The 55,534-nt window shown below is 70.0% G+C and carries 54 protein-coding genes and 2 riboswitches; of the genes, 24 read left to right on the top strand and 30 right to left on the bottom strand.

What is annotated here, in order from left to right:
- The first annotated feature begins 34 nt into the window (after positions 1–34).
- The gene (locus DW296_RS02475; protein WP_136050944.1) at positions 35–583 is read left to right on the top strand and encodes a helix-turn-helix domain-containing protein; all 549 of its coding nucleotides are present in this window, start codon (positions 35–37) and stop codon (positions 581–583) included.
- A gap of 3 nt (positions 584–586) precedes the next feature.
- On the opposite strand, the gene DW296_RS02470 is transcribed toward DW296_RS02475, so the two are convergent.
- The 4 genes from DW296_RS02470 to typA all read right to left on the bottom strand — a co-directional run bounded on the left by DW296_RS02470 (position 587) and on the right by typA (position 6,347).
- Positions 587–2,212: an MFS transporter gene (locus DW296_RS02470; RefSeq protein WP_136050943.1), complete on the bottom strand. Its 1,626-nt coding sequence runs from the start codon at positions 2,210–2,212 to the stop codon at positions 587–589.
- Positions 2,209–3,258, bottom strand: coding sequence for a glutaminase A (gene glsA / locus DW296_RS02465; protein ID WP_136050942.1), 1,050 nt, complete (start codon positions 3,256–3,258; stop codon positions 2,209–2,211). The genes DW296_RS02470 and glsA overlap by 4 nt, the downstream gene beginning before the upstream one ends.
- A 104-nt stretch (positions 3,259–3,362) precedes the next feature.
- Positions 3,363–4,247 (bottom strand): aggregation-promoting factor C-terminal-like domain-containing protein, encoded by an 885-nt coding sequence (locus DW296_RS02460; protein WP_205807790.1) that lies wholly within the window; start codon positions 4,245–4,247, stop codon positions 3,363–3,365.
- A 186-nt stretch (positions 4,248–4,433) separates the two neighbouring features.
- The gene (gene typA, locus DW296_RS02455) at positions 4,434–6,347 is read right to left on the bottom strand and encodes a translational GTPase TypA (RefSeq protein WP_136050941.1); all 1,914 of its coding nucleotides are present in this window, start codon (positions 6,345–6,347) and stop codon (positions 4,434–4,436) included.
- A 128-nt stretch (positions 6,348–6,475) separates the two neighbouring features.
- Between typA and DW296_RS02450 the strand changes: the two genes are divergently transcribed.
- The gene (locus tag DW296_RS02450) at positions 6,476–7,282 is read left to right on the top strand and encodes a CPBP family intramembrane glutamic endopeptidase (protein WP_136050951.1); all 807 of its coding nucleotides are present in this window, start codon (positions 6,476–6,478) and stop codon (positions 7,280–7,282) included.
- Between the two features lie 7 nt (positions 7,283–7,289).
- On the opposite strand, the gene DW296_RS02445 is transcribed toward DW296_RS02450, so the two are convergent.
- The 13 genes from DW296_RS02445 to DW296_RS02385 all read right to left on the bottom strand — a co-directional run bounded on the left by DW296_RS02445 (position 7,290) and on the right by DW296_RS02385 (position 23,435).
- Complete coding sequence (locus DW296_RS02445; protein ID WP_136050940.1) at positions 7,290–7,856, bottom strand: PH domain-containing protein; 567 nt, start codon at positions 7,854–7,856, stop codon at positions 7,290–7,292.
- Position 7,857: 1 nt separating this feature from the next.
- The gene (locus tag DW296_RS02440; RefSeq protein WP_136050939.1) at positions 7,858–9,531 is read right to left on the bottom strand and encodes a dipeptide ABC transporter ATP-binding protein; all 1,674 of its coding nucleotides are present in this window, start codon (positions 9,529–9,531) and stop codon (positions 7,858–7,860) included.
- Positions 9,528–10,472 carry an ABC transporter permease gene (locus DW296_RS02435; protein ID WP_136050938.1) on the bottom strand — a complete coding sequence of 315 codons (945 nt, stop codon included), beginning with the start codon at positions 10,470–10,472 and terminating at the stop codon, positions 9,528–9,530. The genes DW296_RS02440 and DW296_RS02435 overlap by 4 nt, the downstream gene beginning before the upstream one ends.
- On the bottom strand, positions 10,465–11,391 hold the full coding sequence (locus tag DW296_RS02430; protein ID WP_136050937.1) for an ABC transporter permease: 927 nt from the start codon (positions 11,389–11,391) through the stop codon (positions 10,465–10,467). The genes DW296_RS02435 and DW296_RS02430 overlap by 8 nt, the downstream gene beginning before the upstream one ends.
- Positions 11,392–11,492: 101 nt before the next feature.
- Positions 11,493–13,127 (bottom strand): peptide ABC transporter substrate-binding protein, encoded by a 1,635-nt coding sequence (locus DW296_RS02425; protein ID WP_136050936.1) that lies wholly within the window; start codon positions 13,125–13,127, stop codon positions 11,493–11,495.
- A gap of 215 nt (positions 13,128–13,342) precedes the next feature.
- Positions 13,343–16,180, bottom strand: coding sequence for an aminomethyl-transferring glycine dehydrogenase (gene gcvP, locus DW296_RS02420; RefSeq protein WP_240742962.1), 2,838 nt, complete (start codon positions 16,178–16,180; stop codon positions 13,343–13,345).
- A 61-nt stretch (positions 16,181–16,241) separates the two neighbouring features.
- On the bottom strand, positions 16,242–16,619 hold the full coding sequence (gcvH, locus tag DW296_RS02415; RefSeq protein WP_136050934.1) for a glycine cleavage system protein GcvH: 378 nt from the start codon (positions 16,617–16,619) through the stop codon (positions 16,242–16,244).
- Positions 16,616–17,731 (bottom strand): glycine cleavage system aminomethyltransferase GcvT, encoded by a 1,116-nt coding sequence (gene gcvT, locus DW296_RS02410; protein ID WP_136050933.1) that lies wholly within the window; start codon positions 17,729–17,731, stop codon positions 16,616–16,618. The genes gcvH and gcvT overlap by 4 nt, the downstream gene beginning before the upstream one ends.
- Before the next feature lie 51 nt (positions 17,732–17,782).
- A riboswitch (glycine riboswitch) is annotated at positions 17,783–17,882 on the bottom strand.
- Position 17,883: 1 nt separating this feature from the next.
- A riboswitch (glycine riboswitch) is annotated at positions 17,884–17,978 on the bottom strand.
- Between the two features lie 49 nt (positions 17,979–18,027).
- A complete protein-coding gene (locus DW296_RS02405; RefSeq protein WP_136050932.1) occupies positions 18,028–18,885 on the bottom strand; it encodes an ABC transporter ATP-binding protein in 858 nt (285 codons plus the stop codon).
- Positions 18,882–19,736, bottom strand: coding sequence for an ABC transporter ATP-binding protein (locus DW296_RS02400; RefSeq protein ID WP_136050931.1), 855 nt, complete (start codon positions 19,734–19,736; stop codon positions 18,882–18,884). The genes DW296_RS02405 and DW296_RS02400 overlap by 4 nt, the downstream gene beginning before the upstream one ends.
- Complete coding sequence (locus DW296_RS02395; RefSeq protein WP_136050930.1) at positions 19,733–20,713, bottom strand: ABC transporter permease; 981 nt, start codon at positions 20,711–20,713, stop codon at positions 19,733–19,735. The genes DW296_RS02400 and DW296_RS02395 overlap by 4 nt, the downstream gene beginning before the upstream one ends.
- The gene (locus tag DW296_RS02390; protein WP_025102932.1) at positions 20,706–21,701 is read right to left on the bottom strand and encodes an ABC transporter permease; all 996 of its coding nucleotides are present in this window, start codon (positions 21,699–21,701) and stop codon (positions 20,706–20,708) included. The genes DW296_RS02395 and DW296_RS02390 overlap by 8 nt, the downstream gene beginning before the upstream one ends.
- Before the next feature lie 39 nt (positions 21,702–21,740).
- Complete coding sequence (locus DW296_RS02385) at positions 21,741–23,435, bottom strand: ABC transporter substrate-binding protein (protein WP_136050929.1); 1,695 nt, start codon at positions 23,433–23,435, stop codon at positions 21,741–21,743.
- A gap of 266 nt (positions 23,436–23,701) precedes the next feature.
- Here DW296_RS02385 and DW296_RS02380 point away from each other — a divergent pair, with 266 nt between their 5' ends.
- Genes DW296_RS02380 through DW296_RS02350 form a run of 7 tightly spaced genes read left to right on the top strand, consistent with a single transcriptional unit; the run spans position 23,702 to position 31,032 of the window.
- Positions 23,702–24,418 (top strand): NUDIX hydrolase, encoded by a 717-nt coding sequence (locus DW296_RS02380; RefSeq protein ID WP_025102930.1) that lies wholly within the window; start codon positions 23,702–23,704, stop codon positions 24,416–24,418.
- Positions 24,415–25,752 (top strand): quinolinate synthase NadA, encoded by a 1,338-nt coding sequence (gene nadA, locus DW296_RS02375; protein ID WP_136050928.1) that lies wholly within the window; start codon positions 24,415–24,417, stop codon positions 25,750–25,752. The genes DW296_RS02380 and nadA overlap by 4 nt, the downstream gene beginning before the upstream one ends.
- Positions 25,749–27,272: an L-aspartate oxidase gene (nadB, locus tag DW296_RS02370; protein WP_136050927.1), complete on the top strand. Its 1,524-nt coding sequence runs from the start codon at positions 25,749–25,751 to the stop codon at positions 27,270–27,272. Before nadA ends, nadB begins: the two co-directional genes overlap by 4 nt.
- A complete protein-coding gene (gene nadC / locus DW296_RS02365; protein WP_136050926.1) occupies positions 27,272–28,123 on the top strand; it encodes a carboxylating nicotinate-nucleotide diphosphorylase in 852 nt (283 codons plus the stop codon). The genes nadB and nadC overlap by 1 nt, the downstream gene beginning before the upstream one ends.
- A 5-nt stretch (positions 28,124–28,128) precedes the next feature.
- Complete coding sequence (locus DW296_RS02360) at positions 28,129–29,265, top strand: cysteine desulfurase family protein (RefSeq protein ID WP_136050925.1); 1,137 nt, start codon at positions 28,129–28,131, stop codon at positions 29,263–29,265.
- A gap of 23 nt (positions 29,266–29,288) precedes the next feature.
- A complete protein-coding gene (locus DW296_RS02355) occupies positions 29,289–30,236 on the top strand; it encodes a glycosyltransferase family 2 protein (protein WP_136050924.1) in 948 nt (315 codons plus the stop codon).
- Between the two features lie 22 nt (positions 30,237–30,258).
- On the top strand, positions 30,259–31,032 hold the full coding sequence (locus tag DW296_RS02350; protein WP_136050923.1) for an SDR family NAD(P)-dependent oxidoreductase: 774 nt from the start codon (positions 30,259–30,261) through the stop codon (positions 31,030–31,032).
- Between the two features lie 12 nt (positions 31,033–31,044).
- On the opposite strand, the gene DW296_RS02345 is transcribed toward DW296_RS02350, so the two are convergent.
- Positions 31,045–33,120, bottom strand: coding sequence for an ABC transporter ATP-binding protein (locus DW296_RS02345; RefSeq protein ID WP_136050950.1), 2,076 nt, complete (start codon positions 33,118–33,120; stop codon positions 31,045–31,047).
- 165 nt (positions 33,121–33,285) lie between these two features.
- Here DW296_RS02345 and DW296_RS02340 point away from each other — a divergent pair, with 165 nt between their 5' ends.
- A complete protein-coding gene (locus tag DW296_RS02340; RefSeq protein WP_136050922.1) occupies positions 33,286–34,761 on the top strand; it encodes an MDR family MFS transporter in 1,476 nt (491 codons plus the stop codon).
- Between the two features lie 30 nt (positions 34,762–34,791).
- Here the strand turns inward: DW296_RS02340 and DW296_RS16385 are convergent, their stop codons facing one another.
- Entirely contained in the window at positions 34,792–34,938 is a 147-nt protein-coding gene (locus tag DW296_RS16385) for a hypothetical protein (protein WP_167627859.1), read from the bottom strand.
- Positions 34,939–35,064: 126 nt separating this feature from the next.
- Here DW296_RS16385 and DW296_RS02335 point away from each other — a divergent pair, with 126 nt between their 5' ends.
- Positions 35,065–35,658, top strand: a complete 594-nt coding sequence (locus tag DW296_RS02335) for a carboxymuconolactone decarboxylase family protein (protein WP_136050921.1) — start codon at positions 35,065–35,067, stop codon at positions 35,656–35,658.
- A 23-nt stretch (positions 35,659–35,681) separates the two neighbouring features.
- Positions 35,682–36,266 carry a 1-acyl-sn-glycerol-3-phosphate acyltransferase gene (locus DW296_RS02330; protein WP_136050920.1) on the top strand — a complete coding sequence of 195 codons (585 nt, stop codon included), beginning with the start codon at positions 35,682–35,684 and terminating at the stop codon, positions 36,264–36,266.
- 4 nt (positions 36,267–36,270) lie between these two features.
- Here the strand turns inward: DW296_RS02330 and DW296_RS02325 are convergent, their stop codons facing one another.
- Positions 36,271–36,474 carry a hypothetical protein gene (locus DW296_RS02325; protein ID WP_136050919.1) on the bottom strand — a complete coding sequence of 68 codons (204 nt, stop codon included), beginning with the start codon at positions 36,472–36,474 and terminating at the stop codon, positions 36,271–36,273.
- A gap of 81 nt (positions 36,475–36,555) precedes the next feature.
- On the opposite strand from DW296_RS02325, the gene DW296_RS02320 reads away from it, so the two are divergent.
- Positions 36,556–37,101 carry a DUF6328 family protein gene (locus tag DW296_RS02320; protein ID WP_136050918.1) on the top strand — a complete coding sequence of 182 codons (546 nt, stop codon included), beginning with the start codon at positions 36,556–36,558 and terminating at the stop codon, positions 37,099–37,101.
- A 33-nt stretch (positions 37,102–37,134) separates the two neighbouring features.
- Here DW296_RS02320 and DW296_RS02315 read toward each other — a convergent pair whose 3' ends face one another.
- Positions 37,135–37,695 carry a Dps family protein gene (locus DW296_RS02315; protein WP_136050917.1) on the bottom strand — a complete coding sequence of 187 codons (561 nt, stop codon included), beginning with the start codon at positions 37,693–37,695 and terminating at the stop codon, positions 37,135–37,137.
- A 153-nt stretch (positions 37,696–37,848) separates the two neighbouring features.
- On the opposite strand from DW296_RS02315, the gene DW296_RS02310 reads away from it, so the two are divergent.
- Both DW296_RS02310 and DW296_RS02305 read left to right on the top strand, forming a co-directional pair.
- Entirely contained in the window at positions 37,849–38,304 is a 456-nt protein-coding gene (locus DW296_RS02310; protein WP_136050916.1) for a GNAT family N-acetyltransferase, read from the top strand.
- A 107-nt stretch (positions 38,305–38,411) separates the two neighbouring features.
- Positions 38,412–38,711, top strand: a complete 300-nt coding sequence (locus DW296_RS02305) for a Fe-S cluster assembly protein HesB (RefSeq protein ID WP_085606619.1) — start codon at positions 38,412–38,414, stop codon at positions 38,709–38,711.
- Between the two features lie 62 nt (positions 38,712–38,773).
- Here the strand turns inward: DW296_RS02305 and DW296_RS02300 are convergent, their stop codons facing one another.
- Positions 38,774–39,343, bottom strand: coding sequence for an alpha/beta fold hydrolase (locus DW296_RS02300; protein ID WP_136050915.1), 570 nt, complete (start codon positions 39,341–39,343; stop codon positions 38,774–38,776).
- A gap of 144 nt (positions 39,344–39,487) precedes the next feature.
- The gene (locus DW296_RS02295) at positions 39,488–40,024 is read right to left on the bottom strand and encodes a peptidase dimerization domain-containing protein (RefSeq protein ID WP_136050914.1); all 537 of its coding nucleotides are present in this window, start codon (positions 40,022–40,024) and stop codon (positions 39,488–39,490) included.
- A gap of 194 nt (positions 40,025–40,218) precedes the next feature.
- Here DW296_RS02295 and DW296_RS02290 point away from each other — a divergent pair, with 194 nt between their 5' ends.
- From DW296_RS02290 to DW296_RS02265, 6 genes are all read left to right on the top strand, one after another.
- Positions 40,219–41,100, top strand: a complete 882-nt coding sequence (locus tag DW296_RS02290; protein ID WP_136050913.1) for a manganese catalase family protein — start codon at positions 40,219–40,221, stop codon at positions 41,098–41,100.
- Positions 41,101–41,307: 207 nt separating this feature from the next.
- The gene (locus tag DW296_RS02285; protein ID WP_136050912.1) at positions 41,308–43,668 is read left to right on the top strand and encodes a glycoside hydrolase family 65 protein; all 2,361 of its coding nucleotides are present in this window, start codon (positions 41,308–41,310) and stop codon (positions 43,666–43,668) included.
- Between the two features lie 84 nt (positions 43,669–43,752).
- Positions 43,753–44,010, top strand: a complete 258-nt coding sequence (locus DW296_RS02280) for a hypothetical protein (protein WP_025102908.1) — start codon at positions 43,753–43,755, stop codon at positions 44,008–44,010.
- Complete coding sequence (locus DW296_RS02275) at positions 44,007–44,501, top strand: BLUF domain-containing protein (protein ID WP_240742960.1); 495 nt, start codon at positions 44,007–44,009, stop codon at positions 44,499–44,501. The genes DW296_RS02280 and DW296_RS02275 overlap by 4 nt, the downstream gene beginning before the upstream one ends.
- A complete protein-coding gene (locus tag DW296_RS02270) occupies positions 44,498–44,782 on the top strand; it encodes a hypothetical protein (protein WP_136050911.1) in 285 nt (94 codons plus the stop codon). Before DW296_RS02275 ends, DW296_RS02270 begins: the two co-directional genes overlap by 4 nt.
- Positions 44,783–44,861: 79 nt before the next feature.
- The gene (locus DW296_RS02265) at positions 44,862–46,190 is read left to right on the top strand and encodes an NERD domain-containing protein (RefSeq protein WP_136050910.1); all 1,329 of its coding nucleotides are present in this window, start codon (positions 44,862–44,864) and stop codon (positions 46,188–46,190) included.
- A 111-nt stretch (positions 46,191–46,301) separates the two neighbouring features.
- Here the strand turns inward: DW296_RS02265 and ychF are convergent, their stop codons facing one another.
- On the bottom strand, positions 46,302–47,375 hold the full coding sequence (ychF, locus tag DW296_RS02260) for a redox-regulated ATPase YchF (RefSeq protein ID WP_136050909.1): 1,074 nt from the start codon (positions 47,373–47,375) through the stop codon (positions 46,302–46,304).
- Between the two features lie 114 nt (positions 47,376–47,489).
- Positions 47,490–48,230 carry a class I SAM-dependent methyltransferase gene (locus tag DW296_RS02255; protein ID WP_136050908.1) on the bottom strand — a complete coding sequence of 247 codons (741 nt, stop codon included), beginning with the start codon at positions 48,228–48,230 and terminating at the stop codon, positions 47,490–47,492.
- 59 nt (positions 48,231–48,289) lie between these two features.
- Between DW296_RS02255 and DW296_RS02250 the strand changes: the two genes are divergently transcribed.
- On the top strand, positions 48,290–48,883 hold the full coding sequence (locus DW296_RS02250) for an exonuclease domain-containing protein (protein WP_136050907.1): 594 nt from the start codon (positions 48,290–48,292) through the stop codon (positions 48,881–48,883).
- Positions 48,884–48,934: 51 nt separating this feature from the next.
- Positions 48,935–50,203 carry a DNA recombination protein RmuC gene (gene rmuC / locus DW296_RS02245; protein WP_136050906.1) on the top strand — a complete coding sequence of 423 codons (1,269 nt, stop codon included), beginning with the start codon at positions 48,935–48,937 and terminating at the stop codon, positions 50,201–50,203.
- Positions 50,204–50,237: 34 nt separating this feature from the next.
- Here rmuC and DW296_RS02240 read toward each other — a convergent pair whose 3' ends face one another.
- Both DW296_RS02240 and glpX read right to left on the bottom strand, forming a co-directional pair.
- Positions 50,238–50,525: a hypothetical protein gene (locus tag DW296_RS02240; RefSeq protein ID WP_060922698.1), complete on the bottom strand. Its 288-nt coding sequence runs from the start codon at positions 50,523–50,525 to the stop codon at positions 50,238–50,240.
- Between the two features lie 171 nt (positions 50,526–50,696).
- On the bottom strand, positions 50,697–51,683 hold the full coding sequence (gene glpX / locus DW296_RS02235; protein ID WP_060922697.1) for a class II fructose-bisphosphatase: 987 nt from the start codon (positions 51,681–51,683) through the stop codon (positions 50,697–50,699).
- 187 nt (positions 51,684–51,870) lie between these two features.
- On the opposite strand from glpX, the gene fbaA reads away from it, so the two are divergent.
- A complete protein-coding gene (fbaA, locus tag DW296_RS02230) occupies positions 51,871–52,899 on the top strand; it encodes a class II fructose-bisphosphate aldolase (RefSeq protein WP_025103954.1) in 1,029 nt (342 codons plus the stop codon).
- 63 nt (positions 52,900–52,962) lie between these two features.
- Here the strand turns inward: fbaA and DW296_RS02225 are convergent, their stop codons facing one another.
- From DW296_RS02225 to DW296_RS02215, 3 genes are all read right to left on the bottom strand, one after another.
- On the bottom strand, positions 52,963–53,499 hold the full coding sequence (locus DW296_RS02225; RefSeq protein ID WP_136050905.1) for a DUF6264 family protein: 537 nt from the start codon (positions 53,497–53,499) through the stop codon (positions 52,963–52,965).
- A gap of 235 nt (positions 53,500–53,734) precedes the next feature.
- A complete protein-coding gene (locus DW296_RS02220; protein ID WP_060922694.1) occupies positions 53,735–54,526 on the bottom strand; it encodes an IclR family transcriptional regulator in 792 nt (263 codons plus the stop codon).
- Positions 54,527–54,528: 2 nt separating this feature from the next.
- The coding region (locus DW296_RS02215; RefSeq protein ID WP_446724122.1) for a 4-hydroxy-3-methylbut-2-enyl diphosphate reductase at positions 54,529–55,534 on the bottom strand (1,006 nt) is incomplete at its 5' end.

Raw genomic sequence — 55,534 nt, 5'->3', positions numbered from 1 at the left:
AGTCAAGCGAACGATCGTTTGCCATGATGAACGCATGGAGGATCTCCGCACGCGAATCGCCCGCACGCTCCGCCGCGAGCGCGAGGCGGCGAACCTGTCCGTCTCCGAGCTCGCCCGCCGGGCCGGCATCTCCAAGGCCACCGTCTCCCAGCTCGAGAGCGGCGCCGGCAATCCCAGCGTGGAGACGCTGTGGGCGCTGGGCGTCGCGCTCGGCGTCCCGTTCGCGGTGCTCGTCGACCAGCAGGCCAACGCCCCCACCCTCATCCGCGCCGACGCCCTCGCCGGAGTGCCCTCCTCCGCCGCCGCCTACAGCGCCACCCTCCTCTCGGCGAGCCCTCCTGGTGCGCGACGGGACGTGTACCTCATCCAGGCGGAGCCCGGGGATCCCCGCCGGTCCGATCCCCACCACGCGGGCACGATCGAGCATGTGATCCTCATCGCCGGGCAGGCGCGGGTCGGCCCGCCGGAGGATGCCGTGGTGCTGAACCCCGGCGACTATCTGACGTATGCCGGCGACGCGGCCCACGTCTTCGAGGCGATCCTCCCCGGTACGAGCGCCGTGCTCATCTCCGAGCTGCGCTGAGCATCACTCCCCCGGCCCTGTCGGCGACGGGTCGGGGATCTCGTGCGGACGGTAGTTCGGCAGGCGCGACGCGGGCAGGATCGCGAGCGCGCTCACCGCGGCGAGGATGAGCAGGCCCAACTTGAGCGTGCGCAGCCGCGACTCCTCGTTGACGGCGACCGCGGCGTCGACCTGCTCCGGCGTCGCGTCCGTGGTCTCCAGCACCGCGCGCAGATCGTCGTTGCTGACGAAGTTCACCTCGTTCAGGTCGACCTGCGACACCAGCGACGGCGGCAGTTCCGGATGCTCCACGACCGCACGGCCCACGTTGAGCGCGAGCAGCGAGACCAGCAGCGCCCCGGCGAGCGCCGTGCCGACGGCGGAGGCGAGGTTCTGGGTGGTGCCCCGCAGCGACCCGACGTCGCCGGCGAGCTCCGGCGGTGCCGCCGTCACGAGCACGTTGAACACCAGCGTGACGAGGGCTCCCTGGCCGATGCCGAACACGATGAGTCCGGCGATGGTCGGCACCGTCTCCCAGTTGTTGGTCACGACGACCGAGAGCCAGACCAGCGCCGCCGTGGTGAGGATGAATCCGAAGACGCCGATCGTCCGCGGCGGGTAGCGCGTGTAGAACCGGACGACGAGCGTCGCCGTCACGAACACCGTGAGGTTGAACGGCATCATCGCGAGGGCGGTGTCGAACGGCGTCCGCCCCTGGACGATCTGGATGTACAGCGGCACCGTGAAGTTCACGCAGGCTTCCAGCGCCACGACGATGAACATGGCGTACACCGCGGCGCGCTCCCTGGACGACCCCAGCACGCTCAGGTCGATGAGCGGCACCTTCCCCTCGGCCATCCGCCGCCGGGTCCACAGGAAGAAACCCTGGCCCAGGATGATCCCCAGCACGATGAAGATCGGTGCCGGCGAGAGCCCGAGGACGGAGAACGGTGCGGAGGGCGCCGCCGCGAGCGCTCCCCAGCTGTTGAGGTTGTTGAACCCGAGGGTGAGCAGCACGATCGCCGCGCCGATGAGGAGGGCCGCGACGAGATCGATGCGGATCGCCGCATCGCCGCGGTCGCCGCGCAGCGTGAAGCTCAGGGCGAAGACCGCGACGGCGATCGCCAGCACGATCACGAAGAGCGGACGCCACCCGACGAGCGTCCCGAGCGTCCCTCCGATGAGGAAGGCGCTGACACCGGAGATCGCGCGCGCCGAGCCGATCGCTCCGATCGCCGTGGCCTGCTGCGGGCCCCGGTAGTTCTCGGCGATCAGGGCCACGATCGAGGGGACGATGATGGCGGCGGCCGCTCCCGCCACGGCCTGCCCGGCGATGGCCCACCAGACGGTGGGGGCGAGGAGCATCATCACCGCCGATCCGGCGAAGAGGGCGACGACCACGCGGAAGATCAGCACCCAGCCGACGCGCTGCCCGAGCTTGGCCCCGGTCATCACGAGCGCCGCGACGGCGAGGCCGTACATCACGATCGTCGTGCTCGCGACGGTGGGCGGGACGCCGAAGTCGCTCACCATGCCGCCGAGCGAGATCGGCAGCGCCGCGACGTTGAACGACATGAGCACCTGTGCGAGGAACAGGCTGACCATCGGCAGCCAGGACGTCTTCACGGGGGCGGGGGCGGTGCGGGTCATGGGCGCTCTCCTTCCGACGGCGAGGCACCCGCCTCACCGGCATGCTCGCGGGCGGGCGCGGAGGCGAAGAGGTTCAGCCCCAGCGACCGCGACAGGTGACCGATCGCCATCTGCGACCGGATCGAGTTGCCCGCCTCGTCCAGCCGCGGCGAGAACCCGGCGACGGCGCCCTTGCCCGGGGAGACGGCGACGAGGCCGCCCGAGACCCCCGACTTCGCCGGCAGGCCGATCTCGAACAGCCAGTCCCCCGACCGCTCGTACAATCCGCTCGCCGCGACGACGGCGAGCGTGTCACGGCAGACGTCCGCGGACACCACCCGCTCCCCTGTCACGGGGTTGACCCCGCCGTCGGCGAGTGTGGCGCCCATGACGGCGAGGTCGTGCGCGGTCACGGAGAGCGCGCACTGACGGGTGTAGACGTCGACGATCTCGTCCGGGTCGCCGGTCAGTCGTCCGTAGCTGCGCAGCAACCAGCCCAGCGCGCGATTGCGCTCGTTCGACCCCGCCTCGGAGGCGTACACCTCGCCGTCCAGGCTCAGCGGTCGTCCGGCGAAGGCGGACAACCCCTCACGGACACGCTCCCATTGCTCCACCGCCGTGGCGCCGGGCATCAGCGCCGTGGTCGCGATCGCCCCGGCGTTGACCATCGGGTTGCGCGGGTGTCCGTCGTTGAGCTCCAGCGCCACCACCGAGTTGAAGGCGAGGCCGGTGTTGTTCACGCCCACGATCTCGCGGACCCGCTCGTGTCCGTGCTCCTGGATCGCCAGCGCATAGACGAACATCTTGGAGATCGACTGGATGGAGAACGCGTGCAGGGCGTCTCCGGCGTCGTGGATGCCGCCGCCCACCTCGATCACCGCGAGCCCGAACAGCTCCGGATCGACCGCGGCGAGGACGGGGATGTAGTCCGCCACCTCCCCGGACACCTCGTCCGCGTACCGGGCGTGGGCCTCGCGGACGAGCTCGTCCACCCGCTCCCACCCGGGAAGCGTGCCCGTGGAGACCTCCTGCGGGACGTCGAGCCAGACGGTGGGGTCGAGCACCATTCCTCCTCGGAAATCACGACGCCCCCAGCCGTCTCCCTGTCACGGTAGCGTCCGTGTCGGGTGACGGCTAGGGGCAATCGTTCGCGAGGGGCCCGCTCTGCGGCTCAGTACCAGTTCATGGCCTGGGAGTGTCCCCAGGCGCTGCACGGGGTGCCGTAGGCGTCGGCGATGTACTTCAGGCCCCAGGCGATCTGGGTGGCGGCGTTCGTCTGCCAGTCGGCACCCGCCGTGGCCATCTTGCTGCCGGGCAGCGCCTGCGGGATGCCGGTCGCTCCCCCGTCGTTGTTGTACGCCTGGTAGTTCCAGCCGGACTCCTTGTTCCACAGCGAGTTCAGGCAGGAGAACTGGTCGCCGCCCCAGCCGTAGCGGTCGGCCATCATCTGCTGTGCGGTGGCCCGCGCCCCGTCCGGCGTGTTCGCGGAGGCGAGCGCGGCCGCTGCGGCCGCCGCCTTCTCCTCGGCGGCGCGCGCGGCGTCCTCTGCCGCCTTCTTCTCCTGCGCGGCGGTGTATGCCTGCTGGAGCTCTGCCGTGGCGGTCACGACCTTGTCGGTCTCCGCCTCGGCCTGCGCGGTCGTCACCGTGATGAGGACCAGCGGGAGGGTGGATCGATCGGCGAGGGTCTCCAGGTCGTCCTCGAGAGCGGTGGTGTCCACGGACGCCGCCGCGCCCACGTCGAGGCCCGACTCGGCGACCTCCGCGGTCAGGCTCTTCGCCGCGTCGACCGCATCGGTCGCGTTCGAGACCGTCATGACGGCCTTATCGGCGATGCGGGTGAGGGGCTCGGTGCCGAGGTCGTGGCTCGTGACGGCGGAGGTGGCGTCGGAGCGCTCCGCTCCGGCCGCCGGGGCGGAGGCGAGGCCCACGCTGAGGGTGATGCCGACGAGCGCGGCCGTGGCGGCGCCGAGGGCGATCAGGGGTGTACGGGTGACGGTGGCGCGAGCGGCTGCCGCGTCGGAGGCGCGCCGAAGCGCACGGGTCTTCTGAAGCAAGGCTTTGACTTTCGGGTCGTCGTACGCCCATATCGGGGACTCATCGGGAGTTCGCCCCGGGCGCAAGTCAACGAGTCTGCGTCATCAACCTGAACGAAAACTAGCCCTCACCTGGGATTTTCATGAGAGAGGGCCCCACGCGGCCGGGCGGCGGCGTGGGGCCCTCTCGAAAGGAGTGCGGTGCGATCAGGCGTTCGCGTCCTGACGCTTGAGGCGCGAGGCCTCACGACCGCGGACGGTCTGGTCCAGGATCACCTTGCGGATGCGGACCTTCTCCGGAGTCACCTCGACGCATTCGTCGTCGCGCGCGAACTCCAGGCTCTCCTCCAGCGTGAGGATGCGCGGCGGCGTCATCGACTCGAAGTTGTCGGCCGTGGAGGAGCGCATGTTGGTGAGCTTCTTCTCCTTGGTGATGTTGACGTCCATGTCGTCGGCGCGCGAGTTCTCGCCGATGACCATGCCCTCGTAGACCTCTTCGGTCGGCTGCACGAAGAACGACATGCGCTCCTGGAGCGCGATCATCGCGAAGGGCGTGACGACGCCCGACCGGTCCGCCACGATCGAGCCGTTCTGGCGCGTGGTGATCTGCCCCGCCCACGGCTCGTAGCCGTGCGAGATCGCGTTGGCGATACCGGTGCCACGGGTGGTCGTGAGGAACTCGCTGCGGAAGCCGATGAGACCACGCGAGGGCACGACGAACTCCATGCGCACCCAGCCGGTGCCGTGGTTGGTCATGTTCTCCATGCGGCCCTTGCGGTTCGCGAGGAGCTGCGTGATCGCGCCGAGGTGCTCCTCCGGCGTGTCGATGGTCAGGTGCTCGAACGGCTCGTAGACCTTGCCGTCGATCTTCTTGGTGACCACCTGCGGCTTGCCGACCGTGAGCTCGAAGCCCTCGCGGCGCATGTTCTCGACGAGGATCGCGAGGGCCAGCTCACCGCGGCCCTGCACCTCCCAGGCGTCGGGACGCCCGATGTCGACGACCTTGAGCGACACGTTGCCGATGAGCTCGCGGTCGAGGCGGTCCTTCACCATGCGTGCGGTGAGCTTGTGCCCCTTGACCTTGCCCATGAGCGGCGAGGTGTTGGTGCCGATCGTCATGGAGATCGCGGGGTCGTCGACCGTGATGGCCGGCAGCGGACGGATGTCCTCGGGGTCGGCGATCGTCTCGCCGATCGTGATGTCCTCGAAGCCGGCGATGGCGACGATGTCGCCGGGGCCGGCGGAGTCCGCCGGGTAGCGCTCCAGGGCGCGGGTCTTCAGCAGCTCGGTGATCCGGGCGTTGCTGGTCGAGCCGTCGGAGCGGACCCAGGCGACCGTCTGCCCCTTCTTGAGCGTGCCGTTGAAGACGCGCAGCAGGGCGAGGCGACCGAGGAACGGGCTGGAGTCGAGGTTCGTGACCCAGGCCTGCAGCGGGGCCTCGTCGTCGTAGGACGGGGCCGGGACGTGCTCGAGGATGGCCTCGAAGAGCGGCTCGAGGTCGTCGTTGTCGGGCAGGGAGCCGTCGGCGGGACGGTTCTGCGACGCGGCGCCGGCGCGGCCGGAGGCGTAGACCACGGGCACGTCGAGCAGCGCGTCGACGTCGAGATCGGGCACGTCGTCGACGAGGTCGGAGGCCAGCCCCAGCAGGAGGTCGTGCGCCTCCTCCTCGACCTCGGCGATCCGGGCGTCCGGACGGTCGGTCTTGTTGACCAGGAGGATCACGGGGAGCTTCGCCTCGAGCGCCTTGCGCAGCACGAAGCGGGTCTGCGGCAGCGGGCCCTCGCTGGCGTCCACGAGCAGCACGACGCCGTCGACCATCGACAGGCCGCGCTCGACCTCGCCGCCGAAGTCGGCGTGGCCGGGGGTGTCGATCACGTTGATCGTGATCTCCTTGCCGTCGGCGTGCTTGCCCTTGTAGGTGATCGCCGTGTTCTTGGCGAGGATCGTGATGCCCTTCTCGCGCTCCAGGTCGTTGGAGTCCATCGCGCGCTCCTCCACGTGCGAGTGTTCGCCAAAGGAGCCCGTCTGGCGGAGCATCGCGTCGACGAGCGTGGTCTTGCCGTGGTCGACGTGGGCGACGATTGCGACGTTGCGGAGGTCAGAACGGAGGGCGTGCGCCATACAAGGGTCCTCAAAGAGTGTGGGGTTGCGCCGGGAAGCCGACGTTCCAGGATAACGTACGCGCGGATCGGGTTCCTGAACGCTCGTCGTACCATCGTCCCGTGACCCTCCCCGACCCGACTCCCCCGGTGCCGCAGACGCCGTCGACCGCGCCCGCCCGGCGCGACGAGCGGCGTGAGGGTCGAGCACGCTTGTGGTGGGAGATCGCCATCGTGCTCGCCCTGGGTCTGGGACAGTCCGCGATCTACGCGATCGTGCAGCTCGCCTATCGGCTCACCGACGACACGCCCCTCGCGGATCAGACCGCCACCCTCAACCCCTCCCGCAGCGACCGGGAGGTGTTCGACCTCATCTATCAGGTGCTGTCCATCGGCTTCGCCCTGGTACCGGTGCTCCTCGTGTGCTTCCTGCTGTGGCAGCGCCGTCGCCCGCACCTGGAGCGCCTCGGCCTCGACGGCACCCGCGTGGGCGGCGACGTCGGCCGGGGCGTGCTCCTCGTCCTCGCGATCGGCGTGCCGGGACTGGCGCTCTACCTCGGCGGCCGGGCGCTCGGCCTGTTCGTGGCCGTGAACCCCGCCGGTCTGGACGCGCACTGGTGGACCGTGCCGATCCTCCTGCTCGCCGCCGCACGCGCATCGCTCCAGGAGGAGTTCGTCGTGCTCGGATACCTGTTCGCCCGCCTGCGGGAGCTCGGGTGGTCGCCGTGGACGATCATCATCTCGACGTCGGTGCTCCGTGCGACGTACCACCTCTATCAGGGGCCCGGTGCCTTCATCGGCAACCTCGCGATGGGACTGCTCTTCGGGTGGCTCTACCACCGCACCGGTCGGCTGCTGCCGTTCCTGGTGGCGCACTTCCTCATCGACGCGGCGGCGTTCGTCGGCTACCCCTGGGCCGCGGCCACCTGGCCCGCCCTGTTCGGTCTTCCCGGCTGAGGCGCGCTCAGCCGAGGTTGACGACGACGAGCGCCGCGACGGCCCACAGCACGATGACGGCGAGGGCGATGAGGGCCGGGCCGTCCCAGCTGCGTCGGATCGGCGCATCCGCCGTCGCGGGCGCCGCGCTCCACAGATCGCGGATGCCGGTGAGCACCCGGAGCGCCGACGGCACCTTCGGCTCCGCGTCCTCCTCGCGGGAGCGACGAGGCGGACGCGCCTTGGCCGGCCCGCCCCAGCAGCTCAGGGTGCGGCCGTCGTCCAGCGTGAACTCGAGCTGCCAGCGCATGTCGATGTCCTGCACACGCGCCCAGCCGAAGGTCGTGCGACGCAGCAGGTTCTGCACCACGGCCCCCTCCTGATCCACACGGACGAAGGAGACGAAGGCCGTCTCGTACACGATCCACAGCCCGAGCAGCAGCCAGGGCGCCACGAGCAGCGCCTGCACGATGCTGCCGTTGACGACGGTGTCCCCGAGCAGGAACAGCACCAGCAGGATGCTGAGGACGAAGACGACGGTGCCCGAGGACGCACGGAAGGTCCGTGCGTCCTCGGGGTATCCGGGCGATGCCACCTCAGAGGCCGCCGAGCGGGATCGAGGCACCGGGGATCGCCTGCAGCAGACGATCGGTGTACTCCTCCTGCGGGTTCGCGAAGATCTCGTCGACCGTCCCCTGCTCGACGACCTTGCCCTTCTCCATGACGCAGACCAGGTCGCTGGAGACCCGGACGACCGCGAGGTCGTGCGTGATGAAGAGGTAGGTGAGGTCGAGCTCGGACTGCAGGTCGGCGAGGAGCTTCAGGATCTGGTCCTGCACGAGCACGTCAAGCGCTGACACCGCCTCGTCGAGGACGATGATGTCGGGCTTGAGCGCCAGCGCACGCGCGATCGCAACACGCTGACGCTGTCCGCCGGAGAGCTCGTTCGGATAGCGCGTGGCCAGCGCCTGCGGCAGGGCGACCTGCTCCAGGAGCTCCTCCACGCGAGCGCGATGCGAGGCCCGATCGCCGACCCCGTGGATCTGCAGCGGCTCCGCGATGGTGTTGCCGATGTTCCGCAGCGGATCCAGCGACCCGTAGGGGTCCTGGAACACCGGCTGCATGCGCCGACGGAGTCCGAACGACTGCGCGTTCGAAAGGTGGGACACGTCCTGCCCGTCGATCTCGATCGTCCCGCTCGTCGGCTCCTCCAGCTTGAGGACCATCTTGGCGACCGTGGATTTCCCGGAGCCCGATTCGCCGACGAGGGCCAGCGTCTTTCCGCGCGGGATCTCGAACGACACGTCGTCCACCGCTCGGAACGCCTCGCTGCGGAAGTTGCCCTGCCGGATCTTGTAATCCTTGGTCAGGCCGGCCACGCGGACCGTCGGCGGGATGTCGGCAAGGTCGTCGAGCGTCTCGATGCCCCGGTCCTCCACCACCGTCTGGATCCGCTGCGAGGCGACGCTGGGCGCCGCCGCGACCAGTCGCTTCGTATACGGGTGCTGCGGGTTCTCCAGGATCTGCCGGCTGGGACCCGCCTCGACGATGTTGCCGCCGTTCATGACGATGATCTTCTCGGCGCGTTCGGCCGCGAGTCCCAGGTCGTGCGTGATCAGCAGCACCGAGGTGCCCTTGTCGCGCGTGAGCGACGCCATGTGGTCGAGGATGACCCGTTGCACCGTCACGTCGAGAGCCGAGGTCGGCTCGTCGGCGATGAGGAGCTTCGGGTCGGCCGCGAGACCGATCCCGATCAGTGCCCGCTGGCGCATACCGCCGGAGAACTGGTGCGGATACTGGTGCAGGCGACGCTCGGCATCCGCCAGCCCGGCCTGCTGCAGCACCTCGATCGTCCGCGCCTTCGCCGCGGCGCGCCCCTGGGCGACGCCGTTCGCGCGGACGGCCTCCTTCACCTGGAAGCCGATGCTCCACACGGGGTTCAGGCTCGACATCGGGTCCTGCGGGACGAAGCCGATGTCTCGACCCCGCACCGCCTCCATGTCGCGCCGGCTCAGCCCGGTCAGCGGGCGACCCTCCAGCGTGATCGACCCGCCCGTGATCGTTCCCGTGCCCGGGAGCAGGTCGACGATGGCGGTCGCCGTGGTCGACTTGCCCGAGCCGGACTCGCCGACGATGGCCACGGTCTCACCGGGCATCACATCGAACGTGATCCCGTGCAGGACCTCGCGCATCCCGTCCTGCGTGCGGAACGCGACGGTGAGGTCGCGCACGCTCAGCAGCGGCATCTGTGCAGCGTTGCGGTCGCTCATCGGCGAGCCCTCGCCTTCGGGTCGAGGGCGTCTCGGATGAGCTCGCCCAGGGTGACGAACGCGAGCACCGCAAGGGTGAGCGCGAGCGCCGGATAGATGAGGGACATCGGAGCGACGCGGAGCGAAGCCTGTGCCCTGGCGATGTCATTGCCCCACGACATGACCTCGCTGCCGAGCCCGACCCCGAGGAACGACAACGTCGACTCCGCGACGATCGCCGCCGCCAGGCCGAGCGTCGACACGACCAGCAGTGGTGCGATCGCGTTCGGAACGACATGGCTCAGGAGCACTCGGAACTTCGACTGCCCCAGTGCCCGAGAGGCCATGACGAAGTCCGCCTGCCTCACGCGGAGGATCTCCGCCCTGACGACTCGCGCCGTCGAGGCCCACGCGAACCCGCCGATGGCGAGAGCAAGCGTCCAGACCGAGCGCGCGTCCTTCAGCACCGTCATCACGACCACGGCGGCGAGGATGTAGGGGATCGCGAAGAAGATGTCGCCGACGCGGGACAGGACCGAGTCCAGCCAGCCGCCGTAGAAGCCTGCCAGGGCTCCCATGACCAATCCGAGGATCGAGGAGATCACGGTGGCGATGAGGCCCACCGCGAGCGAGGTCTGCGAGCCCCACACGATCCGGGCGTAGATGTCGCACCCTTGGAACGTGAATCCGAGCGGGTGGCCCTCCGTCGGGCCTCCGTTGCTGTTGGCGAGCTGGCAGTCGCTGTTCGGCGGGGTCGACGTGAACAGCGTCGGCCAGACGGCCATGAGGAGGAAGACCAACGCCAGGACCACCGAGAACCAGAAGAGCGGGCGGCGGCGCACGTCGCGCCACGCATCGCGCCAGAGGTTGCTCGGCTTGTCGGAGATCCTGACGGCGTCGATGTTGATCGACTCCGTCTCGACGGGCGCGACGTAGTGTTTCTGGGTCGTGGGATCAGACATATCGAATCCTCGGGTCGAGCAGACCATAGAGCAGGTCGATGAGCAGGTTCACCAGGACGTACAGGATGACGAAGACCGTGACGAACGAGACGACCGTCGGGCCCTCCCCCCGTCGGATCGCTTCGAAGAGGGTGTTGCCGACACCCGGCACGTTGAAGATGCCCTCCGTGACGGTGGCCCCCACGAGGAGGACGCCGAAGTTGGTGGCAGAGTTGGTGATGACGGGGATGAGGGAGTTCCTCAGCACGTGGACAGGGAGCACGCGATTGCGCGAGAGCCCCTTGCCGTAGGCGGTGCGCACCCAGTCCTGGTTGAGCGTGTCGATGACGGAGCTCCGCATCAGCCGCATGCTCACGGCGTAGAGGCTGAACCCGAGCACGAGGGCAGGGAGCCAGAGTCCGCCCCAGTCGTTGTCCGCTCCGACCGTGGGCTTGAACCACCCGAGTCGGATGGCGAGGAAGTACTGCGCCAGGAAGGCGACCACGAAGATCGGGATGGCGATCGCGACGAGTGCCACCATGAGGGAGACGTTGTCGAAGAACTTGCCCTTCCGCAGAGCGGAGATCGTGCCGATGACGATGGCGAGCACGAACTCGATGCCAATGGCCATGACGGCCAGGCGTCCCGTCACGGGCAAGGTCGCCGCCAGGACCGCAGACACCGGGCGACCGGAGTACGTGGTCCCGAGGTCACCCTGGAGCACCCCCGTGATGTAGTACCAGTACTGGACGAGGAACGGGTCGTTCAGGTGGTACTGCTCACGGAGCTGCTCGATGACAGCCGGGTTCGGGGTCTTGTCGCCGAAGAGGGCGAGGATGGGGTCGCCGGGCATGGCGAACACCAGGAAGTAGATGAGCAGGGTGGCTCCGAAGAAGACCGGGATCACCTGCAGAAGACGTCTCAGAATGTAACCGAGCATCCGCTTGTCCCTTCTCTGAGGGGCAAAGAAAGCGAGCCGAACACAGCCTGTGAGGCGGTGACGAAGATCGCCACCGCCTCACAGGTGAAGTGCCGTCAGACTTACTCGCCGGCCTTCGTGATCTCGTAGTAGAGCGGAACCGAGTTCCAGCCGAACGTCACGTTGTCGACGTTCTCGCTGTAACCACCGGTCACGTTCGAGTACCAGAGCGGGATCGCCGGAAGATCCTTGAACAGGACCTCCTGAGCCTTGGTGAAGTCCTCGAGCTGAGCGTCCGGGTCGGGGTTGCTGATACCGGCCTTGATGAGCTCATCGAACTCCGGGCTCGTGTAGTCGCCATCGTTCGAGCTGGCGCCGGTCGCGTAGAGCGGGCCGAGGAAGTTGTACAGACCCGGGTAGTCCGCCTGCCAGCCGGAGCGCGCCGCCGTGGTGATGGTGCGGTCGTTCACCTTGGTGCGCAGGTCCTGGAAGGTCGGGTACGGGTCGCCGGACGCCTCGATACCGAGCGTGTTCTTGATGCTGTTGCTGACCGCGTCAACCCACGCGTCGTGTCCGCCGTCGGCGTTGTAGGCGATCTTGAAGTCACCCTCCCACGGCGAGATGGCGTCGGCCTCTGCCCAGAGTTCCTTCGCCTTCTCCGGGTCGTAGTCCAGAACCTCGTTGCCGGGGACGTCCTCCGACCAGCCGGCGATCACCGGCGAGGTGAAGTCGGCAGCCGGGGTGCGCGTTCCCGAGAAGATCGTCTCGGTGATCTCTTCCCGGTTGATGGCCATCGAGATCGCCTGACGACGCAGCTTGCCTTCTTCGCCGCTGAAGTGCGGGAGGAACTGGCCGATCGTGAAGGACTGGAAGACGGCGGAAGGCTGGTTCACCGCGCGGTCGCCGAGCTCGTCCGTGAACACCGGAAGCGAGTTGGTCGGGATCGCATCGATCACGTCGACCTCGTTTCCGAGGAGGTCGGCGTACGCGGACTCCTGGGTCGCGTAGAACTTGATCGTCAGACCGCCGTTCTTCGCCTGGCGTCCACCCTCGTAGTCGTCGTTGCGGACCAGGTCGATCTGCACGTCGTGCTGCCAGGCGTCGTCACCGTCGATCATGTACGGGCCGTTGCCGATGGGGTTCTGTCCGAAGGCATCCATGTCCTCGAACGCGACATCGGGCAGGGGGTAGTACGCCGAGTATCCCAGGCGCAGAGCGAAGTCCGAGGCGGGCTTGTTCAGCGCGATGGTGAACGTGTAGTCGTCGACCTGCTCGAGACCGGTGAGCTCGGTGTCCTCCTCGTAGCTGAAGCCCTCGATGTCCTCGAAGAAGTAGCCGGACAGGTGCGCGTTCGATGCCTTCGCGCCCTCGTTCCATGCCTTGATGAAGTTGTCGGCCGTGACCTCCTCACCGTTGGTGAAGGTCTGCCCCTTCTTCAGCTTGATCGTGAGGTGCTGGGGGTCGTCGGTGACGATCTCCTCCGCCATGTCGTTGACCGGCTTGCCCTCGGCGTCGTAGTAGACGAGCCCGGCGAAGATCTCGTCGAGGATCTTGCCGCCGCCGACCTCGTTGGTGTTGGTCGGGATGAGCGGGTTCTCCGGCTCGGAGCCGTTCGTGGTGATGATGGCATCGGCGTCCGCGTTCGCGTCGCTTCCTCCATCACCCGTGTTGCCGCCGCCGCTGGCGCAGCCTGCCAGGGTCAGGGCGCCGATCACGAACAGTGCGCTGCCCGCGAGGGCGATCTTGTTGCGCTTCACTTTTGTCCTCCTGTGGACGTGGGAATTCTGCGCGGCTCATCATCGAGCGCGCAGGGATACCTGAGCGTAACCCGGGGGTCGCGCGTCCAGGACGTTCGGCTAACGAACTGTTACTGAGTGGTGACCATCTGTCACATGACGGAAACATGGCGTAACGCGAACGGCGCCGCGCCGCCGGGAGGCGGGCGCGACGCCGTTCGTCGTGCGGGTCCGTGTCAGGCGAAGGCCTCGATCGGCGGGCAGGCGCAGACGAGGTTGCGGTCGCCGTACGCCTGGTCGATCCGGCGGACCGGCGGCCAGTACTTCGCCGCCACCAGCGAGCGCACCGGGTAGGCGGCCTCCTCGCGGGTGTAGGCGTGCGCCCACTCCCCCGCGATGAGCGAGACGGCGGTGTGCGGGGCGTGCACGAGCGGGTTGTCGTCCGCGGGCCAGCGCCCCGCGGCGACGGCGTCCGCCTCGGCCTTGATCATGATCATGGCCTCGATGAACCGCTCGATCTCGTCGAGGTCCTCCGACTCGGTGGGCTCCACCATGAGGGTGCCGGCGACCGGGAACGACATGGTCGGCGCGTGGAACCCGTAGTCGATCAGGCGCTTGGCGACGTCGTCGACGGAGATGCCGGTGGCCTCCTTGAGCGGACGCAGGTCGAGGATGCACTCATGCGCGACCCGTCCGTTCTCCCCCGTGTAGAGCACCGGGAAGTGCCCGCCGAGGCGCTCGGCGATGTAGTTCGCCGAGAGGACCGCCGCGGCGGTCGCGCGCCGGAGGCCCTCGGCACCCATCATGCGCACGTACGCCCACGAGATCGGGAGGATGCCCGCAGAGCCGTACGGGGCCGCGGAGATCACCGCGCCCTCGAACGTGTGGCCGCCGAAGTGCTCGGCGCGCTGCGCGAGCGGGTGCGACGGCAGGTACGGCGCGAGGTGCGCCTTCGCCGCGACCGGACCGATGCCCGGGCCGCCGCCGCCGTGCGGGATGGCGAAGGTCTTGTGCAGGTTGAGGTGCGAGACGTCGCCGCCGAGATCGCCGAATCGCGCGTAGCCGAGGAGTGCGTTGAGGTTCGCACCGTCGACATACACCTGACCGCCGGCCGCGTGCACCGCCCCGGTGATCTCCACGACCTGCTCCTCGTACACGCCGTGCGTGGACGGGTACGTGATCATCAGCGCCGCCAGGTCGTCGGCGTGCTGGGCGATCTTCGCGCGGAGGTCGTCCAGGTCGACGTTGCCGAGCGCGTCGCTCGCCACCACGACGACCTTCATGCCGGCGAGCACGGCGGAGGCCGCGTTCGTGCCGTGGGCGGAGGACGGGATGAGGCACACGACGCGGTGGTCGTCGCCGTTCGCGCGGTGGTAGCCGCGGATCGCGAGGAGGCCCGCCAGCTCCCCCTGAGAGCCGGCGTTCGGCTGCAGCGACACCGCGTCATACCCGGTGATCTCGGCGAGCCAGCCCTCGAGCTGATCGATGAGCTCCAGGTAGCCGCGGACGTCTGCCTCCGGTGCGAACGGGTGGATGCCCGCGAACTCCGGCCACGTGATGGCGGCCATCTCGGTGGCGGCGTTGAGCTTCATCGTGCACGAGCCGAGCGGGATCATGCCGCGGTCGAGGGCGTAGTCCCGGTCGGACAGGCTCTTCAGATACCGCATCATGGCGGTCTCGCTGCGGTGGCTGTGGAACACCGGGTGCGTGAGGTACTCGTCCTCGCGGCGGAGGGCGTCCGGCAGCGCGTCCACATCGCCGAGGCCGAAGCCGAAGGCGCGCTCCTGCTTCCCGCCGAAGACCTGTGCGACCTGATGCAGCTCGGTCACCGTGGTCGTCTCGTCGACCGCGATGCCGATCGTGTCCGCGTCGGCGACCCGCAGGAGGATGCCGTAGCCGCCCCGCGCCTGGTCGGCGTACTCCGCCGCCCGGCCGGGCACGCGCACGGCGAGCGTGTCGAAGAAGTTCTCGTGGACGACCTCGGCGCCGGCCTCGACGAGCCAGTCGCGCAGCAGTGTCGTCTTGGCGGCGACGTCGCGGGCGATCTCGCGGAGCCCGTCCGGGCCGTGGTAGACCGCGTACATCGACGCCATCACCGCGAGGAGCACCTGGGCGGTGCAGATGTTCGACGTCGCCTTCTCGCGGCGGATGTGCTGCTCCCGGGTCTGCAGCGAGAGACGGTAGGCCGGCTTGCCTTCGGCGTCGACGGAGACGCCGACGAGGCGTCCGGGCAGCTGCCGCTCCAGGCCTGCGCGCACGGCCATGTAGCCGGCGTGCGGGCCGCCGAAGCCCATCGGCACGCCGAAGCGCTGCGTCGTGCCCACGGCCACGTCAGCCCCGAGGGTGCCGGGCGCGGTCAGGAGCGTCAGCGCGAGCAGGTCGGCGGCCGCGACGGCGAGCGCGCCGGCGACGTGCGCGGCGTCGAACACCGCGGACGGATCCCACACGCGGCCCGAAGCCCCCGGATATTGCACGAAGACGCCGAAGAGCTCGGCGGGGAGCTCCTCCCCCGCCGCGAAGTCGACCGTGACGAGCTCGATGCCGAGCGCCTCGGCACGGGACGCGAGCATGGCCTTCGTCTGCGGCAGCGCATCCGCGTCCACCGCGAAGACGTTCGAGGAGGTCTTCGAGGCCCGGCGCGCGAGCAGCATCGCCTCCACGACCGCGGTGGACTCGTCGAGCATCGACGCGTTCGCGGTGGTGAGGCCGGTGAGCTCGGACACCATCGTCTGGAAGTTGATCAGCGCTTCGAGGCGCCCCTGCGAGATCTCGGGCTGGTACGGCGTGTAGGCCGTGTACCAGGACGGGTTCTCGAGGACGTTGCGCTGGATGACCTGCGGCGTGACGGTGCCGTAGTAGCCGAGGCCGATCATCGAGCGGTTCACGGTGTTGCGCCCGGCGAGGGCACGCAGCTCGGCCAGCGCCTCGGTCTCCGACGCGGCGACCGGGATGCGGGAGTCGGCGACCGCGTCCTCCGGTCCCGTGTAGATCGAGGCGGGGACGGCCTGACGCATGAGCTCCTCGACCGGGCTCAACGTCCCGCTGTCGGCGGAGAGACCGAGCGCGTCGAGCATCGTGCGCTGGGCGGCCTCGGTCGGTCCGATGTGACGATCGGCGAATGCAACCACTTCCGGATCAGCCCTCCGTGAGTGCGACGTACGCGTCGCGGTCCAGCAGTCCGTCCAGCGCGTCGGCGGCGACGGACACCTTGAGCAGCCAGCCGCCCTCGAAGGGCTCGGCGTTGATCAGCGAGGGGTCGTCGACGACGGCGTCGTTGATCTCGACGACGGTGCCGGCGACCGGGGCGTAGAGCTCCCCGACCGACTTGGTGGACTCGATCTCGCCGACGACGGAGCCGGCGGTCAGCTCGGTGCCGACGGCGGGGAGCTCGACGAAGACGACGTCCCCCAGCTTCTCGGCGGCGTAGTCGGTGATGCCGATGGTGACGGTGTCGCCGTCACCGGCGATCCATTCGTGCTCGTCGGTGTAGCGGAGTGCGCTGAGATCGGTCATTTGTTCCTCCGGTAGAAAGGCAGGGCGGTCACGGTCGCGGGGATGCGGGTCCCCCGCACATCAAGGAATACTGCGGTTCCCTCCTCGGCGGAAGAAGGGTCGACGAAGGCCATCGCGATGGGGTGGCCCAGCGTCGGGCTCAGAGCGCCGCTGGTGATCTCGCCGATCGGAGAGCCGTCGGCGTCGACGACCGCGTAGCCGGCGCGGCCGGCGCGTCGCCCCTCCGCCGTCAGGCCGACGAGGATGCGGGCGTCGTCGGCCGGCGCCGGTGCGTCCTTGCCGACGAAACGCTCCTTCGCGGCGACCACGACGCGGCCGAGGCCGGCCTGGGCGGGCGCGGTGTCGAGGCTGAGCTCATGCCCGTACAGCGGCATGCCCGCCTCCAGGCGGAGCGTGTCGCGGGCGGCGAGGCCGGCGGGCACCAGGCCCTGCGGGGTCCCGGCGTCGAGCACGGCGTCCCACAGCGCGGTCGCGTGGGCGGCCGGGACGAGGAGCTCGAAGCCGTCCTCCCCGGTGTAGCCGGTGCGGGCGAGGAGCAGCGGTTCGCCGGCGAACGACGCGGTCGCCCACGCGTAGTACTTCTGCTCCGCCCAGGGGACGCTGACGTCGGCGATGCCCGCCGTCGCCGCGAGGATCTCCTCGGCCCGCGGGCCCTGCACGGCGATCAGCGCGTAGTCGTCCGAGACGTCGGCGACCTCCACGGGGCCCGCGTCCGCGTCCGCCACCCGCGCGGTGAGCGCCTGACCCACCGCGTCGCGGTTGCCCGCGTTGGAGATGATGAGGAAGTCGTCGTCGGCCAGGCGGTAGACGATGACGTCGTCGACGATGCCGCCCTCGGGCGTCAGCAGCAGCGAGTACTTCGCCTTGCCGATCGCGAGCGCGGACAGCCGCCCGGCGAGCGCGTAGTCGAGGAAGGCCGCGGCACCGGCGCCGCGGACCGAGAACTCCGCCATGTGCGAGATGTCGAAGATGCCCGCCGCCTGGCGCACCGCGTGGTGCTCGGCGAGGTCGGACGTGTAGCGCACCGGCATCTGCCAGCCGCCGAAATCGGTGAAGGAGGCGCCGAGCGCCTCGTGGCGCTCGCGCAACGGGGTGTAGCGGGGGTCGGACATGGAGTTCTCCCGGGCTGGGTCGGGCGGGACGACGACGTCGTCCCTGGGAACTCCCCCTCTGTCATGGGCCTGAGAGCTTCGCCCCGCGCGCGTGCACAGGGCTTTCACCGTCGGCGGATCCCCCGGTGCTCGGGATCGCTTTTCAGAGCGGCCGGACCTCCGCGGTACGCGTACCTGAGAGATTGGCGGGGAGGCTTGCTCCTTCGGTGCCCGGCTGCATGCGCCGGGGCTCTCCCGCGTCGGTCGTTCGGCCTGTCTTCGATTGTGGGTTCAGTCTAGCGGTCTCCCCCGCCCGCTCAGGAGCCCAGGGCGAGCTCCGCCCGGACCTCGTCACGCAGCCTGCCGAGGTTCTCCGGCTCCGGTGCCGCCGCCAGGAGCGTCCTGGTGTACTCGTGCTGCGGGTTCAGGATCACCTCGTCGGCCGTTCCCCGCTCCACGACGTCGCCCTGGAAGAGGACCATGATGTCGTCGGAGAAGTGCCGCGCGGTCGCGAGGTCGTGCGTGATGTACAGGACGCCGAGGTTCTCCTCGCGCTGCAGCTCGGCGAGCAGGTTGAGGACGCCGAGACGGATCGACACGTCGAGCATCGACACCGGCTCGTCGGCCACGATGAACCGGGCACCGGGAGCGAGGGCCCGCGCGATCGCCACGCGCTGCCGCTGACCACCGGAGAGCTCGTGCGGCCGCCGTTCGGCGAAGCTCTCCCCCGGAGTGAGCCGCACCCGCTCCAGCAGCTCGATCGCCCGCGCCCGCACCTCGCCGCTGTCCAGCTTCGGGTGGTGCAGCCGGATCGGACGCTCCAGGTGATGGACGATCGTGTGGAACGGGTTGAGTGAGGCGAACGGGTCCTGGAAGACCATCTGCACGTCCGACCGGTAGCGCTCGAGGGCCGACCCCCGCGTGCCGGACTCCTCGCCGTCCAGGAGGATGCTGCCCGAGGTCGGCGTCTCCAGCTTCATCAGCATCCGGGCGATGGTCGACTTGCCCGAACCGGACTCGCCGACCAGAGCCGTGGTCCGCCCCGCCTCCAGCGTGAACGACACGTCCTTCACCGCGTGCAGCACGCGCGTGCGGAGCCCTGACCGCAGGTGGAAGTCCTTGACGAGGTTCCTCGCCTCGAGGGTGCCGCCGCGCCTCGTCCCGTCCACGCTCATCGGATGACCTCCTGGTTCACGCCGCCGCTGCGGACGAAGTCGCCCCGCTCGCCCGTGAGGGACGGGAAGCTCGACAGCAGCCGCTGGGTGTACTCGTGCTGCGGGTTGCGGTAGATCTCCTCCGCGGTGCCCTGCTCGACGATCCGGCCCTGCAGCATGACCGCGATGCGGTCGCTGATCTCGATCAGCATGGGCAGGTCGTGGGTGATGAAGATGACGGCGAAGCCGAGCTTCTCGCGCAGGCGCATGATCTCCCGGATGATGCCGCGCTGCACGACCACGTCGAGCGCCGTGGTGGGCTCGTCCATGATCATGACCTGCGGGTCGAGCGCGAGCGCCATCGCGATCATCATGCGCTGGCGCATGCCGCCGGAGAGTTCGTGCGGGAAGCTCGTCAGCCGGCCGGGGTCGACGCCGACGAGCGTGAGCAGCTCCTCGGCGCGCTCCTGCTTGGCCCTCTTCGACATTCCGGGACGGTGGGTGTCGAAGATGTCGAAGATCTGCGCGCGGACCGAGATGACGGGGTTGAGGGAGTTCATCGCCCCCTGGAAGACCATCGAGATCTTGTCCCAGCGGAAGGCGCGGAGCCCGTCCCCGTCGAGTCCGACGACGTCGATGTCATGGCCGTCGCGGTCGTGGAACACGATCTCGCCGTCGGTCATCAGCGCCGGCGCCTTGAGCAGCCGGTTCATCCCGTACGCGAGGGTCGTCTTGCCGCAGCCCGACTCCCCCGCGAGTCCGAGGATCTCGCCCCGGTGCAGCGTCAACGAGACGTCGCGGACGGCTTTGACGGGCGGGTCGACCTCGTACTCGATCGAGACGTTCCTGGCGGTGAGCACGGCGTCGCTCATGCGGTGACCCCCTTCTCCTTCGCGGCCTTGCGCAGACGACGGGCCGCATCGGGCGCGTTGCGCAGCTTCGGGTTGATGACCTCGTCGATGGCGAAGTTGATCAGCGCCAGGCCTGCGCCGAGGATCGCGATCATGATGCCCGGCGGCACGAACCACCACCACGCCCCACGACCGAGCGCCTGACCGGACTGGGCATCGTTGAGAATCGAGCCCCAGGTGATCGAGGAGTTCGGGCCGAGGCCGAGGTAGGACAGGCCCGCCTCGCCGAGGATGGCGAAGATGATCGCGAAGAGGAACTGCGCGGTCAGCAGCGGGAGCAGGTTCGGCATGATCTCGACGAGGATCACCCGGAAGGACTTCTCTCCCGCCACCTTCGAGGCGTACACGTAGTCGCGGGTGCGGAGCGAGCGGGTCTGCAACCTCAGCACGTATGCTGCCCCGGCCCACGAGGTGATGCCGAGGACGAAGGCCACGAGCTGCCAGCTGCGCTGCGGCACGAAGGAGGCGATCACCATGACCAGCGGCAGCCCGGGGATGACGATCATGACGTTCGTCAGGAGAGCCAGGACGTCCTCCCGCCAGCCGCCGAGGTATCCGGCCAGGACGCCGAAGAGGAGGGACAGCACGATGGCGATGCCGCCGGCCGTCACGCCGATGAGCAGCGACCCCTGCGCCCCGACGGCGAGCTGCGCGAGCACGTCGTTGCCGAGCTTGGTCGTGCCCAGCCAGTGCTCGGCCGAGGGCGCGGCGAGGGCGGGGTTGTCGGTGCTGCGCGGGTTCTGCGTGAAGAACGGCGCGATGATCGCGAAGAGCACGATGGCGAGCACGAGCACGGCCCCGACGATGAACTTCGGCGACGTGCTGGGCAGGATCCGGCGGCGTCGGCGCTCCTGACGCTGAGTGGCCAGGGCGACGGTGCCCTCGGGGGCGACGGTGGGAGGCTCCTCCACGAGGAGCGGGTTCTTCGTGTCAGACATTCTGGCGAGCCCTCGGGTCGATGAAGCCATAGACGAGGTCCATGAAGAAGTTGGCGACGAGCACCGTGAGGGTGATCACGAGGAACAGCCCCTGCATCAGCGCATAGTCGTTGTTGGTGACAGCCTGGAACATGAGCTTGCCGACGCCCGGGTAGGTGAACACCTGCTCCATGACGATGGAGCCGGCGACGACGAACCCGAGCGTGATCGAGAAGCCCGCGATCGACGGGATGGCCGCGTTGCGCGCGGCGTAGGTCGTCATGATGCGTCGCGGCCGCAGTCCCTTCGCCTCAGCGGTGAGGACGTAGTCCTCGGCGAGCGTGGAGACCATCATGTTGCGCATGCCGAACATCCAGCCGCCCACCGAGCTGATCACGATCGTGATCGCCGGGAGGATCGAGTGCGCGACGGCATCCGAGAAGAACGCCCAGGTCGGCTCCGGGCCGTCCGGGAAGTCGAAGACGTCGTAGCCGCCGAAGATGGGGAACCAGCCCAGGCCCACGGCGAAGACGGCGACGAGGATGAGCGCCAGCCAGAAGTACGGGATGGACTGCAGCACGGTGGTCGCGGGGATGAGATGGTCGACCCAGGTGCCGCGCTTCCAGCCGGCCCACGCACCGAGCACGACGCCGAGCACGAACGAGATCACCGTCGCGGTTCCGACGAGCACCAGCGTCCATGGGAGAGCACCCGCGATGAGCTCCGTGACCGGAGTGGGGAACTTCGTCACCGACACGCCCAGGTCGCCCTGGAACATGCGCCCCCAGTAGGCGAGGTACTGCTCCCAGAGGGACGAGTCGTCTCCGCCGAGCAGGAGCTTGATGTTGCGGATGGTGGTCTCGGAGACCTCTCCGCCGGCCCGCTGCATCTTGGCGATCATGATGTCGGCGGGATCCCCCGGCATGAGCCGGGGAAGCAGGAAGTTGATGGAGATCGCGGCCCACAGCGTGAACGCGTAGAACCCGATCCTTCGTGCATAGAACTTCATGTCACCTGTCCTGACTTCCTACTTCCCCGACTCATCGACTCAGCCGGCGGGCTTGATCTGCGTCAGCACGTAGCCGGCCGCGATCGCACCCCAGGACGGCGGGAAGGCGTAGAGGTCCTCCTCCGTCGGCCAGCCCGTGTAGTCCTTCGTGTTGTAGAAGGTCTGCGTCGCGTTGATCACGAGCGGGATGTACGGCAGGTCGCGCACGATCTCGGACTGGATCGTGCCGTACAGTTCCTTCTTCTCCGCTTCGTCGTTCGTGCTGATCGCGGACTGGATGGCGGCATCCACCGTCGGGTTGCTGTAGCGGCTGAAGTTCCAGCGACCGGCAGGGATCTCCGTGCCGACGGGGCTGGTGGACTCGACCTCGGTGCCGCCGAACCAGTCACGGTAGATCTGGAACGGGTCGGCGACCGACGTGCCGACGACTCCGCCGACGATGAGCTGGAAGTCGCCACCCTGTCGGGCGTCGGAGAACTCCTGCCACTGCACGGTCGACGCGGTCACCTTGATGCCCGCGGCCTCGGCCTGCTCGGCGATGAGCTTCGCGGCGTCGTTGTAGTCGGTCCAGCCGTCGACCGAGATCAGGCTGAGCTCGACCGGAGCGCCGTCCTTCTCGTAGATCCCGGAGGAGCCCTTGGTGTAGCCGGCGGCCTCGAGGATCTCCCCGGCCTCTGCGGCGTCCGCCTCCTGCGGGCTGACCTCGTTGGCCGGGTCGGCGAGCCACTTCTCGTCGCGCGGCAGCAGCGTGTACGCGGGCGAGATGTCGCCGGTCAGGCCGACGAACGCCTTGTCCTTGATGGTGGCGCGGTCGATGGCGACGTTCAGCGCCTGGCGCACCGCGACGTCGGTCTGCGGGCCCGTGCAGCCGAGCTCGGCGTTCGAGCAGGTGTAGAGGACGGTCGGGTCCTGCGGGGTGTTGATCCACTCGATCTTGCCGTTGCCCGTGACGTCGTCCGGGTTCGGGATGAACATGCCGGTCCAGTCGAGCTTGCCGGCGGCGAGCAGGTCCTGCGCGGTCTGGTTGTTGTCGACCGCGATGTACTGGACCTTCTTGACCGCGAGCTCGTCGGCACCGCGGTAGTTCTCGTTCGCGACCAGGGTGTACGACTCGCTCGTGGTCTTGTCCACGACGTACGGACCGGAGCCGACGGGCTCCTCGTTCGCGAAGTTCGCGAAGTCGGTGACGTCCTTCCAGATGTGCTCCGGGAGGATGTAGCTCGACCCCATCCGCTGGAACTCGGTCGTGTACTGGGCGGTGGCGTATGTGAGGACGACGGTCGTGTCGTCGGTCGCCTCGGCCGAGACGAGTCCGTTGCCCTCGGGGTTGTTGGCCTCGTACGTGAAGGAGAAGACGACGTCGTCGGCGGTGAGCGGCTCGCCGTCGCTCCACTTCAGGTCGGGCTTGATCTTCACCGTGATCTGGGTGCCGTCCTCGTTGTACTCGAACGAGTCGCCGATCAGGCCGACGGGCTCGGCGTCTTGCGTCTTGTTGTAGAAGAACAGCGGCTCGTAGATGGGACCGAGCGCACCGTGGAGCACGGTGGGCGCGAACGGGTTGTAGTTCGCGGTGATCGGGGTCTGGCTTCCCGCCCAGACGCGGAGCGCGCGGTCGCCGTCGGCGTTGCCGCCGTCGTCGCCCCCGCCACTGCCACAGGCCGTCAGGCCCAGGGCGAGGACCGAGGCCCCCGCGACCGCCGTGAGCGCGATCTTGCGCTTTCCGTTACGGATCATTCTTCATTTCCTCTCGGTGCTGCACTGCAGGAGGGATTCTCCGGTTGGAGCCGAACCCCGGGCGGGGTTCACGGGAACCCCGGGAGGTGGCCTGCGGGCCGCCCTCGAAGGGGTTTGTTAGGACAGTAACCTAACAAACCCGCTCCGGGGGGACAAGCGTTCCTGCGGGGAGGAGATAACGTTTCGGACTCGACGCGTTGGTTCGTCATACGCGCGCACTAAAGGTCCCGATGACACTAAGATCGAATCCGGAGGTTAAGGTGCCTATGACTCGAAGTGCGGACATCCGCGTCGCCGTCTCGACGGTGATCCTCACGCTGCGCCGCGGTGACGACGGTCCGCCCGTGCTCGCGCTCCCCCTCGTCCGCCGCACCCGCGAGCCGTTCGCGGAGCGGTGGGCGCTCCCCGGCGGGTGGCTCACCCCCGAAGAATCACCGGTCGACGCCGCGGCCCGGACGCTCGCCGAGACGACCGGCCTCGCGCCCACCTATCTCGAACAGCTCTACGCCTTCGGCGCCGTCGACCGCTCCCCCACACGGGTCGTCTCGATCGTGTACTGGGCGCTGCTGCGTCAGGACGACGTCGAAGCCCAGATCACCGCGCACCGGGCATCGGGCCGCGCGCCGGAGAACGTGGAGTGGTTCGATGTCGACGATCTGCCGGCGCTCGCCTTCGATCATCACGAGATCATCGAGTACGCGCTCTGGCGCCTGCGGAACAAGGTCGGATACAGCCGGGTGGCCCAGGGCTTCCTGCCCGCCGAGTTCACGCTCGCCGAGCTCCGGGAGGCCTACGAGTCGATCCTGGGGCGCGCACTCGACCCCGCGAACTTCCGGCGGCAGGTCGAGTCCGCCGGCAACCTGACCCGCACCGACCGCTTCCGGACGGGCAGTCATCGCCCGGCCCGCCTGTACCGCGACGACACCGATCTCGAGCTGGCCGACCGCGGTCCGCTCCGCCCGGAGGAAACGAGAACCCGATGAGCACCACCTTCGTCCCGATGCCCGCCGTCCCGTCGTCGGATCCGTCCGTCGACCACGCCATCCAGGCCATCGTCGGCGGGGCTTCCACCGACGCCACCTGCACGACCGACCTCGCCGTCGGCCCCTGGGACTTCGACACACGCCCCGGTTACGGCCCCGGCTCCTCCATGGGCGATGTCATCCCCACCGGGGCTCCCCGGCAGGGAGAGCTCCCCGCGGCCTACCGCGAGGCCGGCGAGGCGGAGCTCCACCGACGCATCGAGGCGGCGAAGGCCACGCTCGGAGATCGCGTGGTGATCCTCGGGCACTTCTATCAGCGCGAGGAGGTCGTGACGCACGCCGACGAGGTAGGCGATTCGTTCCAGCTCGCCACCGCCGCCACGATGCGGCCGAACGCGGAGGCGATCGTCTTCTGTGGTGTGCACTTCATGGCCGAGACCGCCGACCTCCTGTCCCAGCCCGACCAGGCGGTGATCCTGCCGAACCTCGCCGCGGGGTGCTCGATGGCGGATATGGCCGACATCGACCAGGTCGAGGAGTGCTGGGAGCAGCTCGCCGACGTGCTGGGCGAACTCGACACCCCGGACGCCGACGGCCGCGTGCCGGTGATCCCCGTCACCTACATGAACTCCTCGGCGGCGATCAAGGGCTTCGTCGGGCGACACGGCGGCATCGTGTGCACCTCGTCCAACGCCGCCACGGTCCTGGAGTGGGCCTTCGCCCGCGGCCGCCGCGTGCTCTTCTTCCCCGACCAGCACCTGGGCCGGAACACCGCGAAGGCCATGGGGGTGCCACTCGACCGGATGCCCCTGTGGAACCCGCGGCGAGCGCTCGGCGGCTCCACCGCGGAGGAGCTCATCGACGCGCAGGTGATCCTCTGGCACGGCTTCTGCTCCGTGCACCGGCGCTTCACCGTGGCGCAGATCGACCAGGCTCGCACGGAGCACCCGGGGGTCCGCGTGATCGTGCACCCGGAGTGCCCGATGGAGGTCGTCGACGCGGCCGACGAGGCCGGCTCCACGGAGTACATCCGCCGCGCCATCGCCGAGGCGACGGAGCCGACGACGTTCGCGGTGGGGACGGAGATCAACCTCGTGCGCCGCCTGGCCGCGCAGTACCCGCAGCACCGGATCTTCTGCCTCGACCCGGTCGTGTGCCCGTGCTCGACCATGTACCGCATCCACCCGGGCTACCTCGCGTGGGTCCTGGAGGAGCTGGTCGCCGGTCGCACACCGAACCGCATCACGGTCTCCCCCGATGTCGCCGACCCGGCTCGCCTCGCGCTGGAGCGGATGCTGGCCGCCAAGCCGCCGGTGGCCGCCGGGGCACGATGAACGTCGTCGTCGTCGGATCCGGCATCGCCGGGCTCACCGCCGCGCTGCACGCGCACGAAGCCGGGCACACGGTGACGGTCGTGACGAAGGGCGACCTCGGGGGCGGATGCACGCCTCTCGCGCAGGGCGGTGTGGCCGGCAGCTACGGGCCGGGAGACGGACCGGCCACGCACGCCGCCGACACGATCAGCGCAGGGGCGGGTCTGTGCGATCCGGCCGCCGTCGACGTCCTCGTGGCGGACGGCGCCGCCCGGATCGCCGAACTCCTCGCCCGCGGCGTCGCCTTCGATCGCGCACCGGGCGGCGCTCTCGCCCGCGGGCGGGAGGCGGCGCACGCCCATGCCCGCATCCTGCACGCCGGAGGTGACGCCACTGGCGCCGCGATCTCCGCGGCGCTGTGCGCAGCGATTCAGCGCGCGCCCATCGCCGTCCGCGAGGGGACGATGCTCCTCGACCTCGTCGTCGAGGAGGGAGAGACCCGCGGGATCACGGTCCTCCGCGAGGGCGACACGACCGAGATCCGCGCCGACGCCGTGATCCTCGCGACGGGTGGGGCGGGGCAGCTCTACGCGCACACGACCAACCCGACGGAGGCGACCGGCGACGGCATCGCGGCGGCCCTACGCGCCGGTGCCGCCGTCGCCGACCTGGAGTTCGTGCAGTTCCATCCGACCGCTCTTCCCGGCAGCCCGGTCTTCCTGCTCTCCGAAGCCATCCGCGGCGAGGGTGCCGTGCTCCGCGACCACGAAGGCCGACGGTTCGTGTTCGACAGCCACCCCGACGGGGAGCTCGCGCCGAGGGATGTCGTCGCGCGGGCCATCGCCCGACAGACCGCCCGGCAGGGGGCGCCCGTGCACCTCGATGCCACCGGACTGGGCACGGACGCGCTCGCCCGCCGCTTCCCCACCATCGACCGGGTGACGCGTGCTCGCGGTTTCGACTGGTCCAGGGAGCCGCTGCCGGTAACGCCGGCTGCCCACTACCTCATGGGCGGCGTCGTCACCGATCGCCACGGACGGACCACAGTCCCGGGGCTCTACGCCGTCGGCGAGACCGCCCGCACGGGGGTGCACGGCGCCAACCGGCTCGCGTCCAACTCGCTTCTCGAAGGTGCCGTGTTCGGAGCCAGGGCCGCCGCCGCGCTGGACGGACCGTGGCCCGCTGCCGTCGACATCACCCCGTGTCCGTCACCGACGGACACGGCGGACGCGGATGTCGCACCGGAGCCCGTCCCTCCGTTCGACCGCGCCGGGCTGCAGCGGCTGCTGTGGGACGAGGTGGGCCTGCACCGGACCGGAGCGGGCCTGCTGCGCGCGCTCCGGATCGTGCGCGGATGGGCCGTCGAGACGCCGCCCGCATCCGACGCCCGCACGCACGAGGACCGGAACCTGCTGCAGGTCGCCGACGCCACCATCCGCGCCGCCGTGGCCCGCCCCGTCTCGGTCGGCGCCCACCACCGCGACGACCCCGCCCCCGCCGCGCCGAGGGCGGCACACGCACCGATCCTGGAGACCGCCTGATGCTCACCCGCGCCACCCTGCACCGCGTCGTCGGAGCCGCACTCGAGGAGGACGCCCCGTGGGGCGACCTCACCAGCACCACCCTGCTCCCCGCGGAGACGACGGCCACGGCCGATCTCGTCGCCCGGGAGGACGGGGTCTTCAGCGGCGGCGAGGTCTTCGCCACCGCGTTCCTCCTCGCCGATCCGGACATCACGGTGGACCTGCATGTGGGCGACGGCGATGCCTTCACCGCCTCCGACGTGCTGGCCACCGTGACCGGGCCGGCCCGCACGCTCCTCACCGCCGAACGCGTCGCCCTGAACTTCGTGCAGCGGATGTCGGGCATCGCGACCCTCACCGCCGCCTATGTCCGCGAAGTGGAGGGGACGCAGGCGCGCATCGCCGACACCCGCAAGACGACGCCAGGACTGCGGGCGTTCGAGCGGCACGCCGTGGTGTCCGGCGGCGGACGGAACCACCGGTACTCCCTCTCCGACGCGGTCATGGCGAAGGACAACCACCTCGCGGTGCTCCAGCGGTCCGGGCTCGACCTCGCGACGGCTCTTCGCGAGGCGCTCTCGCGGCTGCCGCACACCGCCCACGTCGTCGTCGAGGTCGACCGTCTCGACCAGATCCCGACGGTGCTCGACGGCGGTGCCCACACGGTGCTCCTGGACAACTTCTCCCTCGACGACCTGCGCGCCGGCGTGGCCCTCATCGGCGAGCGCGCCACTGTGGAGGCCTCGGGCGGCGTCGATCTGACCACCGTCCGCGCCATCGCCGAGACCGGGGTGGACGTGATCTCGGTCGGAGCCCTCACGCACTCCGCGCGGGCGCTGGACCTCGGACTCGACCTCCGGATCGATTGAGTCTCGTGCTGTACCTCGATCACGCCGCGACCTCGCCGGTACGCCCCGAGGTGCGGGCGGCCATGGAGCCCTTCCTCACCGAGGTGTTCGGCAACCCCGCCAGCCACCACACCGCGGGCGAGACGGCGGCGCGCGCGCTGGAGGATGCCCGCGCCAGGGTCGCCCGCGTCTTCGGGGCGCGGGTCGGCGACGTCGTCTTCACCAGCGGCGGCACGGAGGCGAACAACCTCGCCGTGAAGGGACTCGCCCTGGGAGCGCTCGCCTCCGGGCGACGGCGCGTCGTGGTGTCCCCCATCGAGCACGAGTCGATCCGGGAGTCGGCCGCGTACCTCGCGCGCTTCCACGGGGTGACGGTGGCGATGCCCGCGGTGGACGGGACCGGGCGGATCGGGCCGGACGCCCTCGACACGGTACTCACCGACGACACGGCCATCGTGTCCGTCGGACACGCGAACAACGAGATCGGCACCGTCCAGGACATCGCCGCGCTCCGCGAGGTCGTCCGCGCCCGCCGCGTGCCCCTCCATGTCGACGCCGTGCAGTCGGCCGGCTGGCTGCCCCTGCATGATCTGGATGCCGACGCCGTATCGATCGCCGGGCACAAGCTCGGCGCTCCCAAGGGCACCGGGGCGCTCGTCGTCCGCGGACGTCTCCCTCTGGAACCGCTCCTGCACGGCGGCGGTCAGGAGCGTGGACGGCGGTCCGGCACCGTCGACGTCGCGGGAGCGGTGGGCCTGGCGACGGCGTTGGAGCTCGCGGAGCGGGAGCGTGAGCACGCGGCGCCGCGGGTGCGGGCCGCCACGGCGCGCTTCATCGCCGAGGTGACTCGGCGGGCGCCCGACGCCGCGCTGACGGGGGATCCCGTGCACCGGCTCCCCGGCACCGCGAGCTTCACGATCGCCGGCGTGAGTGGTGAGGCGGTGCTGCTGGAGCTGGAGCGCCGCGGGGTGATCTCGTCCAGCGGCTCCGCGTGCGCGGCCGGCAGCGACGAGCCCTCCCCCGTGCTGCTCGCGTGCGGCATCGCCCCCGAGGTCGCACAGACGGCCGTGCGGTTCACCTTCGGGCGCGCGGCCCTCCCGGCGGACGCGCCCGAGCGCCTCGCCGCACTGGTCGCGGAGGCGGTCGACGCCGTCCGCGGCTGACGGACGGCTCTAGACTCGGCGGAGTGACCGCCCCCACCCCGATCGTGACGCTGATCGTGCCCGGACGCGACATCGCTGCGTTCGCCCCCGCCGCCCTCGACTCCCTCCGCGCGCAGACGGACGAGCGGTGGCGTGCCATCCTCATCGACGACGGCTCCACCGACGACACGGGAGCGATCTTCGCAGACGCCGCCGCGAGAGACGCCCGGTTCACCGTGATCCGGCATGAGGCCTCCATCGGGCTCGGCGCCGCGCGCAATGTCGGCCTCGCGCGGGTCGACACGCCCTTCACGGGCTTCCTCGACGCGGATGACGAGCTGATCCCGGACGCGCTGGCGACCCTCGTGGGCACGCTCGAGCGCACGGAGAGCGACTTCGCCGCCGGCGCCTACGTGCGGCTGCGGCCCCAGGGGCGAGGATACGTGCCCGGCCGCGTGCAGCCGTGGGTGGCCGCGGCGACCTCTCCGGCTCGTCTCGGCACCACCCTCGCGGAGCACCCGCAGGCCGTGTCGAACATCGTCGCGTGGTCCAAGGTGAGCCGCACCGCCCTGTGGACCGACCTGCGGTTCCCGGAAGGGGTGGCCTATGAGGACCAGGTCGTCGCGCAGACGATGTACACCCGGGCGCGCACCTTCGACGTGCTGCCCGACGTCGTGGTGCGCTGGCGCGTCCGAGCGGACGGCACCTCGATCACCCAGAGCAAGGCGCAACTCCCCGTGCTCCGCGACTACCTCGCCGCACTCCGCGGCGGGATCCGCGTCCTGCAGGAGGCGGGCGCGCACGCCGCCGTGACCGCCCGGCTCGACCTCATCCTCGCGATGGACGTCGCGCCGCTCCGGGAGATCGCGGACACCCATCCCGACCCCGCCTACGCGGCGGAGGTCTCCGCGTTCCTGGCCGAGCTGCGTGCCCTTCCCGAGTTCGCCGACGCCCGCCCCGACCCCACCCTCGCCGACGCCCTCGCGTGGTGAGCCCCGCCGGAAGGATCCCCGCATGACCGACTACCTCTCCTCGCTCTTCGCACTCGACGGCCGCACCGCCGTCGTGACCGGCGGCAGCTCGGGCATCGGCCGCGGCATCGCGACGGCGCTCGCCCGGGCCGGCGCGGCGACGGTGATCGTCGCCCGCGGCGCGGAGCGCATCGCCGAGACCGTCGAGGAGCTGAACGCGCAGGGGTGCCGGGCCGCGGGCGTCGTCGGCGATCTGGGCTCCCGCGACGGCATCCACGCGGTCGCGGAGGCCGCGGCCGTCCCCTTCGGCGAGCCGGACATCCTCGTCAACTCCGCCGGCATCAACATCCGTCCGCCCTACGCCGAGATCACCGAGGCGGACTGGGACGCGACGATGACCGTCAATGCGCTCGCCCCGTTCCTCCTCGGTCAGCGCTGGGCGCAGGGCATGGCGGCGCGCGGCTACGGGCGGCTGATCCACATCAGCTCCCAGCAGGCGCACCGGGCATTCGTGGGCAGCGGGGTCTACGGCGCCTCCAAGGGCGCGGTCGAGTCGCTCATGCGCTCGGAGGCCGAGGCCTGGGGCGGCACCGGTGTGACGAGCAACACCCTCGTCCCCGGATTCGTCCTCACGCCCCTGAACGCCCGCCTGCAGGAGGATCCCGCCACGATCGCGGCCCTCGCGGCCCGGACGATGGTCGGACGCAACGGCCTCCCCGAGGACTTCGCCGCAGCCGCGGTCTTCCTCGCCGGCCCGGGCTCGGCCTATGTCACCGGTCAGTCGCTGTTCGTCGACGGCGGGCTCTCCGTGCACTGACCCTCGCGGTCGTCACCCGTCGGTCGGGCGCGGCCGGGCGTCGGTGCTCGATGCCGTCGGCAGCGGGACGCCCGTCGTCAGCGCCACGACGGCATCGGCCGCGGCGGAGTCCTCCGGCTCGCGGTCGGCACGACGCGCGGCGAGACCGGCCTCGACGCCCTCTTCGACGCCCCCGCGGATCGCGGCCTCCTCCTCGGCCTCCGCTTCCCTCTCGGCGTCCAGCACGCGCGACGCGGCCACCTGCTGCGCCGCCAGCTCGGCGTAGAGGCCGCCCTGCGCGAGCAGCTCGGCGTGGGTACCGGACTCCACGATGCGTCCGGCCTCCAGCACGTGGATCACGTCCGCCCCCATGACCGTCGACAGGCGGTGCGCGATCGACAGGGTGGTGCGCCCCTTCGCCGCCTCGTCGAGGGCTTCCTGCACCACGCGCTCGGACACGGTGTCCAGGGCGGAGGTCGCCTCGTCGAGCAGGAGCACCGGCGGGTCCTTCAGCAGCACGCGCGCGATGGCGATGCGCTGCTTCTCACCCCCGGAGAGCCGGTACCCGCGCTCCCCCACGACCGTGTCGTAGCCCTTCTCGAAGCCCGCGATGATGTGGTGGATGTTGGCCGCGGTGCAGGCGGCGACCAGCTCCTCATCCGTCGCATCGGGCTTCGCGTAGCGGAGGTTCTCCCGGATCGTCGCGTGGAACAGGTAGGTCTCCTGGGAGACGATGCCCACGTCGTCGATGATCGACTCCTGGGTGAGGGTGCGCACGTCCGCCCCCGCGAACAGGACCGCGCCGCCCTTGGCCTCGTACAGTCGAGGCGCGAGGTAGAGGATCGTGGTCTTGCCCGCGCCGGAGGGGCCGACGAAGGCGACGTGCTGCCCGGGCTCGGCCACGAAGGAGACCCCGTGCAGCGTGGGACGCGAGTCGGCCGCGGCATCCGGATACCGGAACACGACGTCCTGGAACTCGATGCGTCCGCGCGGACCCGGCGCCTGCGCCACGGCGATCGCATCGGGGGCGTCGGTGATCTCGGGGACGAGGTCGAGGTACTCGAAGATGCGGGCGAACAGCGCGGACGAGGTCTGCAGATCGAGCGAGACCCGCATGAGCCCCATGAGCGGCATGAGCAGCCGCGCCTGGACCGTCGTGAAGGCCACGACCGTACCGGCGGTGATCGCTCCCGTCCCGCCCGCGATGAGGTATCCGGAGACGAGGTAGATGACGGCGGGGACGCTCGCCATGATGACCTGGACGACGGCGAAGAAGCCCTGACCGCTCATGGCGCGGCGCACCTGGAGGCGCACCTGGTTGCGGTTCTCCTGCTGGTAGCGCTCGGACTCGGTGCGCTGGCGGTTGAACGCCTTGGACAGCAGCATGCCGGAGACGCTCAGGGTCTCCTGGGTGATCGAGGTCAGCTCGGACAGCGACTCCTGGGTCTCCCCCGCGATGCGGGCGCGCACCTGTCCCACGCGTCGCTGCACGAGCACGAGGAACGGCATGAGCACGACGGCGATGAGGGTGAGGCGCCAGTCGATGAGGATCATCGCCACGAGGGAGGCGATCACCGTGACGGCGTTGCCGAGGATGCTGGTGACGGTGTTCGTCAGCACGCCGGAGACGCCGCCGACGTCGTTCTGCAGCCGGGACTGGATCACCCCGGTCTTCGTCCGGGTGAAGAAGCCGAGCTCCATGGCCTGCAGGTGCTCGAACAGCCGCACCCGGAGGTCGCCCGTGACGCTGTTGCCGACCGTGGCCGTGAGCCAGGTCTGGGCGACGCCGAGGACCGCCGAGAAGAGGAAGAGGCCGACCATCGCCCCGACGAGCACGCCGAGCAGCGAGAGGTGGGGACCGCCGCCGTCGACGGGGAACAGCGCGTCGTCGAAGATGCGCTGCACGAGGAGCGGCGGGATGACCGCGATACCCGCACCGAGCACCACGAGGACACCGGTGAAGAGGATGCGCCATCGGTAGGCGCTGAACAGGGCGACGACCCGGGTGCCGAGTCCGTCGATCTTCGGAGCCTCCGCGTTGAGCCGACGCTGGGCGTCCTCGTCCACGCCGCGGAAACCGCCCCGCGGACCACCGCCCATCCCGCCCATGCTCACGGCGCCAGCGTACTCGCCCCCTGGGACACGGGCTCCGCTGGCCCGACGTTCAGCGATATCCCAGATTTCGGAATGAAATGTCCGCCCGACCCGTTACGCTGAATGACTCTCGCGAACTCTCGCACCTTCCTCTTCTCTCCGATGCCTTGGAGGCCGCCCATGTCTGCCGTCGATACCGGCTCCATCACGACGCCCCTCGCATCGAGCGGGGGCATCCCCCGCAAGGACATGCGGGTCATCTGGCTGCTGCTCGTCGCCGCCTTCGTCGCCATCCTCAACGAGACGACGATGGGCATCGCGATCCCGCACCTGAACACCGACCTCGGCATCCCGCCCGAGCTCGGCCAGTGGCTGACGAGCGCGTTCATGCTCACGATGGCGGTGGTCATCCCGACCACCGGCTTCATCCTGCAGCGCTTCACGACGCGGCAGGTCTTCATCGCCGCGATGACGGCGTTCTCGCTCGGCACGCTCGTGGCGCTCGTCGCGCCCGGCTTCTCCGTGCTGCTCGTGGGCCGCGTGATCCAGGCGGCGGGCACCGGCATCATGATGCCGCTGCTGATGACGACGATCATGAACGTCGTGCCCGCGCAGTCGCGCGGCCGCATGATGGGCCGCGTCGGCCTCGTCATCTCGCTCGCGCCCGCCATCGGCCCGACGCTCGCGGGCGCCGTGCTCGACGCGTTCAACTGGCGCGCACTGTTCGCGATCGTGCTGCCCATCGCCCTGATCTCGCTCGGCATGGGTGCGAAGTGGATGACCAACCTCGGCGAGACCCGCAAGGCTCCGCTCGATGTGCTGTCCATCCCGCTCGCGGCGCTCGGCTTCGGCGGCATCGTCTTCGGCCTCAGCCAGTTCGGCGGCGAGGGCGGATCGGGCGGAACGACCGGCGTCATCGCCCTGGTCGTCGGCGCCGTCTCGCTCGCGCTGTTCGTCTGGCGACAGCTCGTGCTGCAGCGGGTGGACGACGCCCTCCTCGACCTGCGCGTGTTCCGCTCGGCGAACTTCTCGCTGGCCGTCATCATCATGACGATCCTGGCGCTGTCGATGTTCGGCACCCTCACGCTGCTGCCGCAGTACCTGCAGAACGTCGCCGGACTCAGCGCTCTGGAGTCGGGCCTCATCCTGCTCCCCGGTTCGGTGCTCATGGGCCTCCTCGGCCCGATCATGGGTCGCGTGTACGACGCGAAGGGCACCCGACCGCTGCTGATCCCCGGCACGATCCTCGTCTCGGCCTCGCTCTTCTTCTACTCGACGGTCGGCGAGCACACCGTGTGGTGGCTGCTGATCATCGTGCAGGCGGCCATGTCGGTCGGACTCGCGATGTCGTTCACGCCGCTGTTCTCCTCGTCACTGGGGTCGCTGCACCGTTCGCTGTACTCGCACGGCTCCGCGGTGCTGAACACGCTGCAGCAGGTCGGCGGCGCGGCCGGTGTCGCGCTGCTCACGGTCACGTACTCGGCCATCCTGCACGCCGGGGAGGACGAGGGCCTGTCGCGGGCGGTGGCGGGTGCCCCGGGTGCGCGGACGGCGTTCCTCATCGCGGCGATCATCTCGCTCGCGGCGGTCGCCCTCAGCCCGCTGGTGCGCAAGCCCGCCGACGACATCGGCGATGCGGCGCACGGCGGTCACTGACCGCGCAGAGACGCCGACGGCGTCTGCTGCTCACCGCTCCTTGGGGGCGGGGATGTGGCAGACGCCGTTGCTGCAATAGCCGGCGGCATCGCCGTCGAGCAGCTCGATCGCACCCGGCAGCGGCTGCAGCCCGAGCGGCGCGTCCTGCCCGGTGTTCTCCTGCTTCGATTCGGTCATCCCTCGATCGTACGCCTGCCAGGAGCACTGGGCGCCGCACGCTCTTCTCTGCGACCCGGGAGCGGCGTATCGTTCCCGGCGAGGGGGTGCGCACCCTCGCCGCGCCCCCGGAGCCGAGGAGGCGCCATGATCATCCACCCTCCCGAGCGGGCCACCGCGACCGGCCACGTCGCCGCGATGTACGAGAGCGACCTCGCCGACGACGGCATCGTGTTCGCCCACACCAGGGCCATGGCCGTGAACCCCGACGCCCACGCCGCGTTCGAGGCGCTCGTCCGTGCGGTCGTGCCGTCGATCGGCGTCCGCGTGTACGAAGCCGCGACCCTCGGGGCGGCGCGGGCCATCGGGTCCGCGCACTGTCTGCTCGCCCACGGCCGCCGCTCCCTCCGCGCCGGAGTCGTCGACGAGGAAGGACTCGCCGCCTTCGCCGCCGGAGACGACAGCGGTTTCACGGAGCAGGAGCAGGTCGTGATCCGCTTCGCCGCGCGCCTGTCGGCCGATCCGTCGGCGATGACCGATGCGGACACGCAGGAGCTGCGCGAGGCGGGGTTCAGCGACCGGCAGATCGTGGACATCACCCTGGCGGCGGCGGCGCGCAACTACTTCAGCAGGGCGCTGCTCGCGTTGGCCGTCCCCGTCGAGGACGTCCCCGGGCTGGACTCCGCCCTCACCGCGGCGCTCACCCACGCCACTGCGACCGCGCCGACAGGCGATCGATAGGCCGCTCCCCTTAATCTGGACGGATGCTCCGACGATTCCTCGCCCGCGTGTACTGGGCCGTCAGCCGGTGGACTCTCGTCGCCGACGCCGCCCCCACGCGTCCGACCGTCCTGATCGGCGCCCCGCACACCTCGAACTGGGATTTCGTGCTCATGCTCGCGATCGCGTGGCGGCTGGGCATCGACGTGCACTGGCTGGGCAAGAAGAGCCTGTTCCGCGGCTGGCGCGGCCCGATCATGCGCGGCCTCGGCGGCATCGCCGTCGACCGGGCGGATCCGGCACGCATCGTCGGCGAGGTCGTGGACCAAGTGCACGCCGGGACTGTGTTCGGCCTCGTCGTCACCCCCGACGGCACCCGCGGCGGCAACGAGTACTGGAAGAGCGGCTTCTACCGCATCGCACGCGCCACCGGCATGCCGGTCACCCTCGGCTTCGTCGACCGTCACACCATGACGACGGGCCTCGGACCGACGATCGACCTCACGGGCGACGTGGCCGCCGACATGGACCGGATCCGTGCGTTCTATGCGGACAAGCACGGCGTGCGCCCCGAGCGTCGCACGGAGCCGCGGCTGCGCGAGGAGACCGCCGCGCAGCCGGAGGACTGACGCCTCAGTCCGCTGCGGGGGCGTGGTCCCGGGCGTACGCGAGATCGTCGTCGGACAGCGACTCGATCATCCCCACCACCGCTCCCGTGATCTCCCGGATCTCCTCGCGGACGTCGTCGTCGAGGCGCCGCGACCCGCTGTCGATGACCGCACGACGCGCCTCGTCGGACAGCTCGGGCCACCATTCGTCGATCGGGGGCAGGGTCATCTCGGGTCCTTTCCTGAGGCGTCTCCGCCGGGCCGCGCAAGGTCCTGGACAGCGGCGGATCGTGCCCACGAGACTATCGCCATGAGAGCAGAACCCCGTGGCGCCGCAGACGAGCGCGACGACCGCGACGACGGCCGCGACGAGACCCCGAACGAGCGCGCGGACCGCAACTGGGAAGAGCTGCTGCAGGAGCTCCGGGTGATGCAGACCGGCACGCAGATCCTCACCGGCTTCCTCCTCGCGGTGGCGTTCCAGCCGCGCTTCACCGACATGGACGAGCTCCAGCGCGACCTGTACGTCGTACTCGTGGCGCTCGCGGCGCTGGCCACCATCCTCGCCCTCGCCCCGGTCGGCATCCACCGCGCCCTGTTCGGCAGCCGGCTGAAGCCGGAGCTCGTCCGGACGGCGGCGCGGCTGGTGAAGATCGACCTCTTCGTGATCGGGGCCCTCACGATCGGCGTCACGACCCTCATCGTCGACTTCACGGTCAGCAGGACCGCCGGGATCATCGCGCTCGTCGCGTCGCTCGTGCTCGTGCTCGGACTCTGGATGGCGCTGCCCGGCCTGCTGCGGCGCGCCCGATCGCGGGTGCACGCCCACACGGAACCGCCGCCCCCGTCGGCGTGAGCGCGACGAGGACGGCGGTCGGACGGCGGGACCTCAGCGCCCGGCGGGGCTGCGGTTCTCCGCGCTCACCATCCAGGCGAACTGCTCCAGTCGCTCGATCACGGCGTGCAGCAGATCGGCCGACGTGGGGTCCTCCTCGTCGACGGCATCATGCACATCGCGGATCGTCCCCACCGCGGCCTCCAGGCGCGCGGTGACGAGGTCGATGGTCTCCGTCGTGGACACCTCGCCGGTCGGGAACTCCGGCAGCGTCGTCGTCTTCGCGATCGTGGCGCTGCGTCCGTCCGGGACGGCGTGCAGAGCGCGCATGCGCTCCGCGATGGTGTCGCTGAACGTCCGGGCGTCCTCGATGATCTCGTCGAGCTGACGGTGGGTGTCGCGGAAGTTGCGTCCGACGACGTTCCAATGCGCCTGCTTGCCCTGCAGCGAGAGTTCGAGCAGATCGACGAGCACGGCCTGCAGGTTCGCCGCGAGGGTCGGGGATGCGGTGAACCCCTTCTCCGCGTTCTGCTGGCGCGTGGTCTTGACGCCGGCCTTCGCCGCCCCGTTCTTGCTGCTGGAGCTGCCGGACTTCTTGGTCTTCGTGTCTGCCATGGTGTGACCTCCTCCCGGCACGGTAGCCCGCAGCGCGGCCCGTTCCGAGGGGGTTGACACCCGCCGGTCGCACCCCTGAACGTGAGGGAGGCGACAAGGGCCATCGAGAAAGGCGGAACAGTGGGAACAGCAGCACAGGAGGATCGGCCCGAGGTGGTCATCGCCCCTCTCACCGCGGCGGACGCCGGCGAGGTGCTCACGATCCAGCGGGCGGCCTTCGTGTCGGAGGCGGCGATCTACGGCAGCGTCGACATGCCGCCGCTGACCCAGACGGTCGCCGAGATGGAGGCCGAGCTCACCTCGGAGCGCGGTCTCGGCGCCCGGATCGGCGGCCGCCTGGTCGGGGCCATCCGGTTCGTCGAGGATGACGACCTGCTCCTGATCGGACGGATCGCGATCGCTCCCGACATGCAGGGCGAGGGCATCGGCCGGAAGCTGCTCGAGGCGGCGGAGCAGGCCTCCGACGCCCGCGAGGCCGAGCTCTTCACCGGAAGCCTCAGCGAGGCGAACATCCGGCTGTACGAGTCCTGCGGCTACGAGGAGCGCGAACGGGTGCCGCAGGGCGACGGCATCGCCCAGGTGTTCCTCCGCAAGCGGCTGCGAGGTTAAGGGCAGCGCCCCGCTCCGCGCAAGGGGGTCGAGGGGATCCGGACGATGGGGAATCGTGGTCCGGACATGTCGCGACCGCGTCATGCCCCAACCGGAAAGGAGAGCTCGTGCTCACCCTCACCGACAACGCCACCGCCATCGTGTCGACCCTCGTGAGTCGGCAGAACGACGCGCCGGCCGCCGGGCTGCGCATCCACACCGCCGAGGCGCAGGACGATTCGGGCGCGGCCCGGCTCGCCGTCGCCGTGACCGCCGACCCGGAGCCCGCCGATCAGGTCGTCGAGCTGTCGGGCACGCGCCTGTTCCTCGACGAGGCCGCCGCCTCCGCGCTCGACGACAAGGTGCTCGACGCGGGCGTGGACGACGAGGGCTCCGTGTCCTTCGCCGTGCTCCCCCAGGTCGCCTGAGACCTCAGACTTCGAACGCCGCGGCCTCCTCGGCCGCGGCGTTCGCGTGTGTTCGGGTGGGCTCAGTCCCAGTCCAGGTACTCCTCGAGCACGACGGCCGTCTCGATAGGATGCGTCATCGGGAAGAGGTGATCCCCGCCCTCGACGACCTTGATGCTGGCGCGCTCCGGAGCCGTGGCGCGCAGGCTCTCGGCGTTCGCGGGCGGGGTGACCTCGTCGGCCGTCCCCTGGATCAGCAGCACCGGGATCACCGGGGCGAGGGGCGTCTCCACGTCTTCCGCGCCGAGGAGTGCGAGACCGTTCACGCGCTCCGGATGAGCCAGCGCGAACGACCGGGCGATCGTGCCGCCGAAGCCGTGTCCGCCGATCCACGTGTCGCCGAGGCCGAGGTGGTCGATGACGGCGAGCGCGTCCGCGACGCGGTCGTCGATCGAGGTGTCGGCGTCATCCGCGCGATGACCGACCCGCACCACGTGGAATCCGGCCTCCTCGGCGAGGTAGTGACCGACCACTCCGAGCACGTCGGCGGCCAGGCCGCGCTCCTGGATGAGCACGAGCTTGACCGGCCCGTCCCCCTCGTCGACGAAGGGGATGGCGCGGCCCTCGGGCTCGAAGATCTGGGTGTCGGTCATCGGCGTCGTTCTCCTCAAGCCGTCGGTGTCAGGTTCGCAGGCGTCGTCCGCACCGGGCTCCTGCGACCGGGCACCGGGCGGTGGCGCCTGCGTCCAGCGTAGCCCGCCGGGGGACGAGCCTCCTCCTCGCATCCCCCGGCGGAGTCATGAGGCGGCGGCGAGCTCGCGCCACAGATGCGCGAGGGTCGCGGCGCCGCGGACGAGCATGCGCAGATCGATGCTCTCGTCGCTCGCATGCCAGTGGTCCTCGGGCAGACCCGTTCCGGCGATGAAGGCGCGGAGCGCGTCGGCGACGTCGTCGTTGCGCTGGCCGGCGACGATCCGGATGATCAGCGAGGCCATGGCCTCCCGCGGAATGACGGAGCGCTCGATGCCCTCCGGGTCTCCGGCGAGCAGAAAGCTCACCTCGAGGGCCGAGCGCACCCACACGCGCTCCTTCGGGGTGAACTCCTTCTCCCCCACGACGACCGTGGTCTCGGTGCGCCGCGTCGTCGTGAAGCCCGCGTCCCGCAGTTCGGCGGCGATCCAATGGGCTGACCACACCCCATCGAGGCGGCGCTTGGGGTCCGCCGACACGGAGGGGATCTCGACCCAGGCGGAGAGTCGGCCGACCATCTCGTCCCGATGGGCTCCGAGGAACGCTCCGATCGCGTCTTCCGCGGCTGCCGTCCGATCCCCCATGGTCACAGCATGCCCGCTGGGTCGCTGCAGAGGGCGGGGGTTGACGGCGCTGCCGCCGACCGGCTACCACCGGCGCGGCCGCTCGCGGGCCGTGAGCGATTGTCCCAGGCGCCTCCGGGTTTGGAAAGGCCCTGAGTGGATCAGCCGACCGGGCGTTGCATGGCCAGCCCATCCCCAGAAGAGAAAGGCTCGACATGTTCTTCCATCGACAGGAGCTCCAGTTCTCCGCGACGCCCGAGGCCCCGGACGCCGTGTACGCGCGCAAGCTGCAAGAGGTGCTCGGCGGGCAGTACGGCGAGATCACCGTCGCCCTGCAGTACCAGTTCCAGGCATGGAACATGCACATCCCCGGCAAGTACCGCGACCTGGTCTTCGGTATCGGCGCCGAGGAGATGGGCCACGTCGAGATGCTCGCGGTCATGATCGCGCAGCTCCTCGAGAAGTCCCCGCTCGGCATCACGGAGGATGCCGTGCAGGACGACCCCACGGTCGCGGCGATCGTCGGCGGCACGGACGTGCAGCAGGGCATCGTCGCCGGTGCCGGCGCCCGCCCGGTGGACAGCAACGGCAACCCGTGGCAGGGCTCGTACGTCACCGCGAGCGGCAACCTCCTCGCCGACTTCATGGCCAATGCGAACGCCGAGATGCAGGGCAGGGTGCAGGTCGCCCGGCTCTATCACATGACCGACGACCACGGCGTGCGGGATCTGCTGAGCTTCCTGCTGGCGCGCGACACCATGCACCAGAACCAGTGGCTGGCCGCTGCCGAGGAACTGAAGGCCGAGGGCGCCGAGAAGCTCCCCGTGCCCAGCAACTTCCCGCTTTCGAAGGAGCACCGCGACGTGTCGTACCAGTACCTCAACTTCAGCGACGGCCCTGCCGCCGCAGAAGGCACCTGGGCATCCGGCCCCACGCCGGACGGACACGGTGAGTTCAGCTATCACGAGGGCCCGACGACCACGGCCGAGATGCCGCCGCCCACCCACCCTGACGCTCGTTTCTACGGCACCACCGAGCTGCCGAACGTCGTGGAGAAGGTGGCCGGCGCCGCGCAGGACGCGCTCCACAAGGAGTGAGCAGACCCCGCTCCCCCGGGACGGGCGGCCGCCGCACCCCCGGGCACAGCGACCGCCCTACCGGACCCGATCCCCGCGACGCAACGCCCTCGCGCCCCTTCGGCGGGATCGATAGCGTCGAGGCCCTCGGTCTCCGGCAGAAGGGAACTCCATGCTCCTCGGCATCCTCACCTCCTCGGACAGGCGCCTCGGGGCTGGGGCCCGCCGATGACGGCGCAGTTCACCGTCGAACCGTGGGCCGTCGGCATCGAGAGCGTCGACACGGCCCATCTCGCGCAGGAGGAGTCCGTCTTCGGTCTCTCCAACGGCCACATCGGCTGGCGCGGAAACCTCGACGAGGGCGATCCGCGGGGTGTGGCGGGCAGTTACCTCAACGGCGTGTTCGAAGAGCATCCGATGCCCTATGCGGAGGACGGGTACGGCTACCCCGAGACGGGGCAGACGGTGATCAACGTCCCGAACGGGCAGCTCATCCGCCTGCTGGTCGGCGACGAGCCGTTCGACGTCGAGCACGGGACCGTCCATGCGCATGCCCGCCGCCTCGACCTGCGCGAAGGCACCCTGCATCGGGAGGTGGACTGGGAGTCCGCGGAGGGGCGACGCGTACACATCGCCTCGACCCGTCTGGTCTCCCTCGAACACCGGTCGCTGGCCGCCGTGCGCTACCGGGTGCAGGCGCTCGACGCTCCGCTCGCGGTCACCGTGCTGTCCGAGGTGCTCGCGAACGAGCCGCTCCCCGTGACCCATGACGATCCGCGGGTGCAGGAGCTCCTCGCCCGTCCGTTGGAGCCCGTCGCGGCATCGGAGCGCGGTGCGCGGAGCACGCTGCTCCACCGCACCCGCCGCAGCGGCCTGCGCGTGGCGGTGAGCGCGGACCATCTCGTGCAGCTCTCCGGAGAGGGGACGCCGGAGGTGACGACCGAGGTGGACGACGATCTGGCGCGCACGCGCATCCGCGTCGACCTCGCCCCCGGCGAGGAGCTCGAGGTCGTCAAGCTCGTCGGACACGAGTGGTCGGCGTCCCTCGCACCGCAGACGCTGCGTGACCGCGCGGAGGAGGCCGTGGAGGAAGCGGCTCGCCTGGGGTGGGACGCGCTCGTGGCGGGACAGCGCGCCGTCCTCGATCGGTACTGGGAGTGCGGCGACGTCCGTATCGACGGCGATGCCCGACTGCAGCAGGCCGTGCGCTTCGCGCTGTTCCAGGTGTTCCAGGCGTCGGCGCGCGCCGAGGCTCGATCCGTGCCGGGCAAGGGCCTCACCGGCTCGGGCTACGAGGGCCACACCTTCTGGGACTTCGAGGCGTTCGTGCTCCCCGTGCTCACCTCGACCGCTCCGGATGCCGCGCTCCAGGCACTGCGCTGGCGTTATGCGACGCTCGATCACGCCAGGGAGCGGGCGCGCACGCTCGGCCTGCGCGGCGCGTCCTTCGCCTGGCGCACGATCGACGGGCGCGAGAGCTCCGGGTACTGGCCGGCGAGCACGGCCGCCTTCCACATCAACGCCGCCGTCGCGGGCGCCGTGATGCACTACGTCCGCACGACGGGTGACCAGGACTTCGAGCGGGAGGCGGGCACGGAGATCCTCGTCGAGACGGCTCGTCTGTGGGCGTCCCTCGGGCGGTGGGACGAGACCGGCGGCTTCCACATCGACGGGGTCACCGGTCCGGACGAGTACACCGCCGTGGTCGACGACAACGTCTACACCAACCTCTCCGCTCGCCGGAACCTCCGCGGAGCCGCGGCAGCCGTCCGGCGGCATCCGGACGTCGCCGCCCGCCTCGGCGTGGACGACGACGAGCTCTCCGCGTGGGAGGCCGCCGCCGACGGCATGACCGTGCTCTACGACGAGGCGCGGCAGGTGCATCCGCAGTCGGCGGGATTCACCGCGCACGCCCGATGGGACTTCGACGCCACCGGCCCCGACGAGTATCCGTTGCACAGCCACTTCCCCTACTTCGACCTCTATCGCAAGCAGGTGCTGAAGCAGGCCGACCTCGTCCTGGCGCTCTACACCGCCCATGAGGAGTTCACGTGGGAGGAGAAGGCCAGGGCGTTCGCCTACTACGACGCCCTCACCGTGCGCGACTCCTCCCTCTCGGCGGCCGCGCAGGCTGTGATCGCTGCCGAGGTCGGGCACCTCGAGCTGGCATCGGCGTACCTCGCGGAGCTCGCGGCCCTCGACCTGGACGACCTCCACGGCAACACCGACGAGGGACTGCACATCGCGGCCCTCGCCGGCATCTGGACGGGGGTCACGGCCGGCTACGGGGGCATGCGGGCGGGCGATGACGGCCTGTCCTTCCGGCCCCAGCTCCCGGACGGCGTCTCCCGTCTCGCGTTCGGGGTGCGGCTGCACGGCTGCATCCTGCACGTCGACATCACGCCGGCGGAGACGACCTACCGGCTGAGCGCGGGTGAGCCGGTGACGATCCGGCACGCGGGCGAGGAGCTCGTCCTGCACGCGGGCGTTGCGTCGAGCCTGCCGACGCCGGACCGCGTCGAGCCGATCACCCCGGCGCCGGTGCCGCCGCGCTGGCGGGAACCGGGACGACCGCGGGCCGGCGACTGAGGCGGTGTTCGGTGCGTGTGCCATATCGGGGCGGGTCAGCGCAAGGCCCGTGGCGATGTCGGCCGCCCGCCGTAGGGTGGAGCCGTGCCTGATTCCCCCCACCCCGCATCGGATGTCCTCTGGGCGTGCGTCGAGGACGGCTTCCATGTCGGAAGCCGCGGCGGAGACTTCCTCGGCTACGTCGACCGTCAGCCCGACGGCCGCTTCGCCGCGTTCTCCGCGTCCGCGCAGCCGCTCGGTCTGCACGCCACGTTGAGCGACGCGACCACGGAGGTCGTCGCCCACGCCGGCCCCTCGGAGGGCGACGCCGCCCTCGGAGCTCCGGAGTTGGTGCAGGGGTGACGGCGGCCAGGGCCGACGGGCTGCTCCGCCTCGTCTACACCAGCACGGCGGCGCAGCCGTTCCGTGAGACCGCTCTGGAGCAGCTCCTCGAGCAGTGCCGCCGGTCGAACGCGGCCCACGACATCACAGGCCTCCTCCTCTTCCGCCAGGGGCGCTTCCTCCAGGTCCTCGAAGGACCGGTCGAGGCCGTGCGCCGACTCGTCGACTCGATCGCCGGCGATCCGCGTCACCGCGCGATGCGCATCCTGCTGGAGACGGCGATCACCGCCCGGCTCTTCTCCGACTGGTCGATGGGCTATCGGTCGTTCCGCGCGGGGAGCACCGCCGCCCCCACGGGCTTCCGCGACTCCTTCGACGACCTCGTCGACGGCGCGGACGCCTCCACGATGGAGCGCGCCCTGTTCGAGCTCACCCTGTGGTTCCGCACCCGCTCCGGCGCGGCGGACCCGGTTCCGGCCACGAGCGGCGAGGGCACCTCGCTCCGGGTATGAGCGAGCCCGCGGGCGGACCGGAGCCGTCGCTCATCCAGCAGCGCATGGAGCTGGAACGGCGGCGGAACTGGGGCGTCTACGCGATCGTGTTCTCCTCGGTGATGACCGTCGGCTGGACGATCGCGTTCCTCCTCGATGCGCCCGCCGGGTTGTGGCGCGTTCTCAGCATCATCGTGTTCGCCGCCGGGATCATCGTCGGTATCGTCGAGACCCGCCGCGCGAGGCGCGCGCTCCGCGCGTTCGAGGACCGCCACGGGCCGGACGCAGGTGTGCGGCGCTAGCGGGTTCCTCGCGCCTCGCGGTCGCAGAACCCGTAGGGTGGGCAATATCCCGAGGCATAGCGATGCGGATTGGAGCCCGATGAGGAGCGAGGTCCGTTTCATCGGAGAGCGCGCACGCCGCGACGCCGAGGAGCTTTCGCGGGTGCTCGAGAGGAGGCGAGAAGATGAGACGGTCGACGTCGACCTCCTCAGAGGAAGATCAGCAGAGCTCGCCGCCTCGATCGACTCGGATTGGGCATCTGTCGTGCTGCTCGCCGTGTGGAACTCGCTCAGGGATCCGACCGAGCCTGCCCGCCCATTCGTGAAGCGAGCGTTGGAGCTCCTGCAGAGGATGCCGGACAAGGGAAGCTCCAGGGCTCTCGTCGATGTCGCGAACCTGGTGTCGGCCTGCTGGCTCAGTCACGAAGCGGACATGACGGATCTCGCTCCGATCTGGCAGTCCTCCGACCCTGACCAGACCGTCACAATACTGATCAGCGGAGCAAGCCTTCCCACGACCGCCGACGCGCTCTCCCTGATGAACGACGTGCACGGCAGCATCCGCGCGGTGGCTGAGATCCTCTCGCTGCAGTCCGACCCTGGAGAGCTCTTCTCCGCCGAGGATTTCCCTCATCTGTCGCGGCTGCCGGCGTCCGGCGAGGCACGTCCGATCTGGTTGGCTCTGTATCTCCGGATGTCGCTGATCATCCGTCTGGCACCGTTCGAACCGGATATCGCACCCCTATCCGAGCAGTTCTCCACGCAGGTCTACTCCGAAACCGGAGAGTCGATCGTGCTGGGGCACGCGGAGATCACTTCACTCCTCATCAGTCGAGAGGACGAGGTCGCCGCGTACCCGGTGATCAACTCCGCCGGTGTCTGCTGGACGAGCTGCTACCTGCTCGCGGACTCCCTCGCACCGTGGCTCCTGGCTGCTATTCAGCAGACCACGCTCCGAGAGCACGTCATCTCGCAGCCTTTTGAAGACAAGGTCGTGAGCCTGCTCCGCTCCCATGGGTTTCGAGCCGGCTCGGTGGATGACAAGGGCACGTGGACGACACAGTGGGGCAAGGAGCGCCTCCGGGGCGACGAGAGGATCCCCGGCCAGATCGATGTGCTCGCGACGCGCGACGACGGTGTCTTCGTGTTGGAATGCAAATCCATCTTCTCGATGGGTCGGATTCGGAACATCGCAGAGAAGCTCGGACCCGATAGCCACAGCTGGCGTACCACGCTGGGGAAGAAGCGAAAGTGGGTCGAGAAGGCACTTCATCGCGACGCCGACCTCTCGTTGGTCGTCGTGGAAGGAATACAGACATATGCATCGGCGCAGGAGTGGGAGAGGGAATCTCCCCTGATCACGTTCGAGACTTTGACCCAACTGCTCGACGCTGCGGCGCTGCAATCGGAAGATCCGCGTGACGCGTGACGATCACATGGTCACGGAGATCAACGCCGAGGGAGTACGTGATCCGTCCCGGTGAGAACGGGATTCGCGTGTTGGCGCTCGGCGTCGACGGACAGTGCGCGAGGGCACGTTTCAGTTGTTGAAGCGGAACTCCACGACGTCGCCGTCCTGCATGACGTAGTCCTTGCCCTCCAGGCGCGCCTTGCCCTTGGCACGGGCCTCCTGCACGGAACCGGTCTCGACGAGGTCGTCGAACGACACGATCTCGGCCTTGATGAAGCCCTTCTCGAAGTCCGTGTGGATGACGCCGGCGGCCTGCGGAGCCTTCGATCCCTTGGGGATGGTCCAGGCGCGGGCCTCCTTGGGGCCGGCGGTGAGGTAGGTCTGCAGCCCGAGCGTGTCGAAGCCGATGCGGGCGAGCTGGTCGAGACCCGACTCGTCCTGTCCCGTCGAGGCGAGGAGCTCGGCGGCGTCCTCGGGGTCGAGGTCCTTGAGCTCGGACTCGATCTTCGCGTCGAGGAAGATGGCCTGCGCCGGCGCGACGAGGGCGGCGAGCTCGGCCTTGCGGGCGGCGTCGGTCAGCACGGACTCGTCGACGTTGAAGACGAAGATGACGGGCTTGACGGTCAGGAGCCCGAGTTCGCGGATCGGCTCGAGGTCGAGGCCGCTGGTGGAAAGCAGGATCCCCCGCTCCAGGGCGTCCTTGGCGGCCTTCGCGGCTTCGAGGACCGACGGGTCGATCTTCTTGCCGCGGACCTCCTTCTCGTACCGCGTGATGGCCTTCTCGACGGTCTGCAGGTCGGCGAGCATGAGCTCCGCGTTGATCGTCTCCATGTCCGACGCCGGGTTCACGGCACCGTCCACGTGCACCACGTCGTCGTCGGAGAACCCGCGCACCACCTGGGCGATCGCGTCGGCCTCGCGGATGTTCGCGAGGAACTGGTTGCCCAGCCCCTCCCCCTCGCTCGCCCCTCGGACGATGCCGGCGATGTCGACGAACGACACGGCGGCGGGCAGGATGCGCTCGCTCCCGAAGATCTCCGCGAGCTTCTGGAGCCGCGGGTCGGGAAGGTTCACCACGCCGACGTTCGGCTCGATCGTCGCGAACGGGTAGTTCGCCGCGAGCACGTCGTTCTTGGTGAGAGCGTTGAAGAGGGTGGACTTGCCGACGTTGGGCAGGCCGACGATTCCGATAGTGAGAGCCACGGGGTATGAGTCTACCTGCGCCGCTCTCCCCTCCTCACCCTCGCGGAGGGCAGGCACCCACGCGGGATCAGGCGGCAGGGCGCGAAAAGTGCCTGTTGCGGCGCGGGCGCCTGTTCAGTCGCGGACCGCGCGGAACGCCCTGGTCACGTACGGCACCTCGATCACATCGTCCCCGTGCAGGCCGAGCTCGTCGAACAGGGCGTCCATCTCGCGGCGAATCCGCGCCTTCTCGGCATCGTCGGCGGTGATCACGGCGCTGCGGGACGCGGCCATGCGGTGCAGGAGCTCCCGCGTCATGGGACGCGACCACTCCCAGCGCTCCTGCGCCAGAGCGCCGAAGGGCTCCGCCACCACGGGGTCGCCCGCCGCGAGCATGATCTCGGCGTTGCTCCCGTGCATGATGTCGGTGAGCCGGCGCACCCAGTCGACGCGCTCGTCGCGGAGGTTCCAGATGAGCCCGAGCACACCGCCCGGCCGCACCGCGCGACCGATCTCCGCCGAGGCGGCGACCGGCTCGACCCAGTGCCACGCCTGGCCGAGCACCACGGCATCCACGCTGGCATCCGGAAGCGGCAGCTCCTCGGCGGTCCCGACGAACGTGGGCACTCCGGGGACAGCTTCACGAAGGGCGGCGAGCATCGCAGGGTCCGGATCGATCGCCACGACCTCGGCTTCCGCAGCCGCGACGAGCGCCCGCGTGAGCTTGCCGGTGCCGGCACCGACGTCCGCCACCCGCCGCGCACCGTCCGCCATCGGCTCCAGCATCCAGGCGACGGCCTCGAAGGGATACTCGGGTCGTCCGGCCTCGTACCTCCCGGCCGCCGCACCGAAGGATCTCGCGAGTTCATCCGCCATGTGGCCAGCATACGGCGAGCCTGCACAGCGACGTCGGAGGCCCGGGAGAGAGTGAGGACGTGCCACTGGACTTCACTGCGATCGACTTCGAGACCGCGAACTCCAGCCCGGCCTCCGCGTGTTCCGTGGGACTCGTGCGGGTGCGGGACGGGGAGGTCGTCGCCACCGCGAACTGGCTGATCCAGCCCCCGCCCGGCCACGACGAGTTCCAGGAGTGGAACGTCCGCATCCACGGCATCCGCCCCGAGCACGTGCTGTCGGCGGCGACGTGGGTCGATCAGTTCGACCGCCTGTGCGGCTTCGCGGGCGCCGACGTGCTCGTGGCCCACAACGCCGGCTTCGACCTGAACGTCCTGCGTCGGGCGACGGAGGTCACGGGACAGATCTGCCCGCCGTACCGGTCGCTGTGCAGCCTCCAGGTGGCACGGAAGACCTATCAGCTCGACTCCTACCGTCTACCCCTCGCCGCCGCGGCGGCCGGATACGCGGAGTTCTCGCACCACGACGCACTGGCGGATGCCCTCGCCTGCGCCCAGATCATCGTGGACGCGGCCGCGCGTGCCGGGGCCGCGGATGTCTTCGGACTCGCCGACGCCCTCGGCCTCCGCGTGACGGAGCCCGCCGCACCGGCGCTGGAGCGCGCCGTCGCCTGACGCACCTCGCGTCCTCCCGGCGATGTCGGACGCCCCCGGCATCATGGAGCCATGGATGCCCTGTCGATCGTTCTCCTGCTCGTGGCCCTCGCCGCGGGCGTCGCTCTGGGCTGGTTCCTCCGAGCCGGACGCAGCGCCGCCGACATCGCACGCACGCAGGCGGAGCTTGCGGCCGCCCGAGACGACCGCGATCGCCAGTACGACCTCTATCGAGACGCGGTCGAGCACGCCCGCTCCGAGCAGCGGGCGGAGGCGCAGCGCGTCCAGCAGCAGAACGCGGTGCTGCAGGCTCTAGCACCGGTCCGCGAGAGCCTCCAGCAGATGCAGTCGAAGGTCGCCGCGATCGAGAGCGAGCGGCAGGCACAGTTCGGCACGCTCGCCGAGCAGCTCCGGCGCGCCCAGGAGTCGGATGAGGCGCTCCGCGCGACGACCGAGTCACTGGCGGGTGCGCTGCGCTCCACGTCCACGCGCGGCGTCTGGGGCGAGACCCAGCTGCGGCGCGTCGTCGAGGCGGCGGGGCTGACCAGACACGTCGACTTCGACCTCCAGGCGACGATCACCTCCGACCGCGGCCAAGGCCGCCCCGACATGGTGGTCCGCCTTCCGGGCGGCACGTCGATCGCCGTCGACGCGAAGGTGCCCCTCGACGCCTACCTCGAGGCCTCCGCCCTCCCCCTCGGCGACGCCCACGAGTCTCAGCGCCGCGCGCACATGCAGAAGCACGTCCGCGCCGTCCGCGCCCACGTCGACGCCCTGGCCAAGAAGGCCTACTGGTCAGGGCTCGACGCCAGCCCCGAGTTCGTCATCTGCTTCCTGCCGAGCGAGTCGCTGCTGGCGGCCGCCATCGATGAGGATCCCACGTTGCTCGACTACGCCTTCAGCCGTCGAGTGGCCCTCGCCTCCCCCGTCAACCTCTGGGCGGTCCTCAAGACGGTCGCCTACACCTGGACCCAGCAAGAGGTGTCCACCGAGGCCCGGAGTCTGCTGGCGCTCGGCACGCAGCTGTACGAGCGCCTCGGCACACTCGCCGGTCACGCCGACGACCTGCGGCGGGCGATCGAGCGGACGGTGGACAGCTACAACCGCTTCGCCGGCTCCCTGGAGTCGCGCGTGCTCGTGACCGCCCGGCAGTTCCCCGGCGTCGATGCGGAGGCCCTGGCGCCGGCGTCGGCGATCACCGCGGACGGGCGGCGCTTCACCGCACCCGAACTGCTGGTCCCGACGGAGGCCGAGGCCACCGCCGACACGATGCAGGCCGATGTCGGCGAGGTCCGCGCGCGACTGGACCACTCCGCCGCGCTCCACGACCGGAAGCAGTGACGGCGGAAGTGACCGGATACCCGGTCGCGGGGTGTCAGGCGACGCCAGGGACGCCGCTGAGCAGCACGATGACGAGGCCGCTCGTGGCGAGGAAGGCGCCGATCATCCACCAGGCGCTGACCTCGTGTCCCTCCGCGCGGCGGACGCGGAACAGCACGTCGGCGCGGCGGGCTGGATCGACGGCCGGCTGCGCGACCGGTGCCGGCGGGGCTACGGCTGCCGCCTCCGCATCGGCGCTCACCCGGAGGATGCGTCCGGTGTTCGTCGTGATGATCTTGGTCGGCGCGGCGCTCTTCGAGCCGCTCGTGTGCTGCGTTGTCATGCGTTCGCCCTCCTGTGCCTGCGGTGCCTGGCGGCTCCGTCGACGGCGACAAACCCAGTGACAATTCTGACACGGCAGCTCGACGAACCGGGCCCGACTCGTGGAGGAGGCGATACCGGGTCGGTAACGATGGCGAGAATCCGCCCCGCGATCATGCCGACGGGAGAGCCGTCACAGCCACTTCGAGACGAGGTGCTCCGACGCGATCCGACGGAGGGTTCCGGAGGCGCCCCGCAGGACCACGCTCTCGGTATAGACGTAGCCGCGCTCGCGGCGCACACCGGCGACGAGCTGGCCGTCCGTGACACCCGTGGCGACGAAGATCGTGTTGTTGCCCTGCACGAGGTCGTCCGCCTCGTAGACCTTGTCCATGTCGAGTCCTGCGTCGATGCCACGCTGACGCTCGTCGTCGTCGCGCGGCCAGAGCCGGCCCTGGATGTGGCCGCCGAGGGCCTTGATCGCGCACGCGGTGACGATGCCCTCCGGGCTGCCGCCGACGCCCACGCACATATCGGTGCGGGCGTCGTGGCGTGCGGCGTTGATCCCGCCGGCGACATCGCCGTCGCTCATGAGACGGGTTCCGGCCCCGGCGTCCCGGATCTCCTGGATGAGCTGCTCGTGCCGCGGACGGTTGAGCACCGACACGACGATCTCGTCGACGGGCTTGTCCAGCGCGCCGGCGAGTTTGCGGATGTTCTCGCCGATCGGCAGGCGGATGTCGACCACGCCGACGCCGGCGGGCCCCGTGACGAGCTTGTCCATGTAGAAGACGCTGGAGGCGTCGAGCATCGTGTCGCGGTCGGACACAGCGATCACGGAGAGCGCGTTCTGCCGGCCGGCCGCGGTCAGCGACGTGCCGTCGATCGGGTCGACCGCGATATCGCACAGCGGGCCGCGCCCTGTGCCGACGACCTCGCCGTTGAACAGCATCGGGGCGTTGTCCTTCTCGCCCTCGCCGATCACCACGCGGCCCTGGAAGTCGACCGTCCCGAGGAACGCCCGCATGGCGTCGACGGCGGCGCCGTCGGCAGCCTCCTTCGCACCGCGACCGATGAACGGAACGGCACGGATCGCCGCCGCCTCGGTCGCGCGCACCAACTCCATCGCGAGGTTACGGTCGGGACGCAGCGGGCTCAGGTCGGCAGTCAGACTCACCATGATCCCCAGCCTATCCGCGAGCAGGGGATCGATCGGCTCGTTTTCCGCCTGCGGGCGATGAAGAAATCGCGGTTCTTAACACCACCGAAGGACGGCCTCCGCCGACGCGCGACTCCTCCTGCCGGTGCCGGACACCCGCCCCGATAGAGTGGCAGCTGTCCCGGCTTCACCTACCGCAGGAGTTCTCATGCCCGTCGCCACCCCGGATCAGTACGCCGACATGCTCGACCGCGCGAAGGCAGGCGGCTTCGCATACCCCGCGTTCAACGTCTCGAGCTCGCAGACGATCAACGCCGTCCTCCAGGGCCTGACCGAGGCCGGCTCCGACGGCATCATCCAGGTCACCACCGGCGGCGCCGACTACTTCGCCGGCCACACGGTCAAGGCCCGCGCGACCGGCGCCCTCGCCTTCGCCCGCTACGCCACCGAGGTCGCCAAGAACTACCCCGTCACCGTCGCCCTGCACACGGACCACTGCCCGAAGGACGCTCTCGCGGGCTTCGTCGAGCCGCTCATCGCCGCCTCGGAGGAAGAGGTCAAGGCCGGCCGCAACCCGATCTTCCAGTCCCACATGTGGGACGGCTCGGCCGTGCCGCTCGCGGAGAACATCGAGATCGCGAAGGAGCTGCTCCCCCGCATGAAGGCCATCAACGCCATCCTCGAGGTCGAGATCGGCGTCGTCGGCGGCGAGGAGGACGGCGTGCAGCACGAGGGCTCGAACGAGGCGCTCTACACGACGTTCGCCGACGTGGACCAGGCCGTGCAGGCGCTGGGCCTGGGCGAGCAGGGCCGTTACATCGCCGCCCTCACCTTCGGCAACGTCCACGGCGTGTACAAGCCGGGCGGCGTGAAGCTGCGTCCGGAGCTGCTCGGCGAGATCCAGGCCGAGGTCGCCGCGAAGTACAACACCGGCGAGAAGCCGCTCGACCTCGTCTTCCACGGCGGCTCGGGCTCGACCGACGAGGAGATCGCCCTCGCGGTCGCCAACGGCGTCATCAAGATGAACATCGACACCGACACCCAGTACGCCTACACGCGTGCCATCGCCGATTACATGTTCAAGAACTACGACGGCGTGCTGAAGGTCGACGGCGAGGTCGGCAACAAGAAGCAGTACGACCCGCGCGCCTGGGGCAAGATCGCGGAGTCGGCCATGGCCGCCCGGGTGGTCGAGTCGACCCGCCAGCTCGGCTCGTACGGCCAGTCGAAGAGCTGATCCCCGCAGACACAGCGAAGGGGCCCGGCGTCATGCCGGGCCCCTTTCGTCTGCGTGTCGGCGTCAGCGCGCCCCGGTCGCCTGGTCGAGGTATGCGATGAAAGCCGGGTCGCCCATCATCGGCACGACAAGGCAGAACGAAGCGATGCCCAGCGTGATGACGGCTCCGACGAGCGGGAGCCACCAGGTGAGTCGGCCGCGGCGCAGGCGACGGATGGACAGGGCCGCCGTGACGCACCAGCCCACGGCCAGCACCACGGCAGCGATCGTCCCCCACGTGCGGCCCGCGGCGTAGTTGGTGAACTCCCCCTCGATGCCCAGCATCCCCATGGTCTGATTCATCACGGGGACGATGTCGAGATAGGACAGGCCGGTGACCACGACGTTGACGAGGCCGTAGGCGAGAAGCGCGATCGTCGCGAACCGATCCACCGGATGAGGGCGTGCGGGACTCGCGGCGTCCGACGCGGGACGCGTGGGAGCCGAAGACGGAGCCGGATCTGACGGGGCGACCACCTCCGCCACAGGGGGCAGGCCCGCGGCCCTCCGCTGCTCCTCTGGTGTGGCGAGTTCCCCGTATCGGGGGCGCTGGTCGGTCATCCCGCCATCGTATCGGCCGAGGCTCAGCCCACCCGTTCAGGGAAGCCGGGCCCCCAACCGATAGCGGCCCCGGAGAAGTGGGGACTTCTCGGGGCCGCGGACGTGGAGCGCTGGGGACGCTCCTCATCCCGTTGGTCGCCGGCGCTGGGGACGCCGTAGGCGATCAGTAGGGCGTTGTCAGCCACTACGCCTTCGATCATAGGGAACCCGCGATGCCCACACCAGGGCCCCGAATTCAGATGGTGAACTCGGCGTCCGGGCCGTCGGTGTCCAGGGCGTCCGCCCCGAGCTGCAGGGAGAGCCGCCGCGCCGTGCGCTGCAGGTTCGACACGAGACGGCGGTTGACCACCGCCCGGTCCGCGGGCAGGGAGACGGCCAGCGACGCCGTCACCCCGGGCGCGACGACCGGAACCGCGACACAGGTGGCTCCGATCGCATACTCCTCCCGGTCGATCGCCCATCCCGGCGTCTGCTCGAGCTGGGTGAGAAGCGTCCGGCGATCGCTGATCGTCCGAGGCGTGAGCTCCTCGAGCCGGTGCCGGGAGAGGTAGTCCAGGCGATCCTCCTCGGAGAGCGCCGCGAGGATCTGCTTGCCGAGAGCGGTCGCGTGGGCGCTGGCGTGCAGCCCGACCCAGAGCTCGATGCGCGGATTCCGCACGGCGTCCACGATGTCGACGAGATGCATCTCCCCGTCCGCATATCGGGAGAGGTAGGCCGTGGCGCCCACGTCCTCCGTCACCGCGCGCAGAGCGGCGCGCACCCGAGCCAGGAACACCCCACGAGAGTCGATCTGCTGCTGGAACGCGGGAAAGCGTCCGCCCAGCACGAGCCCGTCCGGTTCGGCACTGAGGTACCCCTCGTGCACGAGCGTGCGGACGAGGTTGTAGGTCGTTCCCGGAGTGAGCCCCGTGATCGACGAGAGCATCTTGGCCGGAAGCGGCCGCGGGGAGTTGGCGACGATGTCGACCAGGCGGAGCGCGCGTTGCACGGACCCGATGAGGGTCGGCTCCGCCTCCGCGGCGTTCACCGCTACGCACCCCCTCCAGCGGACGCGCGGCCGCCGAGGGCGCGCGCGTCGCGCTGGCCCGTGGCGTCCTGACGGAGCTCCTTCGGCAGGGAGAACATGAGGTCCTCCTCCGCCGTCTTGACCTCTTCCACATCGCGATACCCGGCATCGCCGATCGCGTCGAGCACCTCGCGCACGAGCACCTCGGGGACGGAGGCGCCGCTGGTGACACCCACCGTCTCCACGCCGTCGAGCCACTCCTGGCGGATCTCCTCGGCGTAGTCCACGCGGTACGCGGCCTTGGCTCCGTACTCCAGGGCGACCTCGACGAGACGCACGCTGTTGGACGAGTTGGCCGAGCCGACCACGATCACGAGATCAGCGCCCTGCGCGACCTTCTTGATCGCGACCTGCCGGTTCTGCGTCGCGTAGCAGATGTCGTCGGACGGCGGATTGTGCAGCTCGGGGAAGCGGGTGCGCAGTCGGTTCACCGTCTCCATCGTCTCGTCGACGGAGAGCGTCGTCTGCGACAGCCAGACCACCTTGGACGGGTCCTTCACCTGGACGGTGTCGGCTTCTTCCGGGGAGTTGACGACCGTGACGTGGTCCGGTGCCTCTCCCGCGGTGCCCTCGACCTCCTCGTGACCGTCGTGGCCGATGAGCAGGATCTCGAAGTCGTCCCGCGCGAAGCGCACGGCCTCGCGGTGGACCTTGGTGACGAGCGGGCAGGTGGCGTCGATGGCATGCAGACCACGGTCCGAAGCGGCGTTCACGACCGCCGGGGAGACGCCGTGCGCACTGAAGACGACGTGCGCGCCCTCGGGCACCTCGTCGACCTCCTCCACGAAGACCGCGCCCTTGGCCTCGAGCTCCGTCACGACGTGGATGTTGTGCACGATCTGCTTGCGCACATAGACCGGGGCGCCGTAGCGCTCCAGCGCCTTCTCCACAGCGACCACCGCACGGTCCACCCCTGCACAGTATCCGCGGGGGGCGGCAAGCAGGACGCGCTTGTGTCCGGGCACCGGG

Origin of the sequence: Microbacterium sp. K36 (assembly GCF_004794355.1) — a bacterium.
GTDB lineage: Bacteria > Actinomycetota > Actinomycetes > Actinomycetales > Microbacteriaceae > Microbacterium > Microbacterium paraoxydans_D.
This window is presented reverse-complemented; position numbering and strand designations above follow the sequence as displayed.

Bases quoted from the DNA above. Each gene is read 5' to 3' on its own strand.
- DW296_RS02475 (WP_136050944.1), top strand. From the start codon at position 35: ATGGAGGATCTCCGCACGCGAATCGCCCGCACGCTCCGCCGCGAGCGC.
- DW296_RS02470 (WP_136050943.1), bottom strand. From the start codon at position 2,212: ATGACCCGCACCGCCCCCGCCCCCGTGAAGACGTCCTGGCTGCCGATG.
- glsA (WP_136050942.1), bottom strand. From the start codon at position 3,258: ATGGTGCTCGACCCCACCGTCTGGCTCGACGTCCCGCAGGAGGTCTCC.
- typA (WP_136050941.1), bottom strand. From the start codon at position 6,347: ATGGCGCACGCCCTCCGTTCTGACCTCCGCAACGTCGCAATCGTCGCC.
- DW296_RS02440 (WP_136050939.1), bottom strand. From the start codon at position 9,531: ATGAGCGACCGCAACGCTGCACAGATGCCGCTGCTGAGCGTGCGCGAC.
- DW296_RS02435 (WP_136050938.1), bottom strand. From the start codon at position 10,472: ATGTCTGATCCCACGACCCAGAAACACTACGTCGCGCCCGTCGAGACG.
- DW296_RS02430 (WP_136050937.1), bottom strand. From the start codon at position 11,391: ATGCTCGGTTACATTCTGAGACGTCTTCTGCAGGTGATCCCGGTCTTC.
- gcvP (WP_240742962.1), bottom strand. From the start codon at position 16,180: ATGCTCGACGCGCTCGGTCTCTCCGCCGACAGCGGGACGTTGAGCCCG.
- gcvH (WP_136050934.1), bottom strand. From the start codon at position 16,619: ATGACCGATCTCAGCGCACTCCGCTACACCGACGAGCACGAATGGATC.
- gcvT (WP_136050933.1), bottom strand. From the start codon at position 17,731: ATGTCCGACCCCCGCTACACCCCGTTGCGCGAGCGCCACGAGGCGCTC.
- DW296_RS02405 (WP_136050932.1), bottom strand. From the start codon at position 18,885: ATGAGCGTGGACGGGACGAGGCGCGGCGGCACCCTCGAGGCGAGGAAC.
- DW296_RS02400 (WP_136050931.1), bottom strand. From the start codon at position 19,736: ATGAGCGACGCCGTGCTCACCGCCAGGAACGTCTCGATCGAGTACGAG.
- DW296_RS02395 (WP_136050930.1), bottom strand. From the start codon at position 20,713: ATGTCTGACACGAAGAACCCGCTCCTCGTGGAGGAGCCTCCCACCGTC.
- DW296_RS02390 (WP_025102932.1), bottom strand. From the start codon at position 21,701: ATGAAGTTCTATGCACGAAGGATCGGGTTCTACGCGTTCACGCTGTGG.
- DW296_RS02385 (WP_136050929.1), bottom strand. From the start codon at position 23,435: ATGATCCGTAACGGAAAGCGCAAGATCGCGCTCACGGCGGTCGCGGGG.
- DW296_RS02380 (WP_025102930.1), top strand. From the start codon at position 23,702: ATGACTCGAAGTGCGGACATCCGCGTCGCCGTCTCGACGGTGATCCTC.
- nadA (WP_136050928.1), top strand. From the start codon at position 24,415: ATGAGCACCACCTTCGTCCCGATGCCCGCCGTCCCGTCGTCGGATCCG.
- nadB (WP_136050927.1), top strand. From the start codon at position 25,749: ATGAACGTCGTCGTCGTCGGATCCGGCATCGCCGGGCTCACCGCCGCG.
- nadC (WP_136050926.1), top strand. From the start codon at position 27,272: ATGCTCACCCGCGCCACCCTGCACCGCGTCGTCGGAGCCGCACTCGAG.
- DW296_RS02350 (WP_136050923.1), top strand. From the start codon at position 30,259: ATGACCGACTACCTCTCCTCGCTCTTCGCACTCGACGGCCGCACCGCC.
- DW296_RS02345 (WP_136050950.1), bottom strand. From the start codon at position 33,120: ATGGGCGGGATGGGCGGTGGTCCGCGGGGCGGTTTCCGCGGCGTGGAC.
- DW296_RS02340 (WP_136050922.1), top strand. From the start codon at position 33,286: ATGTCTGCCGTCGATACCGGCTCCATCACGACGCCCCTCGCATCGAGC.
- DW296_RS16385 (WP_167627859.1), bottom strand. From the start codon at position 34,938: ATGACCGAATCGAAGCAGGAGAACACCGGGCAGGACGCGCCGCTCGGG.
- DW296_RS02335 (WP_136050921.1), top strand. From the start codon at position 35,065: ATGATCATCCACCCTCCCGAGCGGGCCACCGCGACCGGCCACGTCGCC.
- DW296_RS02330 (WP_136050920.1), top strand. From the start codon at position 35,682: ATGCTCCGACGATTCCTCGCCCGCGTGTACTGGGCCGTCAGCCGGTGG.
- DW296_RS02325 (WP_136050919.1), bottom strand. From the start codon at position 36,474: ATGACCCTGCCCCCGATCGACGAATGGTGGCCCGAGCTGTCCGACGAG.
- DW296_RS02320 (WP_136050918.1), top strand. From the start codon at position 36,556: ATGAGAGCAGAACCCCGTGGCGCCGCAGACGAGCGCGACGACCGCGAC.
- DW296_RS02315 (WP_136050917.1), bottom strand. From the start codon at position 37,695: ATGGCAGACACGAAGACCAAGAAGTCCGGCAGCTCCAGCAGCAAGAAC.
- DW296_RS02300 (WP_136050915.1), bottom strand. From the start codon at position 39,343: ATGACCGACACCCAGATCTTCGAGCCCGAGGGCCGCGCCATCCCCTTC.
- DW296_RS02295 (WP_136050914.1), bottom strand. From the start codon at position 40,024: ATGGGGGATCGGACGGCAGCCGCGGAAGACGCGATCGGAGCGTTCCTC.
- DW296_RS02290 (WP_136050913.1), top strand. From the start codon at position 40,219: ATGTTCTTCCATCGACAGGAGCTCCAGTTCTCCGCGACGCCCGAGGCC.
- DW296_RS02285 (WP_136050912.1), top strand. From the start codon at position 41,308: ATGACGGCGCAGTTCACCGTCGAACCGTGGGCCGTCGGCATCGAGAGC.
- DW296_RS02270 (WP_136050911.1), top strand. From the start codon at position 44,498: ATGAGCGAGCCCGCGGGCGGACCGGAGCCGTCGCTCATCCAGCAGCGC.
- DW296_RS02265 (WP_136050910.1), top strand. From the start codon at position 44,862: ATGAGGAGCGAGGTCCGTTTCATCGGAGAGCGCGCACGCCGCGACGCC.
- DW296_RS02255 (WP_136050908.1), bottom strand. From the start codon at position 48,230: ATGGCGGATGAACTCGCGAGATCCTTCGGTGCGGCGGCCGGGAGGTAC.
- rmuC (WP_136050906.1), top strand. From the start codon at position 48,935: ATGGATGCCCTGTCGATCGTTCTCCTGCTCGTGGCCCTCGCCGCGGGC.
- DW296_RS02240 (WP_060922698.1), bottom strand. From the start codon at position 50,525: ATGACAACGCAGCACACGAGCGGCTCGAAGAGCGCCGCGCCGACCAAG.
- glpX (WP_060922697.1), bottom strand. From the start codon at position 51,683: ATGGTGAGTCTGACTGCCGACCTGAGCCCGCTGCGTCCCGACCGTAAC.
- fbaA (WP_025103954.1), top strand. From the start codon at position 51,871: ATGCCCGTCGCCACCCCGGATCAGTACGCCGACATGCTCGACCGCGCG.
- DW296_RS02225 (WP_136050905.1), bottom strand. From the start codon at position 53,499: ATGACCGACCAGCGCCCCCGATACGGGGAACTCGCCACACCAGAGGAG.